Origin of the sequence: uncultured Cetobacterium sp., from assembly GCF_945952365.1 — a bacterium.
Lineage (GTDB): Bacteria > Fusobacteriota > Fusobacteriia > Fusobacteriales > Fusobacteriaceae > Cetobacterium_A.
Window position 1 is genome coordinate 1 of sequence record NZ_CAMFHX010000019.1, and the last position, 46,151, is coordinate 46,151.

Annotated in this window: 46 protein-coding genes, 1 tRNA gene and 1 riboswitch; of the genes, 18 read left to right on the forward strand and 29 right to left on the reverse strand. The window is 30.0% G+C overall.

Annotation, left to right across the window (positions count from 1 at the left end):
- Together Q0O83_RS07770 and Q0O83_RS07775 are read right to left on the reverse strand one after the other, a co-directional pair.
- A partial coding sequence (locus Q0O83_RS07770) for an IS607 family transposase (protein WP_294095938.1) occupies positions 1–564 on the reverse strand: 564 nt, incomplete at its 3' end.
- Between the two features lie 29 nt (positions 565–593).
- Positions 594–851, reverse strand: a complete 258-nt coding sequence (locus tag Q0O83_RS07775) for a hypothetical protein (protein ID WP_294095941.1) — start codon at positions 849–851, stop codon at positions 594–596.
- Positions 852–966: 115 nt separating this feature from the next.
- Between Q0O83_RS07775 and Q0O83_RS07780 the strand changes: the two genes are divergently transcribed.
- The gene (locus Q0O83_RS07780) at positions 967–1,398 is read left to right on the forward strand and encodes a HEAT repeat domain-containing protein (protein WP_294095943.1); all 432 of its coding nucleotides are present in this window, start codon (positions 967–969) and stop codon (positions 1,396–1,398) included.
- A 61-nt stretch (positions 1,399–1,459) separates the two neighbouring features.
- On the opposite strand, the gene Q0O83_RS07785 is transcribed toward Q0O83_RS07780, so the two are convergent.
- Positions 1,460–2,884 carry an amino acid permease gene (locus Q0O83_RS07785; protein ID WP_294095945.1) on the reverse strand — a complete coding sequence of 475 codons (1,425 nt, stop codon included), beginning with the start codon at positions 2,882–2,884 and terminating at the stop codon, positions 1,460–1,462.
- Positions 2,885–3,054: 170 nt separating this feature from the next.
- Between Q0O83_RS07785 and yedF the strand changes: the two genes are divergently transcribed.
- The 9 genes from yedF to Q0O83_RS07830 all read left to right on the forward strand — a co-directional run bounded on the left by yedF (position 3,055) and on the right by Q0O83_RS07830 (position 11,412).
- Positions 3,055–3,642: a sulfurtransferase-like selenium metabolism protein YedF gene (yedF, locus tag Q0O83_RS07790; protein WP_294095947.1), complete on the forward strand. Its 588-nt coding sequence runs from the start codon at positions 3,055–3,057 to the stop codon at positions 3,640–3,642.
- The gene (locus Q0O83_RS07795; protein WP_294095949.1) at positions 3,642–3,917 is read left to right on the forward strand and encodes a DUF3343 domain-containing protein; all 276 of its coding nucleotides are present in this window, start codon (positions 3,642–3,644) and stop codon (positions 3,915–3,917) included. Before yedF ends, Q0O83_RS07795 begins: the two co-directional genes overlap by 1 nt.
- 29 nt (positions 3,918–3,946) lie before the next feature.
- A tRNA-Sec gene (locus Q0O83_RS07800) sits at positions 3,947–4,040 on the forward strand.
- Positions 4,041–4,430: 390 nt separating this feature from the next.
- Positions 4,431–4,528, forward strand: a riboswitch (purine riboswitch).
- A 140-nt stretch (positions 4,529–4,668) separates the two neighbouring features.
- Positions 4,669–6,018 (forward strand): nucleobase:cation symporter-2 family protein, encoded by a 1,350-nt coding sequence (locus tag Q0O83_RS07805; RefSeq protein WP_294095951.1) that lies wholly within the window; start codon positions 4,669–4,671, stop codon positions 6,016–6,018.
- Between the two features lie 27 nt (positions 6,019–6,045).
- Positions 6,046–6,840: an FAD binding domain-containing protein gene (locus Q0O83_RS07810; RefSeq protein ID WP_294095953.1), complete on the forward strand. Its 795-nt coding sequence runs from the start codon at positions 6,046–6,048 to the stop codon at positions 6,838–6,840.
- A complete protein-coding gene (locus tag Q0O83_RS07815) occupies positions 6,840–7,304 on the forward strand; it encodes a 2Fe-2S iron-sulfur cluster-binding protein (RefSeq protein ID WP_294095955.1) in 465 nt (154 codons plus the stop codon). The genes Q0O83_RS07810 and Q0O83_RS07815 overlap by 1 nt, the downstream gene beginning before the upstream one ends.
- A complete protein-coding gene (locus tag Q0O83_RS07820) occupies positions 7,291–9,543 on the forward strand; it encodes a molybdopterin cofactor-binding domain-containing protein (protein WP_294095956.1) in 2,253 nt (750 codons plus the stop codon). Before Q0O83_RS07815 ends, Q0O83_RS07820 begins: the two co-directional genes overlap by 14 nt.
- Before the next feature lie 28 nt (positions 9,544–9,571).
- A complete protein-coding gene (yqeC, locus tag Q0O83_RS07825; protein WP_294095957.1) occupies positions 9,572–10,849 on the forward strand; it encodes a selenium cofactor biosynthesis protein YqeC in 1,278 nt (425 codons plus the stop codon).
- Positions 10,846–11,412 carry a xanthine phosphoribosyltransferase gene (locus Q0O83_RS07830; RefSeq protein WP_294095959.1) on the forward strand — a complete coding sequence of 189 codons (567 nt, stop codon included), beginning with the start codon at positions 10,846–10,848 and terminating at the stop codon, positions 11,410–11,412. Before yqeC ends, Q0O83_RS07830 begins: the two co-directional genes overlap by 4 nt.
- Here the strand turns inward: Q0O83_RS07830 and Q0O83_RS07835 are convergent, their stop codons facing one another.
- Both Q0O83_RS07835 and mnmH read right to left on the reverse strand, forming a co-directional pair.
- Entirely contained in the window at positions 11,413–11,988 is a 576-nt protein-coding gene (locus Q0O83_RS07835; RefSeq protein ID WP_294095961.1) for a hypothetical protein, read from the reverse strand. It lies immediately after the preceding gene.
- Positions 11,951–12,991, reverse strand: a complete 1,041-nt coding sequence (gene mnmH, locus Q0O83_RS07840; RefSeq protein ID WP_294095963.1) for a tRNA 2-selenouridine(34) synthase MnmH — start codon at positions 12,989–12,991, stop codon at positions 11,951–11,953. The genes Q0O83_RS07835 and mnmH overlap by 38 nt, the downstream gene beginning before the upstream one ends.
- Positions 12,992–13,125: 134 nt before the next feature.
- On the opposite strand from mnmH, the gene recQ reads away from it, so the two are divergent.
- The 8 genes from recQ to Q0O83_RS07880 all read left to right on the forward strand — a co-directional run bounded on the left by recQ (position 13,126) and on the right by Q0O83_RS07880 (position 21,207).
- Positions 13,126–15,045: a DNA helicase RecQ gene (recQ, locus tag Q0O83_RS07845; protein ID WP_294095965.1), complete on the forward strand. Its 1,920-nt coding sequence runs from the start codon at positions 13,126–13,128 to the stop codon at positions 15,043–15,045.
- Between the two features lie 19 nt (positions 15,046–15,064).
- Positions 15,065–16,228 (forward strand): ABC transporter permease, encoded by a 1,164-nt coding sequence (locus Q0O83_RS07850; protein ID WP_366515958.1) that lies wholly within the window; start codon positions 15,065–15,067, stop codon positions 16,226–16,228.
- Entirely contained in the window at positions 16,221–16,901 is a 681-nt protein-coding gene (locus Q0O83_RS07855; RefSeq protein ID WP_294095969.1) for an ABC transporter ATP-binding protein, read from the forward strand. Before Q0O83_RS07850 ends, Q0O83_RS07855 begins: the two co-directional genes overlap by 8 nt.
- 52 nt (positions 16,902–16,953) lie before the next feature.
- Complete coding sequence (raiA, locus tag Q0O83_RS07860) at positions 16,954–17,514, forward strand: ribosome-associated translation inhibitor RaiA (protein WP_294095970.1); 561 nt, start codon at positions 16,954–16,956, stop codon at positions 17,512–17,514.
- Positions 17,515–17,645: 131 nt separating this feature from the next.
- Complete coding sequence (locus Q0O83_RS07865) at positions 17,646–18,764, forward strand: ABC transporter ATP-binding protein (protein WP_294095971.1); 1,119 nt, start codon at positions 17,646–17,648, stop codon at positions 18,762–18,764.
- Complete coding sequence (locus tag Q0O83_RS07870; RefSeq protein ID WP_294095972.1) at positions 18,765–19,610, forward strand: ABC transporter permease; 846 nt, start codon at positions 18,765–18,767, stop codon at positions 19,608–19,610. It begins immediately after the preceding gene.
- Positions 19,603–20,376, forward strand: coding sequence for an ABC transporter permease (locus Q0O83_RS07875; RefSeq protein WP_294095973.1), 774 nt, complete (start codon positions 19,603–19,605; stop codon positions 20,374–20,376). Before Q0O83_RS07870 ends, Q0O83_RS07875 begins: the two co-directional genes overlap by 8 nt.
- Before the next feature lie 45 nt (positions 20,377–20,421).
- On the forward strand, positions 20,422–21,207 hold the full coding sequence (locus Q0O83_RS07880) for a peptidylprolyl isomerase (protein WP_294095974.1): 786 nt from the start codon (positions 20,422–20,424) through the stop codon (positions 21,205–21,207).
- A gap of 41 nt (positions 21,208–21,248) precedes the next feature.
- On the opposite strand, the gene Q0O83_RS07885 is transcribed toward Q0O83_RS07880, so the two are convergent.
- From Q0O83_RS07885 to Q0O83_RS08000, 24 genes are all read right to left on the reverse strand, one after another.
- Positions 21,249–22,466, reverse strand: a complete 1,218-nt coding sequence (locus Q0O83_RS07885; RefSeq protein ID WP_294095975.1) for a U32 family peptidase — start codon at positions 22,464–22,466, stop codon at positions 21,249–21,251.
- A gap of 19 nt (positions 22,467–22,485) precedes the next feature.
- Positions 22,486–23,826, reverse strand: coding sequence for a replicative DNA helicase (gene dnaB, locus Q0O83_RS07890; RefSeq protein WP_294095976.1), 1,341 nt, complete (start codon positions 23,824–23,826; stop codon positions 22,486–22,488).
- Positions 23,827–23,832: 6 nt separating this feature from the next.
- Positions 23,833–24,279, reverse strand: a complete 447-nt coding sequence (gene rplI / locus Q0O83_RS07895; RefSeq protein WP_294095978.1) for a 50S ribosomal protein L9 — start codon at positions 24,277–24,279, stop codon at positions 23,833–23,835.
- Between the two features lie 16 nt (positions 24,280–24,295).
- The gene (locus Q0O83_RS07900) at positions 24,296–25,099 is read right to left on the reverse strand and encodes a hypothetical protein (RefSeq protein WP_294095980.1); all 804 of its coding nucleotides are present in this window, start codon (positions 25,097–25,099) and stop codon (positions 24,296–24,298) included.
- 56 nt (positions 25,100–25,155) lie between these two features.
- A complete protein-coding gene (dnaX, locus tag Q0O83_RS07905) occupies positions 25,156–26,616 on the reverse strand; it encodes a DNA polymerase III subunit gamma/tau (protein WP_294095982.1) in 1,461 nt (486 codons plus the stop codon).
- A 24-nt stretch (positions 26,617–26,640) separates the two neighbouring features.
- Entirely contained in the window at positions 26,641–28,032 is a 1,392-nt protein-coding gene (locus tag Q0O83_RS07910) for a sigma-54 dependent transcriptional regulator (protein ID WP_294095984.1), read from the reverse strand.
- A gap of 29 nt (positions 28,033–28,061) precedes the next feature.
- Positions 28,062–28,976 carry an energy transducer TonB gene (locus tag Q0O83_RS07915; RefSeq protein WP_294095986.1) on the reverse strand — a complete coding sequence of 305 codons (915 nt, stop codon included), beginning with the start codon at positions 28,974–28,976 and terminating at the stop codon, positions 28,062–28,064.
- Between the two features lie 10 nt (positions 28,977–28,986).
- On the reverse strand, positions 28,987–29,427 hold the full coding sequence (locus Q0O83_RS07920) for a biopolymer transporter ExbD (RefSeq protein WP_294095988.1): 441 nt from the start codon (positions 29,425–29,427) through the stop codon (positions 28,987–28,989).
- Between the two features lie 12 nt (positions 29,428–29,439).
- A complete protein-coding gene (locus Q0O83_RS07925; protein ID WP_294095990.1) occupies positions 29,440–30,051 on the reverse strand; it encodes a MotA/TolQ/ExbB proton channel family protein in 612 nt (203 codons plus the stop codon).
- Positions 30,052–30,085: 34 nt separating this feature from the next.
- On the reverse strand, positions 30,086–30,418 hold the full coding sequence (locus Q0O83_RS07930; protein ID WP_294095993.1) for a hypothetical protein: 333 nt from the start codon (positions 30,416–30,418) through the stop codon (positions 30,086–30,088).
- Entirely contained in the window at positions 30,415–33,270 is a 2,856-nt protein-coding gene (locus Q0O83_RS07935; RefSeq protein WP_294095995.1) for a hypothetical protein, read from the reverse strand. The genes Q0O83_RS07930 and Q0O83_RS07935 overlap by 4 nt, the downstream gene beginning before the upstream one ends.
- A complete protein-coding gene (locus Q0O83_RS07940) occupies positions 33,267–33,803 on the reverse strand; it encodes a DUF116 domain-containing protein (RefSeq protein ID WP_294095997.1) in 537 nt (178 codons plus the stop codon). The genes Q0O83_RS07935 and Q0O83_RS07940 overlap by 4 nt, the downstream gene beginning before the upstream one ends.
- A 102-nt stretch (positions 33,804–33,905) precedes the next feature.
- Positions 33,906–35,027, reverse strand: a complete 1,122-nt coding sequence (gene dnaN / locus Q0O83_RS07945; RefSeq protein ID WP_294095999.1) for a DNA polymerase III subunit beta — start codon at positions 35,025–35,027, stop codon at positions 33,906–33,908.
- Positions 35,028–35,044: 17 nt separating this feature from the next.
- Positions 35,045–35,869: a sigma-70 family RNA polymerase sigma factor gene (locus Q0O83_RS07950; RefSeq protein WP_294096001.1), complete on the reverse strand. Its 825-nt coding sequence runs from the start codon at positions 35,867–35,869 to the stop codon at positions 35,045–35,047.
- Between the two features lie 105 nt (positions 35,870–35,974).
- Positions 35,975–36,976, reverse strand: a complete 1,002-nt coding sequence (locus Q0O83_RS07955; protein WP_294096003.1) for an NAD(P)H-dependent glycerol-3-phosphate dehydrogenase — start codon at positions 36,974–36,976, stop codon at positions 35,975–35,977.
- A 13-nt stretch (positions 36,977–36,989) separates the two neighbouring features.
- Positions 36,990–37,595, reverse strand: a complete 606-nt coding sequence (gene plsY / locus Q0O83_RS07960) for a glycerol-3-phosphate 1-O-acyltransferase PlsY (protein ID WP_294096005.1) — start codon at positions 37,593–37,595, stop codon at positions 36,990–36,992.
- 9 nt (positions 37,596–37,604) lie between these two features.
- Complete coding sequence (gene rlmD / locus Q0O83_RS07965; RefSeq protein WP_294096007.1) at positions 37,605–38,966, reverse strand: 23S rRNA (uracil(1939)-C(5))-methyltransferase RlmD; 1,362 nt, start codon at positions 38,964–38,966, stop codon at positions 37,605–37,607.
- An 18-nt stretch (positions 38,967–38,984) separates the two neighbouring features.
- Positions 38,985–39,257 carry a hypothetical protein gene (locus Q0O83_RS07970; RefSeq protein WP_294096009.1) on the reverse strand — a complete coding sequence of 91 codons (273 nt, stop codon included), beginning with the start codon at positions 39,255–39,257 and terminating at the stop codon, positions 38,985–38,987.
- A gap of 19 nt (positions 39,258–39,276) precedes the next feature.
- A complete protein-coding gene (gene rsmH / locus Q0O83_RS07975) occupies positions 39,277–40,215 on the reverse strand; it encodes a 16S rRNA (cytosine(1402)-N(4))-methyltransferase RsmH (RefSeq protein WP_294096011.1) in 939 nt (312 codons plus the stop codon).
- A 48-nt stretch (positions 40,216–40,263) separates the two neighbouring features.
- Entirely contained in the window at positions 40,264–40,518 is a 255-nt protein-coding gene (locus Q0O83_RS07980; RefSeq protein WP_294096013.1) for a YggT family protein, read from the reverse strand.
- 9 nt (positions 40,519–40,527) lie between these two features.
- Positions 40,528–41,097, reverse strand: a complete 570-nt coding sequence (gene pgsA, locus Q0O83_RS07985; RefSeq protein WP_294096015.1) for a CDP-diacylglycerol--glycerol-3-phosphate 3-phosphatidyltransferase — start codon at positions 41,095–41,097, stop codon at positions 40,528–40,530.
- Between the two features lie 24 nt (positions 41,098–41,121).
- Complete coding sequence (gene rimO, locus Q0O83_RS07990; RefSeq protein ID WP_294096017.1) at positions 41,122–42,462, reverse strand: 30S ribosomal protein S12 methylthiotransferase RimO; 1,341 nt, start codon at positions 42,460–42,462, stop codon at positions 41,122–41,124.
- A 93-nt stretch (positions 42,463–42,555) separates the two neighbouring features.
- On the reverse strand, positions 42,556–44,667 hold the full coding sequence (gene pnp / locus Q0O83_RS07995) for a polyribonucleotide nucleotidyltransferase (RefSeq protein WP_294096019.1): 2,112 nt from the start codon (positions 44,665–44,667) through the stop codon (positions 42,556–42,558).
- A gap of 179 nt (positions 44,668–44,846) precedes the next feature.
- Positions 44,847–46,151: FtsW/RodA/SpoVE family cell cycle protein (locus tag Q0O83_RS08000; protein WP_294096020.1), on the reverse strand; the 1,305-nt coding region annotated here is incomplete at its 5' end.

Sequence of the window (46,151 nt, forward strand, 5' to 3'; positions counted from 1 at the left end):
GGCTCTCTTACCTTGAAGCCTACAGCTAAAAACAGTAACTATTTGAACCAAATCTTCTACAAGTTCCTCTTGCTCTGTTTTTTCAGTGTTATCAATTACTTCTATTTCTACTGAATATTTTTTACAAAGGTTTTCAACAAGTTCATACCCAAATCTAAGTAATCTATCTTTATAAAGAATAACTATTTTTTCAACTTCTCCATCTGTTATAAGATTAACCAGTTTATTAAACCCCTTTTTATTATAGTTTACACCACTTCCTATGTCGCTAATTATTTCAAACTGATAGCCTCTTCCTAACATATATAGCTTCACATTATCTATTTGTTTTTCTAAGTCATCTTTTTGCTTATTAGAACTAACTCTACAATATCCAATTATTTTTCTATTTTTCTTAACAGTGTTTATGCCCAAAAATTTATTAACTTGCTCTTCTGAATAATATCTATATCCACTATCTGTTTTATGATGTGGAACTAGCTTCCCGTTAGAATCCCAATTTCTTAATGTTTGACCTGTTACATTTAAAATTTTTACCATTTCTCTAGTTGAATAATACTTCATTTTATTTCAACTGTTAAAAGCCCCCTTGATTAATCTTCTACATCTGAACAAACACATGGATAATCAGGTGTAGGTTCATCACTCAGATACTCCTCTATTTTTTCTATTCCACTAAAAATCAAAACATCTTCCCAAGTTTCCACAACTAATGTTGGTGTTATTTCTATACTGTTTTTTTCGAATAAAGTTTCATCTATTATAATATTTATATCTTTTCTATTCAAAAACATTTTTTTTACTTTTTGGCACTCTTCTGAGCTTTCTCTTATATATAGTGTTTTTTTCATTTTATCTTTTTTACTCCAATCTTTTTTAGCATTATAGCACATATAAATACACATTAAAATATATTTTGTGTTATAATATAATGTAAAACTTTAAGTAGAAAATAAGGAGTGTAAAATGCAAACAATAATAAACGATTTAAAAAATGAATTATCTTATAAAGTTAGATTAGAAGCTATTGATAAAATCAAAGAATATGATTTAAATGACGAAAAATATGCACATTTAAAAGATATAATAATAAAATTGGCTTTAACTGATAGAGTTTTTGCTGTTAAACAAGCGGCTTTCTTACTTTGTCAAAAAAATAAACTTAAAAAAAATGGTGAAGTTATCAATCTAGGAAAAAAGAATACTGGTTACTCACCAAACGATATTAGAAAAATGTTTTTAAAAATAAAAAGAGAAACAAGAATGGAAGCTCTTGATTTAGATCTTTTTAAAGAATATTTCCAAACAATCTCACCTAAAATGTATGATGTTATGGCTTACGAGCATATGTACTTCGATAATTGGATAAGAGGAATCTATAAATACCTATCAAAATAATAGATAAAAAAAAGTCATAGATTTTCACCTATGACTTTTTTATCTATTCAGTTTATATTTCTTACTTATTTCTAATCTCTTTTGCTTTATGACTCTTTTCACTCAAATATTTAATAGATATTCCAATTAACATAAACATCAGTAATCCACCATAATATAATTTTATTTTCTCCATTTGTTGAATAAGTGGAACTGTAAAATTATAACCTGCAAATATAAATGCTATAAACGTCATCGACGATACTGAAACTCCAGCTAACATCGATATAGTATTATTCTTAGAGATTTGGAACGGCGATTTAACTCCTTTTTTTCTAAAGAATACATAACTTATACCTAAACAGAAATATGGAACTATCAGTGCCATTGTTGTCATATCATAAACTCTATAATACAACTCTCCTGCAGCTTCTCCTCCAAAAATTGTTAAAGCTATAAATAAAAATGCCAATATTGTTTGGAATACTAAGGCGTTTATTAAAATACCTGTATCCTTTGATTTCTTTGTTAACCAATCCGGGAAAGTTCCCTCTGGTGCCTCACTAAATACTCCTGCAGCTAGTGATGTACTCCACAGAATAAGTGCTACCAATGTTATTAAAGTATACGCTAATCCCATAAGTTTAACAAACCATATTCCTAAACCAATTTTATCTCCCATAAATTTAAATCCAGCTAATACTGCATTTATCAATGATATCTTTGAGAAATCCTCTTGAGTTCCAAATGCTGAAACCGAAATAATTCCTATAACGTAAAGTGCTCCTATTAAAAGCGAGGCTATTAGTAACCCTCTTACAAAATTCTTTTCAGGCTCTTTTACTTGATTTACATATGGACCAACAACTTCTCCGCCTCCAAATGCAAACAGTATCCAAGAAAACGACCCTAGTGCTTTTGCTAACTCTGTCTTAGAAGCTACATCTATTGTAAACATATCTACAGTTAATTCTGTTGCACTACCTCCAGTTAGATGTAGATATATTCCCGCTACTAAGAATATTAAAACTGTAAATAAAGAGATATATCCAACTGGCTTTGATAAAGCTCCTATCGCTTTTTGATATTTAACTCCAATAACCAATGATATAACTAATGCCACAAGTGATAATAATGCTGTCTCTGAATTTGACATATTAGCATCACCAAATAATCCAAAACTTAAATATGTAGGTACTCTTGTTGCTAGTGTTGGTAGATAAAATATATTTGCTATAAAATATGACCATATTGCAAAATATGCCATTTTTTTTCCCAATCCAATCTCTATCCACGAGTATATTCCACTTGTTCTATCTTTAGCATACGCTCCGAATTCTGCCATTATTAAACACAGTGGTAAAAAGTAAAAAAATATTCCTATCACTAACATTGTGGCGGAAGACATTCCTACTTCTTTAAAATTGTTGGCGATATTACCAAACCCAAATACTCCTAAGAATATCATCATTACTAAAGATGATACAGATAGATATTTCTTGTCCATTCTCAACTCCCTATTTCTTATATTTTCTTTTAAAAACAGCCTTTATAGTAACATCTTTTATAGTAAAAATCAACGATTTTATTTCACTAAGTTTCTTAATTTAAAAGTATAATTTTTGTTTTAAATATTGTATAATTAGATGTGTATAAATAATTACAAGGAGGAGTTTTATGATAAAAGTTAATGCAATTGGGCAAACTTGTCCTATGCCAGTTATTATGACTAAAAATGCTTTAAAAAATATAACAGAAGGTACTGTTGAAGTATCTGTCGACAATAAAATTTCGAAAGAAAATATTGAAAAATTCTCTAAAGAGATGGGATATTCTTTTTCTTCTAAAAGTGAAGGAGATATCTTTTTAATCGTAATAGAAAAAAAACCTTTACCTTTAAGTATAAATGAATCTGTTGAATTAGAAAACGATGATACTGTTATTGTTATAGCTTCTGATAAAATGGGAGATGGAGATTCAGCACTTGGAGAAACACTTATGAAAGGATTTATCTATACGCTTACAGAGATGGAAAATCTTCCTAAAGCTATTCTTTTCTATAACAAAGGTGTATTTTTAACAGCTTCAAATGAATCAACTATAAAAGATTTAAAAACTTTAGAGGAAAGAGGAGTCGAAATTTTATCTTGCGGAGCTTGTCTTAACTTCTATCATCTAGAAACATCTTTAGGTACTGGTTCAGTAACTAATATGTATAATATTATAGAGCAACAAATGAAAGCTAAAAAGGTGATTAGACCGTAATGAATATTGAGAAATTTTTAATTATAACCTTTGATTCTACTCATTTAGTTATGAAAATTGAGAAATTTTTACTTGAAGCTGGAATTTCTGTACAAATAATACCACTTCCAGGTGAATTAAAATCTAGTTGTGGGTTTTCTATTAAAGCTGAAATAGAAGATATAAACAAAATAATTTTACTTTTTAAAAACAATAATATTGAAGAAAATATATATAGTATCTATCTTTGTGAAAAAATTGGTTTTAAAAAAACTTTTTCCCCTTTTAATTTTTAATTTTTTATGCTATAATAATTTTATAAATTGGAAGCGGGTGAGCTACTGGTGTACTCAGCAGTCTTCAAAACTGTCTTGGCGAGTCAAATCGCTGGTAGGTTCGATTCCTACACGCTTCCGCCAATTTAAAAATTTCAGCCTCACTAAATATAGTGAGGCTTTTTTATTTTTCAGATATTTTTATATACAAAATACAAAAAAGAAGGCCCTGGGAATGGCCTTCAATTTTTTGACTAATTTTTTGGTTGGCGTAAATAACAGCATTTACGACCACATTGTAGTATATAATTGTTTGTTTGTCAAACTTTTTATCTTAAATATTTTGCAAATCTTGAAGTTTGTTTAGAGTGTGAAAATTAGTACAAAACAATATTCACAACTAAAATATCTATTCTTATCTATACCTCATTTCTAGTGAAAAAATTATTGCAATGTTAGAAGAGTTGTGATACTATAATCTTAATTATTTTAAGTGCACCTTGAGTGCACCACAGACACTAACCTAGTGTTTTCAATAGGAATTAAAGAATTACTCATATATATCCGTAATACGGTCGGAAGTTTCTACGGCTAACCTTAAATTAGCCACTATGGGTGAATTAAATAGATTTTTTATCTAACTATTTTAGATTATCTATTTTTCACTTGTAGAAGATGAAAAAAGATAATCTTTTTTTATTTTCTGCTATATAGTTTAATCCAACTATATATTGAGTAAAATTCAAAAAAGAATTTTAGGAGGATTATTAAAATGGAAAAAAACAGATCACCTTATCACTTAGATGGAGTACCTGAATTAAAAACAGCTCTACCTTTAGGATTACAACACATTCTTGCTATGTTTGTTAGTAACATCACACCTATCATTATAGTAGCTGGAGTTCTTGGACTTTCATCTGAACAAAAGACACTACTTATTCAAGCCTCTATGTTTGTTGCTGGGTTAAACACTTTAGTTCAAGCTTATACTTTAGGACCTATCGGTGCTAGATTACCAATCGTTGTTGGAACAAGCTTTGCTTTCGTTCCAGTTGCAATCTCTATCGGAACTAGATATGGATTTGAAGGAGTTCTTGGAGCGGCTTTAATTGGTGGACTATTTGAAGGTCTTTTAGGATTATTTATAAAAAGAGTTAGAAAATTCTTCCCACCTATCGTAACTGGTGTAGTTGTTCTTTCTATTGGATTATCTCTTTTACCAGTTGGAGTTAAAAGTTTTGCTGGTGGTGTAGGTGCACCTGATTTCGGTTCTTTAGAGAACTTATTAATTGGAACTATTGTTCTTATAACTGTTGTGTTCTTCAAACAATTTACAAAAGGGATTTTAAGTACTGGATCTATTTTCATTGGGACTATTGTTGGATTTATCGTTGCTTTAATTCTTGGAAAAGTGGATTTACAACCTCTTGTTCAAGCTAACTATTTAACAGTACCTAGACCTTTAATGTTTGGTTTCGCATTCCATCTTGACGCTATCTTAGCTATGATTTTAATGTTCATAGTATCAGCTGTTGAAACTGTAGGAGATTTATCTGGTGTTACTATGGGTGGAGCAGGAAGAGAAACTACAGATAGAGAGTTATCTGGTGGAATTCTTGCAGATGGACTTGGAAGTGCTTTAGCTGCTGTATTCTCAGTTTTACCAACTACTTCTTTCAGTCAAAATACAGGTATCATCGCTATGACTGGTATTATGAGTAGATTCGTAGTTGCTACTGGAGCTGTATTCCTAGTTGTTGGAGCGTTCATTCCAAAAATCGGAGCACTTTTCACTATAATTCCTGCTAGTGTTATTGGTGGAAGCTTAGTTATGGTATTTGCTATGATTTCAATCAGTGGAATAAACTTAATTACAAAAGAACCATTAAAAAATAGAAATTCTGTTATCTTAGCTGTTTCTTTAGGTCTTGGATATGGACTTGGAAATGTTCCTGAAGCCCTTACAATCTTCCCTGAAAGTATCAAACTTATATTTGGAGGATCTGGAATTGTTGTTTCTGGTACAATAGCTGTTTTATTAAATATAATTTTACCTCTTGAAACTGAAGAGGTTAAAATAGACTCTGCTGAAGAGATTTCTATTATAAAAAAAGCTGCATAATAAATTAGATCAATTGGAGGTTTTAAATTGTTTTCTTTTTCAAAATTTTTCCTAGCATCTTCCATTGAAGAAGCATATTCAGAACTTGTAAAAAATAAAAAAAATATTATTCTTGGTGGAACTTCATATTTAAGAATGGGAAATACTGCTTGGAATGTTGCTATTGACTTATCTAATCTAAATTTAAACTATATTTTAGAAGATGAAGAGACTATATCTATAGGAGCTATGACAACTTTTAGAAACCTTGAGACTAACTCACTTTTAAAAGAATACTTTGGTGATATTTTCAAAACTGCTTTAAAAGATATTATTGGTGTGCAATTTAGAAGTAACGTAACTGTTGGAGCAACAGTTTTTAGTAAATATGGTTTCTCTGATTTAATACCTGTGTTACTATCTTTAAATGCTAAAATAAAACTATTCAATGGTGGAGTTTTAGCTTTAGAAGATTTCTTAAACGAGAAAGAGATTAGAAAAGATATTTTAGTCGAAATTATTATTCCTAAAAAAATATCTAAGACATCTTTCCAATGTGTTAGAAAAAGTAAAACAGATTATTCTGTTGTTAACTTAGCTATCTCTTACTCAGAAAGTAAAATAACTATTGCAGTTGGTTCAAGACCAGGTAAAGCTATGTTAGCTCAAAAAACTATGAATATTTTAAACAATAGTGAAAATATTGAAAAAGACATTATTAATGCTATTAAATATATTGGAGATGAAATTCCTTTAGATTCAAATATGAGAGGTTCTAAGACATATAGAGAACTTCTTTTAACAGCATTACTTAAAAAAGGAATTCAGGAGGTTTTAAATTAATGTTATTGACAACTACTATAAATGGTAGAAGAAAAGAGATTCTTATTAAAGATGACGACTACCTACTTGATGTTTTAAGAAAAGAGGGATACCTAAGTGTTAAAAGAGGGTGTGACACTGGAGCTTGCGGACTTTGTACAGTTCTTTTAAATGGATCGCCTATACTTTCTTGTAGCACTCTTGCTGCTAGAGCTGCCGGGAAACAAATCTCTACAATAGAGCATTTCCCTGTAGAAGCTAAAAAATTTGCCTCTTTCATGACAGCTGAGGGTGCTGAGCAATGTGGTTTTTGTTCTCCTGGATTCACTTTAACAGTACTTGCTATGATTAAAGAGTTAACTAATCCAACTGATGAAGAAATTATGCATTATTTAAATGGAAACCTTTGTAGATGTAGTGGATATGTATCTCAACTTAGAGCTATCAAAAACTTTATGGAGGAGATGAATAATGAAAATTGTTAATACATCTGTCAAAAAAGTAGATGGAATGGGTGTTGTTACAGGAAATCCTGCCTATACAGAGGATTTAATCCTAAATAACAATGTTCTAACTATAAAGCTACTTAGATCTCCTCATGCTTTTGCAAAAATTAAATCTATTGATGTTTCGATAGCTTTAAAAGTTCCTGGTGTTGAAGCTGTTTACACTCACGAAGATACACCCAAAACTAGATTCACTTTAGCTGGACAAAGCTTCCCGGAACCATCTCCATACGATAGAAGAATTCTTGATGAGTATGTTAGATATGTAGGTGATCCTGTTGCTATAATAGCTGCTGAAGATGAAAGAGCTGCTGAAAAAGCTATGAAATTAATTAAAGTTCAGTACGAGGTTTTAGAACCTATTTTAGATTTTGAAAAAGCGATTGATTCTCACATCTTAGTTCATCCTGAAGAGGTTCACACTAATTTTGAAATTGGATATGAAAGAGAAAGAAATATAGCCGCTAAAGCTTATGCTGAAAAACCTGGAGTAGATGATGGATTTTTACAAAGTGATATTATTCTTGAAAGAACCTACTACACTCAGCCTCAGATGCACGCTATGATGGAAACTTATAGATCATACAGCTACTTCGATGTAAATGGAAGACTTACAACAATTAGTTCTACACAGATTCCATTCCATGTAAGAAGACACCTTGCTAGAGCGTTGGAGATGCCTTCAAGCAAATTAAGAGTTATTAAACCTAGAATAGGTGGTGGGTTTGGAGGAAAACAAACAGCTGTTTGTGAAATTTACTCAGCTTTTGTTACTTTAAAAACTGGTAAACCATCTAAGATTATATATAATAGAAAAGAAACTCATACATGTACAACTACAAGACACGGTATGAGATTGGATGTAAAAATCGGTGCAGACTTAGAAGGAAATATCAAGGCTATTGATATCAAAGCTCTTTCTAACGCTGGTGCTTATGGAGAGCATGCTCCTACGGTTACATCTCTTGTATCATATAAAACTTTCCCACTTTATGATACTGTTCCAATGAGATTTAATGCCAATATAGTTTATTCTAACACTATGAATGCTGGTGCTTTTAGAGGTTATGGTGCTACTCAAGGTACATTTGCTGTTGAATCTATTATCAATGAGTTAGCTCACGAGCTTAATATTGACCCTACAGTTATTAGAATGAAAAATTTAGTTGAACCTGCTGAGGGGAAATATATTACAAGTGGAGATATTAAAAAATGTATTGAAATTGGTAAAGCAAACTTTAATTGGGAAGAGAGAGTTATTCCTAGAGAAGTAGCTCCTAATAAAGTTAGAGCGGCTGGAATGGCTGTTACTATGCAAGGATCTGGAATTGCTGGAGTAGATACTGCTGCTGCAACTATTAAACTTGGAGATAGAGGAGACTTTAATCTGATGATTGGAGTTACTGATATGGGACAAGGGTGTGATACTGTTCTTACACAAATGGCTGCTGAAGTTTTAGATGTTCCTATGGATAGAGTTGCAATTCATTCGGCTGATACAGATTTATCTCCGTACGATCCTGGAGCATACGCTTCAAGTGGAACTTATGTTACTGGAAATGCTGTTATTATCGCTGCTAATAAAATGAAAGAAGAGATTCTTAAAGGCGCTGCAAAAATGTTTAACGTTGATATAAATGAAATTGAGTATCTTGGTACTGATTTAAAAATTGGAGATAAGCTTGTCTCTTTAGAAGAGTTTGCACAGCGTTCAATCTCATTTGAAGGAATGAATCAAATTACAACTACTGGAACTTGGGGAGGAGAAACTTCACCACCACCATTCATAGCTGGATTCGCTGAAGTTGAAGTAGATACTCTTACTGGAGAAGTTGAGGTTATTGATTATCTTTCTGTTGTTGACTGCGGAACTCCTATAAACCCTAACTTAGTTAAGGTTCAAGTTGAAGGAGGAGCATCACAAGGAATTGGGCTTGCTCTTTTTGAAGATATAAAGTATGATAAAAAAGGAAGAGTTATTTCAGACTCTTTAATGCAATATAAAATACCATCAAGACTTGATTGTAAAAGTATAAGAGTAGAAATTTCAAACTCTTATGAAAAAACAGGACCTTTCGGAGCTAAATCTGTTGGTGAAGTTGTTGTTAATACTCCTGCTCCTGCTATTGCAGATGCTGTTTATAACGCAACTAAAGTTAGAGTTAGAGCCTTACCTGTAACTGCTGAAAAAGTTCTTATGGGAATATTTAACTTATAACTTCAAAAAGTAAAACGGGAGGAGCTTTATGATTGAACTATTCAATATAAAAAAGGGTGATATAATATCAATTACTGGAGCTGGTGGAAAAACATCTCTCATGTTTCATCTAGCTAATACACTCAAAAAAAATGGAACTGTTCTCATAGCTACAACCACAAAAATATTTAAACCAGAAATTACAGAAAATAATAGTTTTATTTTCATATATCCTGAGGAGATTTCAACTTTATCTCCTCAGGATAATTTTATACATATCTTTTGCCCTGAAGTTGTGAATAATAAAATTATGAGTGCAGATTTTGAAGATTTAAATGTGTTGAGAAAATATTTTGATTATATATTGATAGAAGCTGATGGAAGTGCTAATAAGCCTTTAAAAGGTTGGAGAGATAACGAACCTAACATATTTCCAAATACTACTAAAACTATTGCTGTTGTAGATATTACGGCTTTACAGAAAGAAAAAAATGAGACAAATATTCATAGATTTGAACTTTTTCAAAAACAATACTTTAATTTTAATAAAACTATTGAAAAAAATGACTATATAGGGTATATTAATTCAAATATATTTTTTAATAAATTTTCAGGAGAACAAATATTCTTTTTCAATAAAATAGAAAGTTTAGAAATCTTCGAAGATTTTTTTAATATTGCTAATAAAATTAGTAACTCTCAGAATATCTATTTTGGATCTATTTTTAAAAATAATTTCTATAGATTCAAAAATATAACTCCAATTGTTTTAGCATCTGGATTTTCAAAAAGATTTTCTGAAGATAAACTGAGTTATAAACTAAAAAATAATAAAACTATTTTAGAAATAACTTTAGAAAATATAAGTAAAATAGATTTTAAAGAAAAACTTTTAGTTGGGAAAAATAATTTCCACTTAAAATTATCTGAAAAATTTGGATTTAAATTTATTGAAAATAAAAATCCTGAGCTTGGGCAAAGCAACTCTGTAGTTTTAGGAACTTTAAAGGCAACTCTAGCAGGATATCTTTTCATTCCTGGAGATATGCCATTTTTAACAAAAGAATCTATTTTAAAAATTATTCTAGAGTTTCAAAAGTCAAATCAAATTATTGTTCCATTTATCAATGGAGAAAAAAGTGCACCTATTTTATTTCCTAAGGTTTATTTTAAAGATTTAATCGCTTTAAAAGGAGATACTGGTGGACGTGAAATTTTGAAACGAGAAAACTTTATAAAATGTAATTTTAAAAACTCAACTGAGTTTTTTGATATAGATACACAAAATGATTTAAAAATATTAGAAACACTGGAGGAACAAATATGAAATTATTAGAGGAATACATTGAAAAATACGGGTCTGTGACTGACAGCTCTATCTTAAAGGTAGATAGCTTTATCAATCACCAAATTGATCCCGTTTTAATGATAGAGATTGGTGAAGAGTTTAAAAAACGTTTCGAAGGAAAAAACATAAATAAAATCCTTACTATTGAGGCTTCTGGAATTGCTATCGGTATAGCTGCAGCTTACGCTTTTAAAGTACCTATGGTATTTGCTAAAAAGAAAAAACCATCTACTATGGGAGATTCTTACAATGCAAATGTGCACTCTTTCACTAAAAAAACTGATTACAATATCACAGTTTCAAAAGAATTCTTATCTCCTGAAGATAATATTCTTGTTGTTGACGATTTCCTAGCTATGGGAAATGCTATTATTGGTTTAAAAAATATCATTGAACAAGCTGGAGCTAATCTTGCTGGCGTTGGAATAGTTATTGAAAAAGGGTTCCAACCAGGTGGTACAATATTAAAAGAGCAAGGAATCCACTTAGAATCCCTTGCTATCATAGAATCACTAGAAAATAATATTATCACTTTAAGATAATTAGCTAGCTAGAGCTGGGAAAAATCCTAAAATTGTAAAAATAATTACAATTAACAAGATTTTTCTTCGCTCTTTTTTTAATATCCTACTTTTATCCTCTATCTCTTTCCCTTTATAATTTTTTCTCCAATAAATATATCCTATCAGCGTTGCTAAAATATAACCTATTATATAGCATATAACATCCGCTGAGTCAAAAGTTCCTATAAAAGTTCCATGTCCTCCATAGATACCTTGAAAAATCTCAACTCCAACTATAGAAATGAATATCAAATTAAATATATTCTGTGCTTGTTTATAATAATATCTATTATGCAATATCGAAACTCCCATAGAAAATAACCACAACCCATCTGGAAGTGAATATATTACCCAATTTGGTATATGCTTTCTGTAAACCCATACAATTTTTCTAATTGCTCTTATATATGGATCTAGATATATCAACTCAACGAACTGATAGTAAAATAATTTTCTACTTCTAAATAGTAGATATATCAAAACTCCTAATGAAAATGACAACACCACAATAAATATTTTATTCAGTGACCTCTTTTCCAAAAATACCTTTTTCATTTAGATATCTCACCACTTTCTCCACACCTTCATCTAAATTATCATAGAATATCTCTATGTCATAATTATATTTTTCAATACTTTTTTGATAAAGCGGATCATAATATTCAACCATTAAAACTTCTGATAATTCTTTTATCTTATTTTGAGATAACATCTCTGAATATTCTTGATACTTTGCTTTTGGTACATATCTTCCAACTTTATCCAAACACTTCTGTAACTCTTCTAAAGTAGCTCCTGCGTAATCTTCATCTATTATCTGCAATCTATGTTCAATCGACGTTTCTAAAGAGATATGAATCCCTTCTCCTAACGAATGGAATATATCTTCATGAACATATATATTTCCTATTCTTTTACTTTCGCTTTCTGCTAAAACATACTCTGGCTTTTTTGTATGTAAAAAATCAAATACTAACGAATCAAATCTCTTTTGGCTCTGATCTCTCTTTTCACAAACCCCACCAAAGAATGAACCTTTATGATCTGCCATTTTCTCTAAATCTAAAACAGAGTATCCTCTCTCCTCTAAAGCGTTTAGTATCTTTGTTTTTCCTATTCCTGTTTTTCCGTGTAAAACAAAATATTTTATTCCTTTATTACATTCACCAGTATTTTTTAATATATACTGTCTGTAAGCTCTATATCCTCCCTCTAACTTCCAAGTTGTATAACCTAAAGCTGCAAAAAGAGCTGACATCGATCCACTTCTCATTCCTCCACGAGCACAATAAAATACAATTCTTCCCTTGGCATGTTTTTGCACTTCTTTAAATATTATTGGTAATCTTTTAGATATTGCTTCTATTCCTAATTCTTTTGCTTTCTCTGGAGAAACTTGTTTATATGCTGTTCCAACTTCAACTCTTTCATCATCTAAAAGTAAGGGGATATTTATAGCTCCTGGAATCCCTTCCTCTTCAAACTCTTTTGGGGTTCTTACATCTATTAGAGTGTAGTTTCTTTCTTTTAATAAATCTTCATATTTTACTATAATCATCTCTTCCTCCATTTTTTATCCTTATAGTATATTCTACTATGATTTTTAATAAAATTGAATATTATTTATATAAAAAAAATCTTTAATGTGATAAAATTTATTATAAAATTAACTTTTATCACAGAAAGGAAGTTATGAAAACAAAAGCAAAAGAACTATTAAAAACTATTTATGGATATGATAACTTTAGAAAAGGGCAAGATATTATAATAACTAATGCACTTTCAAAAAAAGATACTTTAGGTGTTATGTCAACTGGTGGAGGAAAATCAATTTGTTATCAAATACCTGCACTAATTTATCCTCATTTAACTATTGTGATATCACCACTTATTTCTTTAATGAAAGACCAAGTTGACTCTTTAAAATATCTAGGAGTAAGAGCTGGATTTTTAAATTCAACCCTTACTAAAGAGGAGTATGTTAAACTGATTCTTGGAATTAGAAATAAAAGTATAAAACTACTTTATATCGCTCCTGAAAGATTAATGAGTGATAAATTTATTAACTTTATAAAAGATTTTCCTATCTCTATGATTGCTGTTGATGAAGCTCACTGTATATCTCAATGGGGACATGATTTTAGAAAAAGTTATTTAGAAATACCACAGTTTTTAGAAAAAATTAACCAACGACCTCAAATATTAGCCCTTACAGCTACAGCTACTGGAAAAGTTAGAAAAGATATAATTGAAAAACTTGCTCTACAAAGCCCTAAAATTTATGTCGACGGATTTGATAGAGATAATCTGACATTTAAAGTTGAAAAAGGGGTTGTTCCAGAGGCTTTTATCTCTGAGTATCTAAAAAGAAACTCTAAAAAATCTGGTATAATATACGCATCTACAAGAAAAGAGGTAGATAATCTTTATAGCTATCTTCTTCTTAAAGGTTTTAGTGTTGGAAAATATCATGCTGGGCTAGATGAACAAGAAAGATCTGAATTTCAAGATAAATTCTTAAAAGATGATATTAAAATTATGATTGCTACTAACGCCTTTGGTATGGGAATAGATAAGTCTAACGTGAGATATGTTATTCATAGAAATATACCCAAAGATTTAGAAAGCTACTATCAAGAAGCTGGAAGAGCTGGAAGAGATGGACTCCCTTCTGAAGCTATTCTACTCTTTTTTGAAGAGGATGTTTCAACTCAAGAGTTTTTAATTGAACAAAACGATGAAAGTTCAAAGGACTTAAAAAGAACTAAAAGAAAAAAATTAGATGCTATGATTGATTACGCATACTTAGAAAGTTGTTATCGTGAGTATATTTTAAAATATTTTGGAGATAAAAGAATTAAAAACTACTGTGGAAACTGTGGGAATTGTAAAAATTTCAAAGATATTGAATCCTTTACTTTAGATGCCCAAAAGATTTTTTCATGTATTGGGCGTACAAAGGAGAGTATCGGTATATCTACACTAACAAATATTTTAATGGGAAAAGTTGACAGTAAAATTGAAAGAAAAGAGTATTTCAAGTTATCTACATTTGGAATCATGTCGACATATAACCGTGTCAACCTAGAAGAGTTTATATACTACCTAATCTCTGAAAATTACCTTGAACAAAGTGCTGGAAGTTTTCCAACATTAAAATTAACAACTAAAGCTTTTGAAGTTTTAAAAAATATAAAAGCTGTTTTTAGAAAGTCTAACGAATCTGTTTCATTTGATTATTTTGAGGATCCACTTTTTGAAACTTTAAACTCTTTGAGAAAAGATATTGCAGAAAAAGAAGGGGTTCCTCCATATATTATATTTTCAGATTTAACTCTTATGGAACTTGCAGAAAAAAAGCCTAGAAATCGTTGGGAGATGTTAAAAGTAAGAGGTATCGGTAATCAAAAGTTTAAAAATTATGGTAATCTTTTTTTAAAAACTATTAATCAACTATCACCACAAGAGATTGATATGCTCCATGTTGACAATATTATTGATGAAAAATATCTAGGTGAAAACCAGCTTTTAAATCTAAAAAGCTCTTTAAATATTAATATTACTACTGATGAACTAAAAGAGATTCTAATAAAAACTCTTTTTAGTAACTAAATTATGAGGTGAATACATGTTGTTTGAACTTTTTATAGCAAAAAAACATATCTTAGAACATAAGAAACAAAGTCTTATTGGAATTATTGGTATTGCTATCGGAATCATGGTTCTAACTGTTTCTATAGGTATATCAAACGGTTTAAATAAAAATATGATTGATAGTATACTATCTCTTTCAAGCCATATTACAGTCATTGGAAATGAAAATATAAAAAACTACAATGATTTAGAAAATAGTTTTAAAAGCTATCCTGAAGTGAAAGGGGTTATTCCTAAAGTTACAACTCAAGGAATTGTAAAATACAATGGTATTTTAGGGGCTTATGTTTCTGGGGTAAAACTAGATGGCTTAGATTTAGAAAAAGCTATTCCAGCACTTAACTTAAATAGTAAAATTAAAAGAGGACACATTGACCTTTCTAACATGAAAGGGGTTGTTATCGGAGATGAGCTTTTAAATAGAATTGCTGGATCAATTGGTGATAAAATTAGTATTATCTCTGCAAATAACAAAGAGTTAGAACTCGAAATTATGGCAACTTTCCAAAGTGGTTACTATGATTATGATTTATCTATGATTATTCTACCACTTAAAACTGCTCAGTATATAACTGAGAGAGATGAAACTGTAAGTTCAATCGATCTAATTTTAAATAATCCATACGATGCCGAAAAAGTTTCAAATAAAATTTATAGCGACACTGGTCTTTTTAACAGAACTTGGGGTAGCCTTAACCAAAATCTATTGAGAGCTCTTTCTCTTGAAAAAACTGTTATGATAATTGGATTCTCTTTAATCGTTATTATAGCCGGCTTTGTTGTTTGGGTTATATTAAATACTATGGTCCGTGAAAAAATCAGATATATTGGTATTATGAGGTCTATGGGAATATCTCACAGCTCTATCGTTAAGATATTTTTAATACAAGGAGTACTTCTTGGTGCTACAGGTATTTTTATTGGAACAGCTGTTTCTCTATTTTTACTTTGGTACATAAAAACATACTCTTTACCAGGTATATCATCTATATATTACTTAACTAAGGTTCCTATTGAGCTCTCACTTAAAGAGTTATTCACAATCATAGGAACAAATACTATTTTAATATTTTTATCAAGTATTTTCCCAGCTTATAGAGCTGGAAAACTAAAAATTGTGGAGGCTTTAAGACATGACTAAGAATACTATTCTAGAACTTAAAAATATTTGTAAAAATTATTCTACTAAATCTGAAACTTTAGAGATTATTAAAAATCTTAATCTTAAAATTGAAGAGGGTGATTTTATCTCTATTCTTGGGCAATCAGGTTCTGGAAAAACAACTCTTTTAAATCTGATTGGTCTTTTAGATTCTCCAACTTCTGGCGACATATATATAAACAATGAAAAAATATCAACAACTAGCTCTAATATAGATTTAATTAGAAATAAAACTATAGGATTTGTTTTCCAATTTCATTATCTTTTACCTGAATTTACTGCTCTTGAAAATGTTATGATTCCAGCTTTAACACAAGATTTCTCTAAAAAAAATGAAATTGAAAAAAGAGCTCTATACCTTTTAAAAGAGGTAGGAGTTGATCATAGAGCAAATCATAAACCTACGGAATTATCTGGTGGAGAAAAACAAAGAGTTGCGATTGCTCGAGCTCTTATAAACAATCCAAGTATTCTTCTACTTGATGAACCCACTGGAAACTTAGATAATGAAACAAGTGAAAAAATTTTTAATATTTTCAAACAAATTAATGATAAAAAACGTCAAACAATTATAACAGTAACACATTCGAGAGAGCTTGCTGAAATATCTAATAAAAAATTATTCTTAAAAAAAGGAATTCTTTCAGAATAGGTGTATAGATAAACTAAGAAAGCTACATAAATATCCATAAGGGGTGGTTTGTATGAAAATAAATTACATTACTAACGGGAATCTTGTTTTAACTGAGGCTATTAAATCTCATTGTGAAAAAAACTTTTTAAAATTAAAAAAATATTTTGATAATATTTTAACAGTTAATATTACTTTATCAGCTACAAAATCTAAATCAGGACCTCTACAAAGAGTCGATGCCAAAGTAGTTGTAAATGGAAATCTTATTAAAGGTGTCTATACAGATGATGATCTTTATAATGCTATTGATCGTGTAACAGATATCTTAGCAAAACAAATTAAAAAACACAAAGAAAAGTTAAGAGATAATAATCATGTTGCTCATAATCCTGTGATTGATAAAAAAATAACATTTGAGCCTAAAGATAACTCTATAACTGTAGAAGCTACTAAGAAAATAGATAGTGTTACAGTTAATCCTAGACCTATGGATATTGAAGAAGCTATTTTACAATTAGAAGCTTTAAACAAAGATTTCTATGTTTTTACTAACTCTGAAACTAACGATATGAATATAGTTTATAAAAAAAGAAATGGCGATTACGGTCATGTAGAGCCAGCACACTTTTAAATATTTCTAAGAATCCTAGTGCTACTAGGATTCTTTTTTATTTATAAAAAATAAACTGGTTTATTTTATTCATTAAATGTGGTAAAATATTATTATTGTGAACAAATTTATTATTATATTAGGAGGTAAAATTGAAAAAAACGGATATTAAAATTGTCGATATTAAAAAAAGCTTCGACGGAGTTGATGTTTTGAAAAATATTAACTTAGAGATTAAAGATGGAGAGTTTTTTTCTATTTTGGGTCCATCTGGATGTGGTAAAACTACTCTTTTAAGAATGATTGCAGGATTTATAGCTCCTGATAGCGGTGCAATCTATTTAGGAGATGAAAATATAGTTGATTTAGCCCCAAATAAGAGGAACGTTAATACAATCTTTCAAAAATATGCTCTATTTCCTCATCTAACTGTTTATGAGAATGTTGCTTTTCCATTGAGACTCAAAAAAATTGATGAAAAAACAATAGACAGTGAGGTTAAAAAGTTTATTGAACTAGTTGATTTAAAAGAACATATGAACAAAAAACCAAACCAACTTTCTGGTGGACAGCAACAAAGAGTTTCAATAGCTAGAGCTCTTATAAATAAACCTGGTGTTTTATTACTAGATGAGCCTTTATCTGCACTAGATGCGAAGCTAAGACAAAATTTATTGATTGAGCTTGATAATATTCATGATGAAGTTGGAATAACATTTATATTCATTACCCATGATCAACAAGAAGCACTATCTATCTCTGATAGAATCGCTGTTATGAATAAAGGTGAAGTTTTACAAGTGGGAACACCTGCTGAGGTTTATGAAGCTCCTGCAGATACATTTGTAGCTGACTTTATTGGTGAGAATAACTTCTTTGATGGAGTTGTAACTGAAATCTTTGATGAGACTTACGGTAGAATTGAAACAGAAAAATTAGGTAACCTTGTTTTTGAGCTTGATAAAGTAGTTAAAGTAGGAGACAAAATTAGAGTTTCTATTAGACCAGAAAAAATTAGAGTTTCTAAACAAATTCCTACAGGACTTTCAGACAAACACAATACTCTAAAAGTTTATGTAGATGAGCTTATCTACTCTGGATTCCAAAGTAAGTATTTCGTTTGGGTAGATGGAGATAAAAACTTATTATTCAAAGCTTTCAAACAACATGCTGTTTATTTTGATGAAGATGACAATGATACAATACACTGGAATGAAGATGCTTATATATCTTGGCATGCTGACGATAGTTTCTTAGTAGAGGTGATATAATTGAAAAAACTCTCTTCTGGAAGTTTATATAGTATTCCATTGACTTTATGGATGTCTGTATTCTTTGTTATTCCTATGCTTATTGTTTTAAGTTATGCCTTTTTAACAAAAGGAACTTATGGTGGAGTTCAAATGATTTTCACCTTAAAAAACTTTAATGTATTTTTTGAACCTGTATTTTTAAAAATTCTTTTTAGAACTGCTTATATTTCAGCTATTGTAACTGTTTTAACAGTAGCTTTAGCTATTCCAACAGCTTATTTTATAGCTAGATCAAAATTTAAACAAGAGCTATTAATTCTTGTTATTATTCCATTTTGGACTAACTTTTTAATAAGAATATATGCTTGGATATCTATTCTTGGTTCTAACGGTTTTTTAAATACTTTTTTAATGAAGTTAGGGATTATTGATACACCTTTAAAACTTCTTTACAATACGGGATCAGTAATTTTAATTACAGTATACACTAGTTTGCCATTTGCAATATTACCTCTTTATGCAATTATCGAAAAATTTGATTTCGCTTTAGTTGAGGCTGCAAGAGACTTAGGAGCAACTAATAGCCAAGCTTTTAGAAAGGTATTTTTACCAAATATAAAATCTGGTATTATTACAGCAGTATTATTCACATTTATTCCATCTATGGGATCTTATGCTATTCCTAAATTAGTTGGTGGAACAAAGGCAACTATGCTAGGTACAGTTATTGCTCAGCATCTTACTGTAACTAGAAACTGGCCTTTAGCTGCAGCTATATCAGCTATGCTTATTTTAATTACATCAATCGCTCTTTTAATATTTATGAGAGCTGAAAAAAAATCTAAGGAGGCTGACAATGAATAAAAGAAGAACATCCCTATTTTTCTTCGTTCTATCTATGATATTCTTTTATTTACCTCTGCTAATCCTTGTAATATACTCTTTCAACGAAGGTAGATCAAGTGTTTGGCAAGGATTTTCTTTAAAGTGGTATGAAGAACTTTTCCTTTATTCTGACAATATTTGGAAAGCATTTAAATATAGTTTATTTATTGGTATTATTTCTAGTACTATCTCAACTTTAATAGGAACACTTGGTGCTATCGGTTTACACTGGTATAACTTTAAACATAAAAACTATTTAAAAGTTATAACTTTTTTACCTTTAGTTATACCCGATATAATTTTAGGAGTTTCTCTTTTAATTATGTTTGCAACAGTTAAATTACAATTAGGTCTTACGAGTATTTTCATAGCTCATACGACATTCAATATTCCGTTTGTTCTATTTATAGTTTTATCTAGACTTGGAGAGTTTGATTACTCTATCGTTGAAGCAGCTTATGATTTAGGTGCTAACGAGTTTCAAACGTTAAAAAAAGTAATTTTACCTATGCTTACACCTGCTATAATCTCAGGATTTTTAATGTCATTAACTCTATCACTTGATGATTTTGTTACTACGTTCTTTGTTGCGGGACCTGGTTCTTCTACTCTTCCTCTTAGAATATATTCTATGATTAGATTAGGGGTTTCACCTGTTGTAAATGCGTTATCTGTTTTACTTATTGTCTTATCAATAGCACTGACACTTTCTACAAAAAGTTTACAAAAGTACTTTGTAAAATAGGTTCTTATATAGTATAATACTAGCAGTAAATACAGGAGGGTACATATGAAAAAAATCATTAAATTACTATCTCTAGTGATGTTATTAGTTGTTATGGCAGCTTGTTCATCAACTAGTAAGACTCAAGCGGTAAAATATAACAATATCAGAGCTACGTTTGTTACAACACAAGGTGATATTAGTTTCTATCTATATCCTGAAGCTTCACCTATAACTGTAGCTAATTTCATAAATCTTGCAAAAAGAGGTTTCTATGACAACACAAAAATACATAGAGCTGTTGAAAACTTTGTTGTTCAAGGTGGAGACCCTACTGGTAGAGGAGATGGCGGTCCTGGTTATTCTATTCCTGATGAATTCTCTAAATGGTTAGATTTCTATCAGCCTGGAATGTTAGCTATGGCTAATACTGGTCCAGAAACTGGTGGATCACAATTTTTCTTTACACTTTATCCTGCTGATTGGTTAAACAATAAGCATACTATATTTGGTGAATTTATAGAAGAAAAAGATTTCAATAATATCAAAAAACTTGAAGTTGGAGATGTTATAAAAGAAATTAAATTTACAGGAGATATCGATTTATTCTTATCTTTACATGAATCACAAATTAAAGAATGGAATGCTATTTTAGATAAAGAGTTTCCTAATCTAAAAAAATATCCAATAAAAGATAAATCTGAATTTAGTGGTGATGTTCAAGCTTATTATGATGAGTTAAAAGGAATCTACACTAAAAAAGATGCTAAAACTGATGAAGAAAAGGAATGGTTCATCCCTAGATTTATCAGAGCAACTGAAAGAAAAATGAAAGAAGTTAAAAATAACTAAAAAAAGAGGTATCTACCTCTTTTTTTTATACTTTTATTCTATTACTTAACTCTTCTTATCATATCCATAGCTTCAAATCCACCATCTAAAGTTACTCTTACAACTGAGTTTGGATTAGCTGCTGATACCTCTTCTTCACCTGATTTAGTAATCAGTGTCATTTTAGGCATAGTTATTACTCTTGGCTTTCCTGAAGTTGTTATAACCTCTAAAGATTCACCTTCTAAAACTTTATTTCTAATACCTAACACATACTCATTATCTCCAATTTTCTCTTCAATCTTTGCAACTAATTGATGAGTTTGGCTATATGAGTTTCTATCGTTATAGTTATTAGCTTCCTCTCCTGGTTGTCCATGGTAGAACCCTTGAGTATAAGATCTGTTTGAAGTTGATTGAATCTCTTCCATCCAAGTTGGATCATACTCATACTCTCCTGAGTAGTATTTATTTAGAGCATCTTTATAAACTTTTACAGCATTAGAAACATAATAAATACCTTTCATTCTTCCCTCAATTTTAAGAGAATCTACACCTAAATCTAATATTTTATCTATAATCTCTATAGTACATAAATCTTTTGAGTTGAATATATAAGTTCCTCTTTCATCTTCATAAACAGGCATATATTCATTTGGTCTAGTTTCTTCAACTAAGTTATACTTCCATCTACATGATTGAGCACAATCTCCTCTATTAGCATCTCTACCAGTCATATAGTTACTTAATAGACATCTTCCCGAAATAGACATACACATAGCTCCATGTACAAATACTTCTAACTCGATATCAGGTACTTTAGCTCTAATCTCAGCAATATTATCTAATGATATCTCTCTTGCTAAAACTACTCTTTTAGCTCCTAAATCTTTCCACATTTTTACTGAACGCCAGTTTGTGTTACTTGCTTGAGTACTTACACTTATATTTAAGTTTGTGTGCTCTTTTACAACTTGGAATACTCCTAAGTCTGCAACGATAACCCCATCTACTCCAATTTTCTCTAAGTACATTACATAATCAGGTAATAAGTCTAACTCATCGTTATGAGGGATTATGTTTAAAGCTACATACACTCTTTTTTCCATTGAATGTGCGTAATCTACTGCCTCTTTTAACTCCTCATCATTAAAGTTGTGACTTCCAGCTCTTAAGTTAAACATTTTTCCACCTAAGAATACTGCATCTGCTCCATAGTGGAAAGCCATTTTTAACTTTTCCATATTTCCTGCTGGAGCTAATAATTCTGCTCTTTTCATTCTTTTCTCTCACCTTTCTCTATTCAACCTTAGTTGTATAATCTCCGAACTTTGTAATTTCATGGAAGAATTTCAAGTTCACAGTACCAACCGGTCCATTTCTTTGTTTACCTATTATTACTTCTGTTATACCCTTTTGATCTGAATCATCATTATAATAATCATCTCTATATAAAAATACAACCATATCCGCATCTTGCTCGATAGCTCCTGATTCTCTTAAATCTGATAGCATTGGTCTTCTATCAGCTCTTTGTTCTGGGGCACGAGATAGCTGTGATAAAGCCACTATTGGGATATCTAACTCTCTTGCTATACCTTTTAACGATCTTGATATATCCGAAATCTCTTGCTGTCTGTTATCTGATTTTCCACTTGTTCCTTTTATAAGTTGTAAGTAGTCAATTAAAATCATATCTAATCTTCCAGCAGCTTTTAATCTTCTAGCAATTGATCTAATCTCTAAAACATTTACATTTGGAACATCCGCTATATTTATTTCAGCATTTGCTAACTTTCCACTCGCTATTCCTAATTTTCCCCAGTCATCTTCACCTAAGAAACCATTTCTTATCTTTTGTAATCCTATTCCAGCTTCTATAGCTAAAAGTCTTTGTAATAGCTGTGAACTAGACATCTCTAGACTGAATACTAAAACTCCTTTACCAGCTTTCATAGCTGCATTTAAAGCTAAGTTTAAAGCAAAGGCGGTCTTTCCCATTGATGGTCTTGCTGCTAGGATTACTAAATCTGATGGGTGGAATCCACTTGTCATTTCATCAAAGTGCTTAAATCCACTTGATATTCCTGTTGTTACACCTTTATTTTGAAGAAGTTGCTCTAACCTTTCAAACTCGTTAGTTACAACCTCTTTTAAACTAATTATATCTTTTGACTCTTTACTTTCGGCAACTTTAAATATCATTCCCTCAGCTTTATCTAAAATAGTATCTACATCCTCATATCCTTCATATGTCATCTCTACTATCTTAGTTCCTATATCTCCAAGCTTTCTTAAAGTAGCTTTCTCTTTTATAATCTTTGCATAAGTTAAAATATTTGCTGCTGTTGGAACCTCTTCTATTATCTCATAGAAAATTGCTTCACCACCAATATCATCAAACTTATCCTTTCTTTTTAATCTATCCATTACAATAATTGGATCTATTGATTCTCCTGAATTATAAACCTCTTGCATTACTTCAAAAATTATTTTATGAGCCATTTTATAAAAATCTGCTGAGTATATTATTTCTATAACCTCACTAAATATATCGGGTTTTAAAAATATACCTCCTAATACAGATCTTTCAGCCTCTAAACTACTTGGAATTTTTCTAAGTTTTTCTATATCTTCCATATTTCACTATCCTTTAATTACCACTAAAACCTCAGCCTTTACATCTGTATGTAACTTTACAACTACTTTATGCTCTCCTAAGCTCTTAATCGTGCATTCTATTTTTTTTCTATCAATATCTAATCCAAACTCTTTTTTTAACTCTGCTGAAATCTCTTTGTTAGTTATTGCACCGAATAACTTTCCGTTATCTCCAATTTTTGCAGATACTGCTAATTTTTTACTTTCTAATAGTGCTTTTATTTCAATTGATTTTCTCTTATCTTCTTCAGCTTTTTTAGCATCTTTTAATTTTTTATTCTCTATTTTCTTTAACTCTTCAGGAGTTGCTACAATACCTTTATTGTTTTTTAATAGGAAGTTTTTAGCATAACCTTCAGAAACACTTACGATTTCTCCTTTTCTTCCTTGTCCTGCCACATCTGCTGTTAAAATTACTTGTATCTTTGACATAAAAATTCCTCCTAATTTATCTTCTTGTTTTTACTATTTTTATTTTTATTCCACTTGCTAATCCGCCAAAAATAAAAGCGAACTCTGGAGATATTAATGCTAGAAAAACTCCTACAGTGAAACATAAAGATTGTTTTTTTACTTTTTCATTTAATGTTCCTGTAACTATTTTTATAAAGTACATTATATAAATAATTTTTAGAACTTCTATTGTATTCTCTATAAATATTCCATTGAACTGAGAGTATTCTTTCACAAAGAATAATATGATGTACGGTATTAACCATAAATATGATGCATCCCAATCCATGAAACTTTCTTTATTTAAAAAATAATTTGTTAAAAATACTGTCATTCCCATGTATGCAAAAGTTAAGTATATAAAATTATCCTTCATAAACTTAAAAGCCATATCAACTTCATGTTGAGTAAACGTTGTCTTTTGAATATACATATTTTTTAAATTTTCAAATCCTATATTAAATCCTACTCTATTAAAATAGATATATCCACAAATTAAAGATCCAACTATTAAACTTGTGATAAAAATTTTATCAAATTCACCCAATTTGTTTCCATATTTTTTAAATGTATAATATAGAATCTCTATTGAACAGAAAACTCCTATATAAGTTATCAAATAGTTTACATCCACCCAAGCTATAGCAGCAATAGCGATTACATTTGCTATGATTTTAGTTCTTATATCTGCATTTTCTAATTTCTTTATTTTATAAAAAGGTAGTACCCAACTTAAAAAAGGCATTAACGTTGAAACTAAAAACAACGCCGCTATTATTATTCCTGTTATTAAAAACATTGTTCCTCCTAAATACATTCAGGATAATTATACCATAAAGGTAGAGTTTTGTTAAGCTATAATATTTCTCCTCCAAAAAAATCAATGATTTTTTTAGAAAAATCCTCTCCCTCTACTTTCTCTTTACTTCTATTAACCTCTTGTAATTCATATTTTATCATAATTTTTGTTTTTAAAACTTTTCTAACTACATCTAAAAATAACGTTCTATATGGCTCTGACTCCATCATATTTTTAGCAAAACTTTGGTCATTTGAAAATCCTACAACTAAAGTGTTGTTAGTAAAATCTTTAAAATATGCTTTAACTAAAAACGCCCCAAATGTTAATTTAGTTCTTTTTGCTTCATCTACTATCTTACTCCAAGAGTTTTTTACCTCTTCATATGAAAGTTTTGAAATAACTTGAACATCTTGTATCTCATTTGTTGTTGCAGTTTCAAATATCTCTACTGGCTCTTGAACTTTTTCTATGATTTTTTCTACAATTATCTCTTTTTCTTTTTTTTCTGTTAATCTATTAAGAATTACATATCCAACAAGCCTTTTATCCTCTTCTTGTCGGAATTTAGATAAAACATCGTAAACAGTATCAATAATCTCTAATCCTTTTTGAATATCTAAATCACCTTTTAACATTCTATCTTTTGATCTCTTTGCTAAATCTTTGAAAAATAGCTCTATATCAATAGAGTTTCTCCAAATCTCCTCTAACAATTCAATCCCTTCAGAATAGTTTGATTTCTCTGTAATTGAAATAAATTGATCTATTATTTTTATCGGTGTTATTCCTAATACATCCTCTGTTTTCTCTATATCAATAGATTTATTTTCAGTATTTATCATCAATCTTTCTAATATAGAGATTGAATCTCTCATACTTCCACCAGAAGATTCATATATAGACATTAAGCTTGGCTCATCTATAGTATAACCTTCGCTGTTAACTATATATAAAAGTTTTTCTCTCATATCTTTATAATTAACACTTTTAAAATCATATCTTTGACATCTTGAAATTATTGTTGGTAATATTTTATCTGGCTCTGTGGTTGCTAAAATAAATAGGACATGTTCTGGTGGCTCTTCTAGCGTTTTTAATAGGGCGTTGAATGCTTCTTTTGTTAGCATATGAACTTCATCTATTATATAAACTTTTTTTCTACCTTTCGTCGGACTATAGTTTATCTTTTCTTTTAATTGTCTTATTTCATCTATTCCTCTGTTTGATGCTGCATCTATCTCTATTAAGTCTAAAAAGTTTCCTGAAGAAATCTCTTTACAATTTTCACAAATATTGCAAGGTGTATCTGTTATTCCATTTGTTAAACAGTTTATTCCTTTAGCCATTAATCTAGCTATCGATGTTTTTCCAACACCACGAGGACCTGTAAATAGATAAGCATGAGCTAATCTATTTGATTTTAAGGAGTTTTTCAATGTTTGAACAATCTCATGTTCTCCTGCAATCTCTTCAAACCCTTTGGGTCTATATTTTCTATATAATGTAACGTGCATTTTTTTCCTCCTAAGGCTTAGATTTTATTCTAAGCCATAGTTATTCATCTTAGTTCTTAAGGTATTTCTTGTTATTCCAAGTAGTTCAGCTGTTTCAACTTTTTTACCACTTGTAATCTCTAAAACTTGACGTATTAACTCTTTTTCTACTTTTGATATTATTATCCCATAATAGTTATTCTGTTTATTATTTTTTAAAGCTAAAAGCTCTCCCTCTATCCAATCAGTAAGTACCCAACTTTGGTTGTCGCCTTTTCTTTTAGAGATTTTATTTCCTGTAACATTTCCTGGTAGCTCCTCTATCAAAATAGAGCTTCCTCTGCAAAGTGCCACTGCTGATTTCACAGCATTTTTTAACTCGTTTACATTTCCTGGCCAATCATATCTCATTATTTTTTTCATCGCAGGTTTACTCACACCTTTGACAGCCTTATGCAATTCTAGATTACAACTAGCTAAATATTGATCAATGATAAATGGAATATCATCTTTTCTATCTCTTAATGCAGGAATATTTATTTCTAATATTTTTAACTTATTATAAAGCTCATCTATAAACATTTTTTTATTGATTAACTCTTCTAAATTTTCACTCGTTGTTGCAACTATTCTTATATCCATCTCAATAGGCTCTGATCCACCCATTCTAAAGAACTCTCCCTCTTGTAACAGATATAAAATCTTTGATTGCATATCTAAGCTAAGTGATTCAATATTTCCTAAATGTAATGTTCCACCATTAGCTTTTTCTAAATCTCCTATCTGTAAGAAAGCTGCCCCCTCAAAGGCACCTTTCTCGTATCCAAATAGTTTTCTTTCCAACAAGTTATTTTGGAAAGAAGTACAATTAACTGTTAAAAATGGTTTTGTACTCCAATCACTAAACTGATGAATCGCAGTTGCCACACTACTTTTACCTGTTCCTTTTTCTCCCACTACCAGAACAGGTATTCTACTGTTAGAAACTCTACCAATCATCTTGTAAACTTCTACAATCTCTTTAGTTTGCCCTATCAGCTTATCACCAGTATTTTTATTTCTATCCACTCTCTCAGCTAAAAGTTTATGATCTTTAACTGCTTTTTCTAAAATTTTATTAACATCTTTTGGACTAATTGGTTTTAAAATATAGTCATATGCTCCTGCTTTTATAACACCCGCAACTAATTTTAAATTTGATGTCTCTCCCATTATTATGATTACTGATCTTTTATGTGTTTCAGTAATTTTCTTTACAAGGTTTACTAAAGCATCTTGTTGTAAATTTGTTTCATCTATTACAACTGCTTCATACTTTCTCTCCTTTAATAACTCCATAAAAGAGCTAATATTTTCTGCAAACCTCAATTCATTTTCGAAATTACTTTCTAACTCGTCTTTTAATTCATTCTCTAATCTAAATCCTAAAAGAGTCAAATCTCTTCACCATCCTCTAATTTTTACTTCTAATTAGAAGCCCCCAATAATTTAAAGCTATATTCTAATGTTACATTTCCCTTTATATTCAATCCATTTTTTGTTAAATATATTCTCCAAGTTCTTGCAATCTCTTCTATAGCCATGTTTATCTCTGGAACTCCACTACCCTTTTCTATAAATACCGATGTTACTTTTCCTGCTTCATCTATTTGTATCTTTAATAATACTCTACCTTGCATTCCTCTTAATTGAGCTGCTTCTGGATATCTTGGTTCTCTGTTGCTTTGATCCCATCTAGCTACAACGTCACCATCTTCAACTCCAAGTCTATATCCACTTGGAAGTCCATCCGCTCCATTTTTTTCAACCATAGTTTTAAACCCTAACTCCTCTTCTCCCTCTCCTTCGAAAGCTAACTCTTTAGAGTTATTATCAAGTTCATATTCCATAGTTTTTTCTAAAATACTCTCATCTTTAGATATTGTTATATCTTTTGTTGGATCAACTGTAGGTTTTTTTGAAATCTCTTCTAAGTTCTTTTTATCTAAAAGTTCATTTTTTAATTCGCTGTTTATCTCTCTTGTAGATGGTTTATCTATTGCTAAAAACTCTGTTTCTCTTTTTGTTATATTTTTAGCTAAATCATCTAATGATAATCTTTTAGTTTCCTTTACTTCTGGTTTTTTTTCTACTGGTTTAGGCTCTTCTTTTGGAACTACTTTTTTCTCTTCCTTTTTCTCCTCTTTTACTGGAGTAACCTTTTTCTTTGGTTCAGGCTTAGTAGTAGTTTTTTTAGTAGCTGTTTCTAAAGTAACCAATCCCACCTTTAATTTTTTATCAACTATTTCATCTATTTTAATTCCTGGAATTAAAAATAAAATAAGAAGATTTATTACTATTGATGCTACAAGTATTTTAAAATCACTATTTGGTCTCTTCATAGATTTGCACCTACTTTCCAGGCGAAGCTGTATCTATATCTAAAGAGATAGCCCCCGCCTCTTTGGCTGCTGTCATAGCTTCTACAATTGCACCGTGATTTACACTTTTATCTGCACTTATAATAACATTTTTATCATCTGATTCTGCTAATTTCTGAGTTAACGCACTTTTCATATCTTTAGCAGTTATTTTATCCCTCTTACTTGCTCCCTTATCTTTATAACTTATAAAATACTCCCTATCTTTAGTTATAATAACCTGTAATTCGTTAACTGGTTTAGCACTTTTCACAGTAGATGTAGGTAAATCTATTTTTATACTACTATTTACATCCTCAAATGTTGTTGCAACTAAGAAGAAAATCAGTAGTAAAAATACTACATCTATCAAGGGAGTTAATTCAAGGATTAAAGAATTACCTGATCTTCTTTTAATTCTGTTAAGTTTCATGCTCCCCCTCCTCTATTTTCTGAAGTAATTTATTAGTTCTGCACTACCTTTTTCCATATCATTTATTTGGTCATCAATTTTTTTATTGAAGTAGTTATATAAAATGATTGATGGAATTGCTACAAATAGTCCCCCAGCTGTTGTTAATAGAGCTTGAGATATTCCACTTGCTAGCACTGATGCATCTCCTGTTCCGTGTACCGATACAGCTTGGAACGCTTTTATCATCCCTGTTACTGTCCCTAATAATCCAATTAATGGAGTTGTATGAGCTACTACAGACAATAACCACATATTTTTTTCTAGCTTTGGAATTTGTGCTAAAGCAATCTCTCTAGCTTTCTCCTCTAAAGTTTCAACATTTGTACTTCTTGTTTTATACCAATAGATTAAAACTTCTTTTATAACTTTTGCAGTTGAACTTTTTTGATTTCCTAAAGCTGTTATAGCTCCTTTTATATCATTTTTTTCAATTGCATTACGTAATATTGGTCTTATTCTTGACATATCTATATTTTCATTCATTTTAAAATAAATTGCTCTTTCAATAATTGCATAAACACCTAATATTGACATAAAAACTATAAAATACATAAGTATTCCACCATTTGCTAACCAGTACATTCTAGAACCTCCTAATTTTTCTCTTGTAATTTAATTATAATGCTATTCCTAATGTTACTAAAGCTACTACTCCTATTATATACTTCCAGATTGGAGTTTTAGTTTCTGTTTCTGTTAAACTCTTATTTAAAGAATCATTACTTTCATTCAATTGAATAACTTGTTTTTGATCTTTAAATTTATCTGCATTTATATTTGTATCCTCTATTTTTATAACTTTTTTATCAAGTTGAACATTACTCTCTTTTGGATAACTTTCTAATTGCTCTTTATTAACTCCCGTAACTTGTTTGTCAATAACTACATCCTCATTAGCAAAAACTCCTAAAGATAAAATCATTAATCCTGTAATAACTAATTTTTTCATATGTTCTCTCCTCCGTTAAAAAAATCTTTGTATTTTTCAGAAAGATTTGCATTCTCTCTTTTTAACTGCTCATAATATCTCTTTGCATTCTCTTTTTTCTCAATTTTTAAATTTAAGAAAATTAATTTTTCTAAGAAATAATCTTTATTTTTGCTTTCTGTCTTTAAAAGCTCATCATATTGTGCTATTGCATCAGTAAAGCTATTTAATCTTTCATATACTTCAGCTGATCTTATTTTAGACTCTAGTGCAAATTCACTTGCTGGATATAATAGATATAATTTTGTATAATTTCTTACTGCTTCATTTAACAGTCCTGTTTCTTTCTCTATATTAGCTACTCCAAATAGAGCCTTATCTTTATACGCACTATTTTCTAAAGACAGGATTGTATTATAATAACTCTTCGCAGTTTCATAATCTTTGTTAGAGTAGTAGTAATCTCCTAAACCTAGTGATCCATAATCCTTGTAAGAGTTAGTGTTTATAAGTTTTTCATATTCAGCTTTTGCTTCCTCTATTTTCTTCTCTCTTTGGAAATGATTTGCCATATAATAACTTTTTTTCTCATCATTTGTTATTTTATTTATCCACTCCAACTCTTTTTGAAGATTTTTAGTATTTTGAGATAATTCAATAACTTTCATTAGTGATTTTTCTTTTAATGTTTCATCTTTTGTTTGAGTATAAAGTTTTTCATATGTATTTAAACTATTACTATTATTTCCTGATATTCCATATAACTCTCCTTCCATTAAAAGAATATTATCTTTTAATCTTGAGTTTGGATATGAGCTCATAAACTCTTTACTTTTAATTTCAAAGTTTGCACTATCTTTTAATAAATATAATGAAGATATTTGCCAATATAATCCTTTTTCTTTATATTCAGCTGTTTTAGATTCTTCTGCACTTATTTTATAAGCTTCAATGGCTTCTTTATACTTTTTTTCCGTGTAGTAAGTTTCCCCTATTTGGAACTGTGCATAATCTCCCAAGCTTGAAACTAGTTTTAATTTTTCAAAGTACTCTCTAGCTTTTTCTGGATTATCTAATCTAAAGTAACTTATTGCAACTTTATCAACAACATCCTCTAAAGCGAAAATATTATCTCCTGCAATATAAGCTTCCCCTGAAGAGATAGAATCTTCATATCTTTCCCATAGGAAATAGTTCTTTATTACATTGTAATTAGCTTTCTCATATAAAGCTTTATCTGCTGACGTCTGATTGCTTGTAATCTGTTTAAAGTACATATCAGCTTCTTCATACCTTCCCATACCCATAGTTGCAATTCCTTTTTGGTATGTATTTTCTAAAGATGCATCCTGCATATTTAAATATTGCATAACTTCATTATACTTTTTCTGAGCAATCATAACTTCTATTAAATTAGAAACTATATCAGGATCTCTATTTGTAGCTAAATAATCTTTATATAGATTTATTGCTGCGTCCCCTTTTCCTTCTGATAAAAGGTTATCTGAACTGATTATTGTGATATTCTTTTTATATTCTTGATCTCCTGGATATTTAGTATTAAACTCTGCTATTGCTGAATTCAATACTCCTCTATCTTTTGTTCTACTTAAAGCTACTATCAATCTGTATAAAGATTCTTTTGTTGGAGAGATATTATTATTTTTTCTATAGTACTCTTCAGCTACTTTAAACTCTCTTTCTTCAAAAGCTGAAGCTGCTATTAAATTATTTATAGCTATCTCCTCTTCTTTTTTCAAGTTTAAACCTGTAACTAAATTTCTATTTCCTAAAACCCATTTATAATTTTTATTTAAATACTCTATCGAAAGTTGATAGTATATACTTTCATTTTTATATTTGGTTGTGTAAAGTTTTCTAAAGTTTTCTAATGAGTTTTTATAGTCTTTCAATCTATATTGAGAAAGTGCTATTCCATATATCACATCTGTATCTTTGTTACTAATTTTATTATAATATTCTAAAGCTTTATCATTCGTTCCTCTAACTATATAGAAGTCTCCAAAACTTTTCAAAGCTGTATTATATAATTTTGGTTCTGAAGATAGTGTCGATAAAATATTTTCTGCTTCTCTTGAGTTGCCTTGTTTTAAATAGATTTCTATCATTGTTAAAACAGAAAGTGTTTTATATTCAGAGGTACTTTTACTATCTTTTACTTTAGTGAAATGATTTAAAGCTTTTGTTGATTCATTTGTTTTATAGTATGATGACCCGTATAAATAATCCACAAGTTCTTGATTTGTTCCTACTTTACCGCCTCTATAATACTCATCTAAATAAACTATTGTCTTTATATATTGAGAGTTATTATATGCTGCTAAAGCAAGGTTCAAAACAACATCTTCATAATTTCTACCTTGTAGATTAAGAGCACTTGTTAGTTCTCTTTGTGCTCTAATATAATCTTTATTATCCATATAACCTTTTCCAAGAGCTAAAAGTGCTTCTTCATAATCATTTTTACCCTCGGTAGTTGTTTTATTTATTAAATTTGCAGCTTTAGTTGCTGTCTCAAAATCTTTTAATCCAACATATGATTTTGTTAAATAAAGATATATATTATTCATTTCACTCTGAGTTAGTTTTAACTCTTTTAAACATCCATTTAAAGTATTTATAGCTTCTTGATATCTTCCTTCTACATAATATACTTGACCCATTCTTATTCTGATATTTTTTATATATCTAGAACGAGGATATTTTGTTATAAAGTTATTTGATTCCTGAAGTGCCATAGAATACTTTTTTTGAAGGAATAATTCATCTAAGAATTTTATATCCTCTTTTTCAGAAGCCAATAACCCTGAACATATTAAAACCCCAGCTATAAACAGTTTAAGTTTTCTCACGTTGTCCCCACCTCTCTTAATACCTTTCTTATTTCGTTCACAGCTACTCTTGTATTTTTACATGGTCCTTCAACTATTTTATTAAACAAACCATATACTGGCATCGGAAAAGAATCTCTAATTCCAGATGTCAAATCTCTTTTACAAGCTATAGCTATCACTAAATTTGGTTTATACTCTTTTAAATACATTCTTGCTAATGTTCCACCAGTAGCTACTTTTACATTAATACTAGTAAATTCATCTTGAATCTTTAGAATTTCAGATATGTCACAAAGTCCACATTTTTTACAATTCTCTACATTATTTGTTATTTTTAGATTGCAATCATATTTTTGAATACAATGAGGTAACAATATTGCTATTTTTTTAATATCTATTTTTTTTATAAATTTCAATACTCTTCGATTATTAAAATCTACAAATTTTTTTGCACTATTATTATCATATGAATTTTTAAATATCAACTCTTCTAATAAATACTTAAAATAATGAAGCTCGTATATAATTTTTAATATATAAAATTTGCTCATTATTTCTCCTTAAATGAAAAAATATTATCCAAATTATACCACAAAGCAATTCTCTTTGCAAAATAAAAAACTAGCTCACTCTGTAAGCTAGTTTTCTCTAATCTAGTCTTTCAAAGCTAAAGGCATCACTATGTAAGTATAATTATTCTCTTGCACATTTCTTGTTCTTACAGCACTATTCGATGTTGTAAACTCTAAAGTTATTACATCTTTGTCACTAGATTGAATAAATTCTAACAAGAATTTTACATTTAAAGAGATTTTCAAACTATCTCCTTCATAATTTACTTTTGTTATCTCCTTTGCTTTTGCTATCTCTCCAACTCCTTCAATATCTAAAGTTCCATTAGAAAGTGTAAATATAGCTCCGAATTTTGACTCTGAATTATTTTTTACAAATATTTGAATTCTTTTCAACATCTTTTCAAATTCAACTCTTTCTATTTGTAACCTTTTATTATATCCACTAGCTTCTAGTATTGTTTTGTAGTTCGGGAATGGTAAATCAATTACTCTGCTTACTATAGAAATATTTCCCAATTTAAAGTATAGCTGTTTATTTTTTTGAGTAAATGCTATCTCCTCTTCGTTACCATTTCTAAGCAATTTAGACATTGCATCAATTGTATTTATAGGTATACTTACTTTAAATACTCCTTCATTATCTAAATATTCATGCTCTAAATATGTTAGACGATATGTATCTGTAGATATAAATTTAATTTTATTCTCTTCTATCTCTAACCTTATACAGTTTATAGATAAATTATCACTCGACATTGAAGCTGAGAATTTTACTTTATCAAAGTAGTCAGCTAATTCTACTTTTTTTAACTTAAATTGAAACTCTTCATCCTCTAACTCTGATTCTTGAATTTTAGGAAACTCTTCGGCATTCATCAATATAAATTCTGAAGCTGAATCAGATGTCTCAATCGTCAATACGTCTTCATCTATATTTAAAGTGATATATTCATCTTTAATCTCTTTTAAATACTCTTCAACTAAATGATGTTGGAATACAGCCTTTCCATCTCTTAAAACTTCACACTCCATATGAGTTGAAATCGTTAACTCTAAATTTGTTCCACAAAACCATAACTTACTATCTCTTGTTTCAATATAAACATAAGATATTATTGGTCTTATTTTATTTTCATTTATAGCTTTCTCTACGATTTTTATTTTTTTTAAAAATTCTAATCTATTAACTTTTAAAATCAATTTAAACCTCCTTGCTTTTAATAGTAATAGTTTCCTTTTAGTAAGTCACTATAACGTATTCTTAATTTTTCTAATGTTTTTTGCTCGATCTGTCGTACTCTCTCTCTTGTTATGCTAAAGCTTTGACCGATATCTTCTAAAGTATGAATTTGGTTTCCATCAAATCCAAATCTAAGTTTTAAAATTTGCTTTTCTCTTTCATTGAGCTTATTTAAAATCTCATTTATCTGCTCTGCACTGATATTTCGAATAATATTATCCTCTAAATCATTATGAACTTCACTTGGAATAGTATCCTCTAAATATATATCTTCACCTATTGGTGAGCTCAATGATATTGTCTCTTGAAACTCAACCATTAGTTCTTGAACTTTTTCCAAATTTATCTCTAGTCCTTCTGAGATTTCATAGATTGTTGGATAATCACCCTTTAACATAACTGCGTCCATTATAAATTTATTTATTTTGTTCAACAAATCATGTTTATAAGAAGGAATTCTTATCTCCCTTCCTTTGCTTATAATAGCTTTACTTATGGCTTGTTTTATCCACCAAACTGCATATGTTGAAAATCGATACCCCTTTTCAATATCAAACTTTTCAATAGCATGAATCAACCCGAAGTTTCCTTCACTTATCAAATCTATGAAACCCATTCCTTTATTGCCATATTTTTTAGCAACATTAACTACCAATCTTAAATTACACAAAATCAATCTCTCTCTAGCTTCAATATCCCCATTCTTAGCTCTTTTCAGCAGAGAGACTTCCTCATCTTTGTCTAACACTTCATACTCTTTTATATCATCTAGATAAAACGAAACTAAATCTTTTTCTGTCATATACACCCCATACCCTTTAGTCATCTTTTTCTATTTTCTGAATTTCCGTGTTGCTTTATATTTAATTTTGATCTTCACTTATGTAATTATTTTGAAATAAACTTTTTAATAAAACTCCTCTTTTAACTCTCTTGTCATTAACTCTTTAACTTTTTCTTTTGTATCTGCATTTTCATATATAATAGCATATATAGCTTCTACTATAGGCATACTTATTCCTAAGGCTAACTTCTTAGCATAAACAGCCTTAACTGTTGGAACTCCTTCAGCAACCATAACCATACTTTTAAGAATATCATCTATATTCTCACCTTTTCCAAGTCTCTCTCCAACATATCTATTTCTACTATGTTGACTAGCACACGTTACAACTAGGTCCCCAATCCCAGTTAAACCAGAAAATGTACGTTCATCTGCTCCCATAACTTTTCCAAATCTTATCATCTCGGCTATTCCTCTTGTTATAAGAGCTGCTTTTGCGTTATCTCCATAACCCAATCCATCAGCTATTCCCGCTCCTATTGCTAAACAATTCTTAACAGCTCCACCAAGTTCAACTCCTGCTATATCCTCACTTACATAAACTCTAAAGTTTTCTGTGTTGAATAGCTCTTGAACCTTTTTGGCATTTTCTAAATCTCCAGCCGCAACTATTGTTGTTGGCATTTCTTGAGCTACCTCTTCCGCATGAGTTGGACCTGATAAAATAACTATATTTTTATGGTATTTACCTTTTATTTCATCTTTCATTACATGTGATAGTGTTTCTCCACTCAAAACTTCTATCCCTTTTGCTGTATTTATTAAAATCATTCCCTCAGCAATTTGTGGAGATATTTTTGACATAACTCCTCTTAAAACTTGCGAAGGAACAGAAAAAATAATGTACTTAACACCAGTTAAAAGTCCTTCAAGTTCTGAAGTCACCTTTAAATTTTCTGGAAACTTAACACCTGGAAGTAACCTTTTATTTTCTTTTTCTAAAGATAATTTTTCGGCAATCTCCTTGTTGTGTTCCCACATTGTTACGTCATATCCTTTTTTTGCCAAGATCATTCCTAAAGCTGTTCCCCAGCTTCCTGCTCCAATTACAACTACTTTTTCCATTTAATTTATCTCCTTACTTTAAATTAAATTTGTTTTCTTTTCCTTCAATAAGTCTTTGAATATTAGCTTTATGCTTATAGATAACAAAAACTCCTACTACTAACGAGATTATAACCAATGGCATTCTAGTTGCTGCATCTCTCACTGGGAAAAAGTATGCTAATACTGGTAATAATCCAGCACACACCACAGACCCTAAAGAGATATATTTACTAACTCCTACCACTAATATAAATATTAGTACAAGTATACCTACTACTTTCGGCATTAAGAAAAGAAAAACTCCTAAACTTGTAGCAACACCTTTTCCACCTTTAAATTGTAAAAAGAATGAGAACGTATGTCCTAATATTGCTACTAACCCTAATAATATTATATAGATTCCATCTACACCAAAGCTACTCGCTAGGTAAAGTGGAAGATAACCTTTTAAAGCATCTAATATCAGAACCATTATACCATACTTTGGACCTAAAATTCTATATGCATTTGTTGCTCCAGAATTTTTACTTCCGTGCTCTCTTATATCAATATTCTTTGTAGCTTTTCCAAGCCAAACCCCACAAGGTAATGAACCAAATACATATGCAACCACTGCAAATATTAAAAACTTCTCCATAAAGTCCTCCTATTTTTTAACTAATCTTCCCACTACTTCTATATGACTTGTTTGAGGGAACATGTCTACAGGTTTAACTCTAACTAAGTTATATCCCTCTCTTTCTAAAATCTCTATATCTCTTGCAAAAGTTGAAGGATTACAAGATATATAAACAATCTCTTTTATTCCAACTTTAGTTATATTTAGAAGACTCTCTTCATCGATTCCTTTTCTAGGTGGATCTAATATAATTGAATCTACAGCTTCAGCTTTTATTAGTTTTCCTAGCTCTTTATTTACATCCCCACATATAAACTGTACATTTTCTATCTCGTTTTCTTTTGCTGTTTTTATTCCATCTTTTACTGCTGACTCAATAATTTCTATCGAATAAACTTGCTTAGCTTTTTTAGATAAAATCATACCGATTGTTCCTGTTCCAGCGTAAGCATCCACAACCCTTTTGTTTTCTATATCTTCAAACATACTGATTGCTAGCTCATATAATCTTCTAGTTTGCTCTAGATTTATTTGGAAGAATGACGTTGGAGAGATATTGAAGTGAATACCAGATATATCCTCTTTTATTGTTTTCTCACCAAAAACTAAAATGTTTTTATTTCCTAAAGCTACATTTGTTTTTCTATCATTTAAAGATACATAAACTGATGCTATCTCTGAAACTTTTGTCATCAACTCTTTTAAAATAGATTTTATATTTTCTGTTACTTTAGTATCATTTACAACTAAAACAACCATAGCTTCATTGAAAGAGTTTGTTCTTACCATAATATGTCTTAATATTCCATTATGTTTCTTTTCATCATAAACAGTTACATTCGATTTATTTAAAATATCTTTCAGCGCAGTTATTATTTTATTTCCTAAAACAGAGTTTAACATATTGTCTTCAACTTGAAATACATCATGACTTTTTCTTTTAAAGAACCCTGTTATTATCTCTTTACCATTTAAAGAAAACGGTTCTATTACTTTGTTTCTATAGTTTTTTTCAACAGGTGATTCCAATGTTTCCTCTATTAAAACATCACTATTTTTCCCTATTCTTCTAACTACATCTTCAACCATATCTTTTTTATATTTCACTTGAGCTGTATAATCTAACATTCCAAAATCACACCCTTGGAAATCTTCAAATGTTATACAACTTAAATCTTTTATTCTTTCAGCTCCTGCAGTTATAATCTCTTTTATTAAAGCTCTTCCATAGCTTTTCTTTAAAGATATTATCTCTGCCTTTACAACGTCACCAGGTACAGACATAGGAACAAACATTGCAAATTCACCATTGTAGTATCCTAATCCCTCTCCACCATAAACTATTTTTTCTATTTTTACTTCTACTATTTGACCTTTTTCTAATTTCATATATACTCTCCTATTTTTTTAAAAAGAGCCATCTTCTATTTTAAAGAAATTTATTTTTTCTGATATAACCATATTTTTTTTCTTATTCATCTCTTGCTCTATTTTTCTTAAGTCCATAAGTAAATCATACTCATATATTCTTTTGCTTCTCTCTTTTTCAAGTTCTTTTAACTCTCTTTCAAGTTTCAAATTACTTTTTTCTAAATATGAGATTGTTCTTATAAGATACCCATAAAATGACCAGACTAAAATTATACCAACGGTTGTCAATAAAACTTTTTTTCTTCTCATTAGGTTCTCCTTTAAAATTTTATAATTTTTCTATAACTCTTAACTTTGCAGAATGAGCTCTGTTATTAAACTGTAACTCATCTTTTCCAGAAGTTATCGGTTTTCTATTTACTAACTTACCTTTTGGTTTTTCATTACAAACACAAATAGGTAATTCAATTGGACATTTACATCCAGTACAAAGGTCTCTAAACATATTTTTTACTATTCTATCCTCTAAAGAATGGAAAGTTATTATTCCTAAACGTCCACCCTTTTCTAAACTATCAAATGATTTAGTTATAGCATTTTTTAAAACTTCTAACTCTCTATTAACCTCTATTCTTATAGCTTGGAATACTTTCTTAGCTGGATGCTTTTCACTTCTTGGAGGGTAAGCTTTTCTTATTATATCAACTAACTCTCCTGTTGTTTCGATAGGTTTTTCCTGTCTTCTTTCACATATAAGTCTAGCAACTTTTCTAGAAAATCTATCTTCACCATATTCAAAGAATATTCTCATAAGTTCTGATTCTTCATATTCATTTACAACCTCATAAGCTGATAATGCATCACTTCTGTTCATTCTCATATCTAATCTCGTATCATATCTATAAGAGAATCCTCTTTCAGGATCATCTAGTTGTGTTGATGAAACACCTATATCCATAAGTATTCCTGTTACCTTATCAGCTCCTGCCATATAAAGTACTTTTTCTATATTTTCAAAGTTACTTTTGAATACAGACCATTTCTTTCCATATTTTTCAAGTCTTTTTTTAGCGAATTCTATAGCCTGATCATCTTGATCTATAGAGATAAGTCTTCCATTTTCTCCAATCTCTTTTAATATACCTTCAGAGTGTCCTCCTCCTCCTAAAGTACAGTCTACATATATTCCATCTTTTTTTGTTACTAAAGTTTCTAACGTCTCATAATATAATACCGGTATGTGGTATTCACTTTCAATCTCGTGCATTTTGTTCCTCCTACAAAAAATAGAGAAGCCAACGGCTTCTCTATTCTATTATAATAAATAAAAAATAATATATCTTAGAATCTTCAAAGCAAAGTAAGCCAATAATGGTGATAAATCTACTCTAACATTTCCCATTGGTATTAAAGTTCTAAAAGGTTTTAAAATTGGCTCAGTTAAAGCATATACAAGATTTGTAAAATCATTTCTTGAATATGGTGCTAGCCAAGAGATTACTATTCTTATTAATATAAGTATATTTATAATTTCAAAAGCTAAATTTACTAATCTATAAATTAAACCCATATTTTTCTCCTATTCCTCTCCTAAAAAGTAATGTTTCGCCTTTACTGAGTATTCCCATCCAGACCAAACTGTTAAAATAACTGGAACTAAAGTTGCATAGAAATATATAACTTTATACAGTGCCTCTTTTTCAGGAGTGTTTCCTAGACCAAAGAATAACATTACTATAATAACAATCATCTGTGTTGTTGTTTTATATTTTCCTAAAATTCCAGCGGGAATAACCTCTCCTTTTGCTGCAGCTATAGTTCTTATTCCACTTATTAAAAACTCTCTAGCTATTACAACAATAGACATCCAAGATGGAATATAATCCAACTTTACAAAAATAACTAATGCTGAAATAACGAGTATCTTATCTGCCAAAGGATCCATTATCTTTCCTAAATCAGTTATTAAATTATATTTTCTAGCTATATATCCATCTAGCCAATCTGTTAATGACGCAAATATAAATATTCCAAATGCTATCAATCTGTATAAATTACTTTGTGTTACATTGGCTGATTCTTGTAAAAAGTATATAAAAGGTATTGCTAATATTAATCTAATTGCTGTAAGTTTATTTGGCAAATTCAAGAATAACCCCTCCTTATTTTAAGACTATTTAACTTCGTTTTCTACAATTGCCCCTATATAGTCATATTCAAAATTCTGTTCTATTTTTACTTTTACAATCTCTCCCTGCTTAGCAGTTCCATCATTTGTTAAAACTTTTCCATCGATATCTAAAGCTTGTCCTCTTGTTCTTCCCTCTAACATGAACTCACTCTCTGATGAAACTCCATCAATCATAACTTCAACCACTTTTCCGATCATTGATCTATTTTTGATTTCAGCTATTTCAGCTTGTAAGTTTGTTAATTCAGCCCATCTTCTCTCTTTGATATCTTCTGGAACTTGATCAGCTAAATCGTGAGCAACAGTTCCCTCTTCTCTAGAGTACTTAAATACTCCAACATAATCAAACTGGAACTCTCTTACGAAGTCTTTTAACTCTTCAAAGTTCTCTTCTGTTTCTCCTGGGAATCCTACAATTACAGTAGTTCTAATTGTTGCCTCAGGAATCTCTGTTCTTATTTTATTTAAAATTGATTTTATGTGATCTCCTGATTTTGCTCTAGCCATATTTTGTAAGATATTTCCAGATATATGTTGAATAGGGATATCGAAGTATTTACATACTTTTGGTTCATTTTTTATAACTTCTACTAACTCATCTGTTAAAGAGTTAGGGAACATATAATATGATCTTACCCATTCGATTCCTTCAACTTTTACTAACTCTTTTATTAAATCAGGAAGAGCTTTTTTCTTATATAAATCAATTCCATACTCTGTAGTTTCTTGAGCTAATAAGTTTATCTCTCTTACACCATTTGCTGCTAATGCTTTAGCCTCTTCTACGATATCCTCAATTGTTCTACTTCTTAAGTTTCCTCTTAACTGTGGAATTATACAGTAAGTACATCTTCTGTTACATCCCTCAGCTATTTTTAAGTAAGCTGTATGTGGATTTGTAGTTAATATTCTTTCTGTTCCAGCGTTTGCTAAGAAATCAAAAGTTTCACATCTGATTATCTTTTCATCTGCTAATATTGTATCTACAATCTCCTCAATTTTATGGATTTCTCCAGTTCCTACTACTGCATCTATTTCAGGAATCTCAGCTATTAATTCATCTGCATATCTTTGAGCTAAACATCCTGCAACAATTATTTTTTTAACATTCCCTGTAGCTTTTTTCTCAGCAACTTCTAATATAGCTTGAATTGATTCCTCTTTAGCGTCTCCTATAAATCCACAAGTATTTACAAGAACAACATCCGCTAATTCTAAATCGTTTGTTATTTCAAATCCTTTTCTAGCTACCATAAGCCCTATTAAGTGCTCACTGTCAACTAAGTTTTTACTACAACCTAAACTTATTAAACCTAATTTCATCTTTTACCATCCTTCAATTTACATTACTCTATACTCTACGGAAAAATAACACAGAGGTTGAAGTCCTCTGTGTTATCCCCCTTAATTTAAAAATTATTCAGCTGCCATTTCCTGTAATAACTTCTTTCTACTTAAACTTACTTTTCCATTTTCAGTAGAAATTACTTTTACTTCGAATGTATCTCCAACTTTTAATACATCTTCAACATTAGCTACTCTCTCTAAAGAGATTTCAGATACATGAAGTAATCCCTCTTTTCCAGGTAATATCTCCATGAATGCTCCGAACTTAGCTATGTTTACAACTTTACCAGTATAAACCTCTCCAACTTCAACATCTTTTACATATCCGTTTACTAATGTTATTGTTCTTTCTAGAACGTCTAATCCTTGACAGAATATTGCTACTCTTCCATCATCTTCTATATCTATAGTTGCTCCAGTAGCTTCTATAATTCCTTTAATATTTTTTCCTCCAGGACCGATTAATACAGCTATCTTATCCTTTGGAATTACCATTTGGTGAATTCTTGGAACTGTTGGTGCTAACTCATTTGTATTTTGAATAGTTGAATTCATTAAAGTTAAGATTTGTAATCTTGCATCTAATGCTTGCTTTAAAGCAATTCTCATGATATCTTCAGAGATTCCAGCTATTTTCATATCCATTTGTAAAGCTGTTATTCCAGTTTTTGTTCCTGCAACTTTAAAGTCCATATCTCCTAAATGATCCTCTAGACCCATAATATCTGTTAATACAACATAGTCGTCACCTTTTTTGATAAGACCCATAGCTATTCCTGCTACGTGCTCTTTAATAGGTACTCCTGCGTGCATTAAAGCTAATGATCCTCCACAGATAGAAGCTTGAGATGATGATCCATTAGATTCAGTTATTTCAGAAACTAATCTTACTGTGTATGGGAAATCTTCGATTGAAGGTAATACATAGCTTAAAGCTCTTTCAGCTAGTGATCCATGTCCTAACTCTCTTCTTCCTGGTGCTCCCATTCTTCCTGTTTCTCCAACTGAGTATGGAGGGAAGTTATAGTGTAAGTAGAACTTTTTGTAGTACTCTTCATCTAATCCATCAATTAGTTGCTCATCCTCTTTAGTTCCTAAAGTTGCTACAACTAAAGCTTGAGTTTCTCCTCTTGTGAATAAAGCTGATCCGTGAACTATTGGTAAAACTTCTACTTCAGCAGCTAAATCTCTTATTTCAGTAGTTGCTCTTCCATCAACTCTGTGTTTATTGTAAAGAATAGCATCTCTTACTTGTTCTTTCATTAAATCATGGTAGTATTTTGCAAACTCTGCTACTACATCAGCTGGTACTTCCTCTTCTCCAAAGTTCTCTGCTACGAAAGCTTCAAATAAAGTTTCCTCTAATCCATCTACAGCTTCTTCTCTAGCTTTCTTTCCAGTTGTTAAAACTGCTTCTTTTAACTTTGTTGCTCCATTTGCATCAATGAAATTCTTAACTAATGGCATTACTTCTGGTGCAGTAAATTCTATCTTTTCTTTTCCTACAAGAGCTGCGAACTCTGATTGGAATTGACATAATTTTTTAATATTATCATGAGCAAACATTATAGCTTTTAGCATTGTTTCCTCATCTACTTCTCTAGCTCCAGCCTCAACCATGTTTATAGCATCCATACTTCCAGCTACTGTTAAATCTAAATCACTAACTTTTAATTGCTCAGGAGTTGGATTTAAAACAAACTCTCCGTCAATCATTCCTACAACTACTCCAGCTACTGGTCCTAAGAAAGGAATATCAGATACTGTTAAAGCCACTGATGATCCTACGATTCCCATAAAGTCTGGTGTTGAAACTCCATCGTATGATAATGTCGTATTTACAACATGTACATCATATTTGAACCCTTCTGGGAACATTGGTCTTATTGGTCTATCTATTAATCTTGCTATTAATGTTGCATTTGTAGATGGTCTTGATTCTCTTTTATTGAATCCTCCAGGGAATTTTCCTGCAGCATAATACTTTTCTACATAATCAACTGTTAATGGGAAAAAGTCAATCCCTTCTCTAGCACTTTTACTTCTATTAACTGTACTTAATAAAATTGTGTCTCCATATTGAAGCATAACAGCACCATTTGATTGTCTTGCTACTTTTCCAGTTTTTAACGTTAATTGTCTTCCACCTATTTCTAGGCTTAAGCTTACTTCATTAAACATTAAGTTTCCTCCTTTTAAATTGGTAGAGGATAAATATAGCAAATAATAAGGAACTAAAACTAAAAAATTTAGCTTTAATCTCTTACTACTTACCTTATATTTATCCTCTATATTCTTACATTAAAGTATATCATTTTTACATTTAAAAAGCAATTTCTTATTAATAAATAAGAAATCTCTTAAATATCAGTCTCAATATTCATACTATGAATTAAACTCAGAGCTATCCCCATAGTTACCATAGCACTTCCTCCATAACTAAAGAATGGCATCGGCAGTCCAAACACCGGAAACAACCCAACAGCTACAAATATATTTATTATAACTTGAGTTATTATTTGAGCTCCTATTCCCATCGCTAAATATTTTCCAAAATAATTTTTACTTTCTCTTCCAGTTATTATTATCAAATGATAAAGTGCAAAAAATAAACTTACAACAACTATCATTCCCACGATACCAAATTCTTCTCCAAAAGTAGCCATTATAAAATCTGTATGAATTTCTGGAAGGTAACTATACTTTTGAACTCCATTAGCGTATCCTTTTCCAAAAAATCCTCCACTACCAAATGCATATACCGATTGTTTTACTTGATAACCGTAGTCATCCGAATAATTTCCAAAAAACAATCCATCTATATAACTTTTTATTCTCATTATCTTATAAGAGGCTCCCTCTTCAGAAGCAAATTTATAAACTGCAGCCAATCCTGTCACTCCTAAAACAGCTCCTAAACTTACAACTCTTAAAATCCATTTATCTTTCAATTTACTCATAAAAATCATAAATACCCAAATTGAAAAATAGTGAATTACTGTTCCCATATCTTTTTGAGCTAAAATTAAAACTCCATAAACAAATAGATAAATAAAAGAATTAACTATTGTTGCACTTTCACTCAAATCATTATCCTCAGCACGAGCTAAACAATTTGCCATATTTATTACAAAAGCACATTTTAATATTTCTGCTGGTTGAATCGAAATAGGACCTAAGTTAATCCATCCATAAGCACCATTAATTTTAGGAATAAACGGCAATCCCATCTTACCACCTACATACATTCCAAACAAAACTATTATACTTATTAAAAATATAACTCCATTAATTTTTCTTTCACTTAAGACTTTATATGTCAAATCATATTTTTTTATTTTACCAATATTTCCAACAAATAAGTAAATTATAAAAAATATTAAAATATAGAAAAAATGTTTTTTTATATTTTCAGGTTTCATATAAAATGCAGCACTAACCATATTAATAGAACTTAAAACCATTAATATCGTTGCTATTAATAGTATTGAAAATCTTCTTTGTTTTAATCTATTAAATTTTTGTTTTTTCTTTTCTTGTTTTTTTTCTAAATTTTCTTGAAAAAATTGCCCAGTAGTATTTCCCATAGAACTCTCTCCTTCAATTTTATCTTTTTTTACAAAAAATAAAAAAATGGCGCTTCTTGCTGGGCTCGAACCAGCGAC

What these genes read in the sequence shown, in the direction of transcription:
- yedF (WP_294095947.1), top strand. Translation starts at nt 3,055, where the DNA reads ATGATAAAAGTTAATGCAATTGGGCAAACTTGTCCTATGCCAGTTATT.
- yqeC (WP_294095957.1), top strand. Translation starts at nt 9,572, where the DNA reads ATGATTGAACTATTCAATATAAAAAAGGGTGATATAATATCAATTACT.
- raiA (WP_294095970.1), top strand. Translation starts at nt 16,954, where the DNA reads ATGAAAATAAATTACATTACTAACGGGAATCTTGTTTTAACTGAGGCT.
- rlmD (WP_294096007.1), bottom strand. Translation starts at nt 38,966, where the DNA reads ATGAAATTAGAAAAAGGTCAAATAGTAGAAGTAAAAATAGAAAAAATA.
- Q0O83_RS07805 (WP_294095951.1), top strand. Translation starts at nt 4,669, where the DNA reads ATGGAAAAAAACAGATCACCTTATCACTTAGATGGAGTACCTGAATTA.
- Q0O83_RS07830 (WP_294095959.1), top strand. Translation starts at nt 10,846, where the DNA reads ATGAAATTATTAGAGGAATACATTGAAAAATACGGGTCTGTGACTGAC.
- Q0O83_RS07940 (WP_294095997.1), bottom strand. Translation starts at nt 33,803, where the DNA reads ATGAGCAAATTTTATATATTAAAAATTATATACGAGCTTCATTATTTT.
- Q0O83_RS07970 (WP_294096009.1), bottom strand. Translation starts at nt 39,257, where the DNA reads ATGAGAAGAAAAAAAGTTTTATTGACAACCGTTGGTATAATTTTAGTC.
- rimO (WP_294096017.1), bottom strand. Translation starts at nt 42,462, where the DNA reads ATGAAATTAGGTTTAATAAGTTTAGGTTGTAGTAAAAACTTAGTTGAC.
- Q0O83_RS07930 (WP_294095993.1), bottom strand. Translation starts at nt 30,418, where the DNA reads ATGAAAAAATTAGTTATTACAGGATTAATGATTTTATCTTTAGGAGTT.
- Q0O83_RS07980 (WP_294096013.1), bottom strand. Translation starts at nt 40,518, where the DNA reads ATGGGTTTAATTTATAGATTAGTAAATTTAGCTTTTGAAATTATAAAT.
- plsY (WP_294096005.1), bottom strand. Translation starts at nt 37,595, where the DNA reads ATGGAGAAGTTTTTAATATTTGCAGTGGTTGCATATGTATTTGGTTCA.
- Q0O83_RS07900 (WP_294095980.1), bottom strand. Translation starts at nt 25,099, where the DNA reads ATGTTTTTAATAACAGGAATAATAATAGCGGCGTTGTTTTTAGTTTCA.
- Q0O83_RS07835 (WP_294095961.1), bottom strand. Translation starts at nt 11,988, where the DNA reads ATGAAAAAGGTATTTTTGGAAAAGAGGTCACTGAATAAAATATTTATT.
- Q0O83_RS07925 (WP_294095990.1), bottom strand. Translation starts at nt 30,051, where the DNA reads ATGTACTGGTTAGCAAATGGTGGAATACTTATGTATTTTATAGTTTTT.
- Q0O83_RS07920 (WP_294095988.1), bottom strand. Translation starts at nt 29,427, where the DNA reads ATGAAACTTAACAGAATTAAAAGAAGATCAGGTAATTCTTTAATCCTT.
- Q0O83_RS07855 (WP_294095969.1), top strand. Translation starts at nt 16,221, where the DNA reads ATGACTAAGAATACTATTCTAGAACTTAAAAATATTTGTAAAAATTAT.
- Q0O83_RS07820 (WP_294095956.1), top strand. Translation starts at nt 7,291, where the DNA reads ATGAAAATTGTTAATACATCTGTCAAAAAAGTAGATGGAATGGGTGTT.
- rsmH (WP_294096011.1), bottom strand. Translation starts at nt 40,215, where the DNA reads ATGCACGAGATTGAAAGTGAATACCACATACCGGTATTATATTATGAG.
- mnmH (WP_294095963.1), bottom strand. Translation starts at nt 12,991, where the DNA reads ATGATTATAGTAAAATATGAAGATTTATTAAAAGAAAGAAACTACACT.
- recQ (WP_294095965.1), top strand. Translation starts at nt 13,126, where the DNA reads ATGAAAACAAAAGCAAAAGAACTATTAAAAACTATTTATGGATATGAT.
- Q0O83_RS07780 (WP_294095943.1), top strand. Translation starts at nt 967, where the DNA reads ATGCAAACAATAATAAACGATTTAAAAAATGAATTATCTTATAAAGTT.
- Q0O83_RS07950 (WP_294096001.1), bottom strand. Translation starts at nt 35,869, where the DNA reads ATGACAGAAAAAGATTTAGTTTCGTTTTATCTAGATGATATAAAAGAG.
- Q0O83_RS07875 (WP_294095973.1), top strand. Translation starts at nt 19,603, where the DNA reads ATGAATAAAAGAAGAACATCCCTATTTTTCTTCGTTCTATCTATGATA.
- Q0O83_RS07795 (WP_294095949.1), top strand. Translation starts at nt 3,642, where the DNA reads ATGAATATTGAGAAATTTTTAATTATAACCTTTGATTCTACTCATTTA.
- dnaX (WP_294095982.1), bottom strand. Translation starts at nt 26,616, where the DNA reads ATGCACGTTACATTATATAGAAAATATAGACCCAAAGGGTTTGAAGAG.
- pnp (WP_294096019.1), bottom strand. Translation starts at nt 44,667, where the DNA reads ATGTTTAATGAAGTAAGCTTAAGCCTAGAAATAGGTGGAAGACAATTA.
- Q0O83_RS07955 (WP_294096003.1), bottom strand. Translation starts at nt 36,976, where the DNA reads ATGGAAAAAGTAGTTGTAATTGGAGCAGGAAGCTGGGGAACAGCTTTA.
- Q0O83_RS07885 (WP_294095975.1), bottom strand. Translation starts at nt 22,466, where the DNA reads ATGAAAAGAGCAGAATTATTAGCTCCAGCAGGAAATATGGAAAAGTTA.
- dnaB (WP_294095976.1), bottom strand. Translation starts at nt 23,826, where the DNA reads ATGGAAGATATAGAAAAACTTAGAAAAATTCCAAGTAGTTTAGAGGCT.
- Q0O83_RS07775 (WP_294095941.1), bottom strand. Translation starts at nt 851, where the DNA reads ATGAAAAAAACACTATATATAAGAGAAAGCTCAGAAGAGTGCCAAAAA.
- rplI (WP_294095978.1), bottom strand. Translation starts at nt 24,279, where the DNA reads ATGTCAAAGATACAAGTAATTTTAACAGCAGATGTGGCAGGACAAGGA.
- Q0O83_RS07915 (WP_294095986.1), bottom strand. Translation starts at nt 28,976, where the DNA reads ATGAAGAGACCAAATAGTGATTTTAAAATACTTGTAGCATCAATAGTA.
- Q0O83_RS07880 (WP_294095974.1), top strand. Translation starts at nt 20,422, where the DNA reads ATGAAAAAAATCATTAAATTACTATCTCTAGTGATGTTATTAGTTGTT.
- Q0O83_RS07815 (WP_294095955.1), top strand. Translation starts at nt 6,840, where the DNA reads ATGTTATTGACAACTACTATAAATGGTAGAAGAAAAGAGATTCTTATT.
- Q0O83_RS07785 (WP_294095945.1), bottom strand. Translation starts at nt 2,884, where the DNA reads ATGGACAAGAAATATCTATCTGTATCATCTTTAGTAATGATGATATTC.